60 protein-coding genes and 1 other RNA gene (2 of these 61 running past the window's edge) are annotated in these 56,094 nt (G+C 63.1%); 11 read left to right on the top strand and 50 right to left on the bottom strand.

From position 1 onward, the window contains the following. The 3 genes in view from cysW to ACD584_RS09275 are tightly spaced (at most 3 nt apart) and all read right to left on the bottom strand, a layout consistent with a single transcriptional unit that may run on beyond the window. On the bottom strand, positions 1-462 hold the beginning of the coding sequence (cysW, locus tag ACD584_RS09265; RefSeq protein WP_070692074.1) for a sulfate ABC transporter permease subunit CysW. The gene continues 492 nt to the left of window position 1, outside the view; the window shows 462 of its 954 coding nt (coding positions 1-462); it begins with the start codon at positions 460-462; its stop codon lies off the left edge, out of view. After that, positions 459-1,319: a sulfate ABC transporter permease subunit CysT gene (gene cysT, locus ACD584_RS09270; RefSeq protein WP_042596249.1), complete on the bottom strand. Its 861-nt coding sequence runs from the start codon at positions 1,317-1,319 to the stop codon at positions 459-461. The genes cysW and cysT overlap by 4 nt, the downstream gene beginning before the upstream one ends. Before the next feature lie 3 nt (positions 1,320-1,322). Then, on the bottom strand, positions 1,323-2,342 hold the full coding sequence (locus tag ACD584_RS09275) for a sulfate ABC transporter substrate-binding protein (RefSeq protein ID WP_076037777.1): 1,020 nt from the start codon (positions 2,340-2,342) through the stop codon (positions 1,323-1,325). A 172-nt stretch (positions 2,343-2,514) separates the two neighbouring features. Here ACD584_RS09275 and kbl point away from each other — a divergent pair, with 172 nt between their 5' ends. Together kbl and ACD584_RS09285 are read left to right on the top strand one after the other, a co-directional pair. Next, a complete protein-coding gene (kbl, locus tag ACD584_RS09280) occupies positions 2,515-3,723 on the top strand; it encodes a glycine C-acetyltransferase (RefSeq protein WP_076036304.1) in 1,209 nt (402 codons plus the stop codon). A gap of 2 nt (positions 3,724-3,725) precedes the next feature. Further along, positions 3,726-4,121 carry an HNH endonuclease gene (locus ACD584_RS09285; protein ID WP_076036305.1) on the top strand — a complete coding sequence of 132 codons (396 nt, stop codon included), beginning with the start codon at positions 3,726-3,728 and terminating at the stop codon, positions 4,119-4,121. On the opposite strand, the gene ACD584_RS09290 is transcribed toward ACD584_RS09285, so the two are convergent. From ACD584_RS09290 to ACD584_RS09300, 3 genes are all read right to left on the bottom strand, one after another. After that, positions 4,069-4,926, bottom strand: a complete 858-nt coding sequence (locus ACD584_RS09290; RefSeq protein ID WP_076036306.1) for a pseudouridine synthase — start codon at positions 4,924-4,926, stop codon at positions 4,069-4,071. The two genes, ACD584_RS09285 and ACD584_RS09290, sit on opposite strands and share 53 nt — an antisense overlap. A 17-nt stretch (positions 4,927-4,943) precedes the next feature. Continuing rightward, on the bottom strand, positions 4,944-5,456 hold the full coding sequence (locus tag ACD584_RS09295; protein WP_076037778.1) for a hypothetical protein: 513 nt from the start codon (positions 5,454-5,456) through the stop codon (positions 4,944-4,946). A gap of 190 nt (positions 5,457-5,646) precedes the next feature. Further along, positions 5,647-6,744, bottom strand: coding sequence for an OmpA family protein (locus ACD584_RS09300; RefSeq protein WP_011036149.1), 1,098 nt, complete (start codon positions 6,742-6,744; stop codon positions 5,647-5,649). Between the two features lie 414 nt (positions 6,745-7,158). Between ACD584_RS09300 and ACD584_RS09305 the strand changes: the two genes are divergently transcribed. The 6 genes from ACD584_RS09305 to ACD584_RS09330 all read left to right on the top strand — a co-directional run bounded on the left by ACD584_RS09305 (position 7,159) and on the right by ACD584_RS09330 (position 15,185). Beyond that, complete coding sequence (locus ACD584_RS09305) at positions 7,159-8,181, top strand: zinc-binding alcohol dehydrogenase family protein (protein ID WP_076036307.1); 1,023 nt, start codon at positions 7,159-7,161, stop codon at positions 8,179-8,181. 632 nt (positions 8,182-8,813) lie between these two features. Then, positions 8,814-10,853, top strand: coding sequence for an NADPH-dependent 2,4-dienoyl-CoA reductase (locus ACD584_RS09310; protein WP_076036308.1), 2,040 nt, complete (start codon positions 8,814-8,816; stop codon positions 10,851-10,853). Between the two features lie 143 nt (positions 10,854-10,996). Continuing rightward, positions 10,997-12,304, top strand: a complete 1,308-nt coding sequence (locus tag ACD584_RS09315) for a hypothetical protein (RefSeq protein ID WP_076036309.1) — start codon at positions 10,997-10,999, stop codon at positions 12,302-12,304. 1,349 nt (positions 12,305-13,653) lie between these two features. Continuing rightward, positions 13,654-13,863: a hypothetical protein gene (locus ACD584_RS09320; protein ID WP_014506829.1), complete on the top strand. Its 210-nt coding sequence runs from the start codon at positions 13,654-13,656 to the stop codon at positions 13,861-13,863. Positions 13,864-14,047: 184 nt separating this feature from the next. After that, a complete protein-coding gene (locus tag ACD584_RS09325; protein WP_014506828.1) occupies positions 14,048-14,509 on the top strand; it encodes a cell wall hydrolase in 462 nt (153 codons plus the stop codon). A 61-nt stretch (positions 14,510-14,570) separates the two neighbouring features. Then, the gene (locus tag ACD584_RS09330; protein WP_076036311.1) at positions 14,571-15,185 is read left to right on the top strand and encodes a glutathione binding-like protein; all 615 of its coding nucleotides are present in this window, start codon (positions 14,571-14,573) and stop codon (positions 15,183-15,185) included. Positions 15,186-15,313: 128 nt separating this feature from the next. Here the strand turns inward: ACD584_RS09330 and ACD584_RS09335 are convergent, their stop codons facing one another. Both ACD584_RS09335 and ACD584_RS09340 read right to left on the bottom strand, forming a co-directional pair. After that, positions 15,314-16,300, bottom strand: coding sequence for a malate dehydrogenase (locus ACD584_RS09335; protein ID WP_011036142.1), 987 nt, complete (start codon positions 16,298-16,300; stop codon positions 15,314-15,316). Between the two features lie 116 nt (positions 16,301-16,416). Next, positions 16,417-16,911: a peptidylprolyl isomerase gene (locus tag ACD584_RS09340; RefSeq protein WP_010368631.1), complete on the bottom strand. Its 495-nt coding sequence runs from the start codon at positions 16,909-16,911 to the stop codon at positions 16,417-16,419. Positions 16,912-17,155: 244 nt separating this feature from the next. On the opposite strand from ACD584_RS09340, the gene typA reads away from it, so the two are divergent. From typA to ACD584_RS09355, 3 genes are all read left to right on the top strand, one after another. Continuing rightward, positions 17,156-18,985, top strand: coding sequence for a translational GTPase TypA (gene typA, locus ACD584_RS09345; RefSeq protein ID WP_011036140.1), 1,830 nt, complete (start codon positions 17,156-17,158; stop codon positions 18,983-18,985). Between the two features lie 69 nt (positions 18,986-19,054). After that, entirely contained in the window at positions 19,055-19,474 is a 420-nt protein-coding gene (locus ACD584_RS09350) for a DUF2127 domain-containing protein (RefSeq protein WP_029629030.1), read from the top strand. A 105-nt stretch (positions 19,475-19,579) separates the two neighbouring features. Beyond that, a complete protein-coding gene (locus ACD584_RS09355; RefSeq protein WP_372357285.1) occupies positions 19,580-21,193 on the top strand; it encodes an amidase in 1,614 nt (537 codons plus the stop codon). Positions 21,194-21,373: 180 nt separating this feature from the next. Here ACD584_RS09355 and ACD584_RS09360 read toward each other — a convergent pair whose 3' ends face one another. From ACD584_RS09360 to nusG, 42 genes are all read right to left on the bottom strand, one after another. Next, positions 21,374-22,501, bottom strand: coding sequence for a mechanosensitive ion channel family protein (locus ACD584_RS09360; RefSeq protein ID WP_042596265.1), 1,128 nt, complete (start codon positions 22,499-22,501; stop codon positions 21,374-21,376). A 91-nt stretch (positions 22,502-22,592) separates the two neighbouring features. Beyond that, a non-coding RNA gene (locus ACD584_RS09365) (sX9 sRNA) lies at positions 22,593-22,666 on the bottom strand. Between the two features lie 51 nt (positions 22,667-22,717). Beyond that, the gene (locus ACD584_RS09370; protein WP_040942381.1) at positions 22,718-24,109 is read right to left on the bottom strand and encodes a class II 3-deoxy-7-phosphoheptulonate synthase; all 1,392 of its coding nucleotides are present in this window, start codon (positions 24,107-24,109) and stop codon (positions 22,718-22,720) included. Between the two features lie 44 nt (positions 24,110-24,153). Further along, on the bottom strand, positions 24,154-24,672 hold the full coding sequence (locus ACD584_RS09375; RefSeq protein ID WP_042596267.1) for a disulfide bond formation protein B: 519 nt from the start codon (positions 24,670-24,672) through the stop codon (positions 24,154-24,156). Between the two features lie 604 nt (positions 24,673-25,276). Continuing rightward, complete coding sequence (gene rplQ / locus ACD584_RS09380; protein ID WP_011036134.1) at positions 25,277-25,660, bottom strand: 50S ribosomal protein L17; 384 nt, start codon at positions 25,658-25,660, stop codon at positions 25,277-25,279. 176 nt (positions 25,661-25,836) lie between these two features. After that, the gene (gene rpoA / locus ACD584_RS09385) at positions 25,837-26,835 is read right to left on the bottom strand and encodes a DNA-directed RNA polymerase subunit alpha (protein ID WP_002811635.1); all 999 of its coding nucleotides are present in this window, start codon (positions 26,833-26,835) and stop codon (positions 25,837-25,839) included. Between the two features lie 53 nt (positions 26,836-26,888). Continuing rightward, positions 26,889-27,515 (bottom strand): 30S ribosomal protein S4, encoded by a 627-nt coding sequence (rpsD, locus tag ACD584_RS09390; protein ID WP_002811641.1) that lies wholly within the window; start codon positions 27,513-27,515, stop codon positions 26,889-26,891. Positions 27,516-27,530: 15 nt separating this feature from the next. Next, on the bottom strand, positions 27,531-27,923 hold the full coding sequence (rpsK, locus tag ACD584_RS09395; RefSeq protein WP_003486671.1) for a 30S ribosomal protein S11: 393 nt from the start codon (positions 27,921-27,923) through the stop codon (positions 27,531-27,533). A 10-nt stretch (positions 27,924-27,933) separates the two neighbouring features. Beyond that, complete coding sequence (gene rpsM / locus ACD584_RS09400) at positions 27,934-28,290, bottom strand: 30S ribosomal protein S13 (RefSeq protein WP_003486672.1); 357 nt, start codon at positions 28,288-28,290, stop codon at positions 27,934-27,936. A gap of 332 nt (positions 28,291-28,622) precedes the next feature. After that, entirely contained in the window at positions 28,623-29,990 is a 1,368-nt protein-coding gene (gene secY, locus ACD584_RS09405) for a preprotein translocase subunit SecY (protein WP_014506822.1), read from the bottom strand. Between the two features lie 7 nt (positions 29,991-29,997). After that, the gene (gene rplO, locus ACD584_RS09410) at positions 29,998-30,441 is read right to left on the bottom strand and encodes a 50S ribosomal protein L15 (RefSeq protein WP_012439114.1); all 444 of its coding nucleotides are present in this window, start codon (positions 30,439-30,441) and stop codon (positions 29,998-30,000) included. Between the two features lie 4 nt (positions 30,442-30,445). Next, positions 30,446-30,637 (bottom strand): 50S ribosomal protein L30, encoded by a 192-nt coding sequence (gene rpmD, locus ACD584_RS09415; RefSeq protein ID WP_006450646.1) that lies wholly within the window; start codon positions 30,635-30,637, stop codon positions 30,446-30,448. Next, a complete protein-coding gene (rpsE, locus tag ACD584_RS09420) occupies positions 30,630-31,172 on the bottom strand; it encodes a 30S ribosomal protein S5 (protein ID WP_003486682.1) in 543 nt (180 codons plus the stop codon). The genes rpmD and rpsE overlap by 8 nt, the downstream gene beginning before the upstream one ends. Positions 31,173-31,331: 159 nt before the next feature. Further along, positions 31,332-31,691 carry a 50S ribosomal protein L18 gene (gene rplR, locus ACD584_RS09425; protein ID WP_005993383.1) on the bottom strand — a complete coding sequence of 120 codons (360 nt, stop codon included), beginning with the start codon at positions 31,689-31,691 and terminating at the stop codon, positions 31,332-31,334. A gap of 82 nt (positions 31,692-31,773) precedes the next feature. Beyond that, a complete protein-coding gene (gene rplF / locus ACD584_RS09430) occupies positions 31,774-32,301 on the bottom strand; it encodes a 50S ribosomal protein L6 (RefSeq protein WP_011036130.1) in 528 nt (175 codons plus the stop codon). 15 nt (positions 32,302-32,316) lie between these two features. After that, complete coding sequence (rpsH, locus tag ACD584_RS09435; RefSeq protein ID WP_010371096.1) at positions 32,317-32,715, bottom strand: 30S ribosomal protein S8; 399 nt, start codon at positions 32,713-32,715, stop codon at positions 32,317-32,319. Positions 32,716-32,920: 205 nt separating this feature from the next. Then, a complete protein-coding gene (gene rpsN, locus ACD584_RS09440; RefSeq protein ID WP_005917137.1) occupies positions 32,921-33,226 on the bottom strand; it encodes a 30S ribosomal protein S14 in 306 nt (101 codons plus the stop codon). Between the two features lie 18 nt (positions 33,227-33,244). Continuing rightward, positions 33,245-33,787, bottom strand: coding sequence for a 50S ribosomal protein L5 (gene rplE / locus ACD584_RS09445; protein WP_010371090.1), 543 nt, complete (start codon positions 33,785-33,787; stop codon positions 33,245-33,247). Between the two features lie 11 nt (positions 33,788-33,798). Continuing rightward, complete coding sequence (gene rplX, locus ACD584_RS09450) at positions 33,799-34,116, bottom strand: 50S ribosomal protein L24 (protein ID WP_008571669.1); 318 nt, start codon at positions 34,114-34,116, stop codon at positions 33,799-33,801. 15 nt (positions 34,117-34,131) lie between these two features. Then, positions 34,132-34,500 (bottom strand): 50S ribosomal protein L14, encoded by a 369-nt coding sequence (gene rplN, locus ACD584_RS09455; RefSeq protein WP_003486699.1) that lies wholly within the window; start codon positions 34,498-34,500, stop codon positions 34,132-34,134. Positions 34,501-34,514: 14 nt separating this feature from the next. Then, positions 34,515-34,784, bottom strand: coding sequence for a 30S ribosomal protein S17 (gene rpsQ / locus ACD584_RS09460; protein WP_011036129.1), 270 nt, complete (start codon positions 34,782-34,784; stop codon positions 34,515-34,517). Between the two features lie 11 nt (positions 34,785-34,795). Next, positions 34,796-34,981 (bottom strand): 50S ribosomal protein L29, encoded by a 186-nt coding sequence (gene rpmC / locus ACD584_RS09465; RefSeq protein ID WP_011036128.1) that lies wholly within the window; start codon positions 34,979-34,981, stop codon positions 34,796-34,798. Next, positions 34,981-35,394 (bottom strand): 50S ribosomal protein L16, encoded by a 414-nt coding sequence (rplP, locus tag ACD584_RS09470; RefSeq protein ID WP_011036127.1) that lies wholly within the window; start codon positions 35,392-35,394, stop codon positions 34,981-34,983. The genes rpmC and rplP overlap by 1 nt, the downstream gene beginning before the upstream one ends. A 5-nt stretch (positions 35,395-35,399) precedes the next feature. Then, positions 35,400-36,134: a 30S ribosomal protein S3 gene (gene rpsC / locus ACD584_RS09475; RefSeq protein WP_011036126.1), complete on the bottom strand. Its 735-nt coding sequence runs from the start codon at positions 36,132-36,134 to the stop codon at positions 35,400-35,402. A gap of 17 nt (positions 36,135-36,151) precedes the next feature. Continuing rightward, on the bottom strand, positions 36,152-36,487 hold the full coding sequence (gene rplV / locus ACD584_RS09480) for a 50S ribosomal protein L22 (RefSeq protein WP_003486710.1): 336 nt from the start codon (positions 36,485-36,487) through the stop codon (positions 36,152-36,154). A gap of 12 nt (positions 36,488-36,499) precedes the next feature. After that, positions 36,500-36,769, bottom strand: a complete 270-nt coding sequence (gene rpsS / locus ACD584_RS09485) for a 30S ribosomal protein S19 (protein ID WP_005993369.1) — start codon at positions 36,767-36,769, stop codon at positions 36,500-36,502. Positions 36,770-36,775: 6 nt separating this feature from the next. After that, entirely contained in the window at positions 36,776-37,603 is an 828-nt protein-coding gene (rplB, locus tag ACD584_RS09490; protein WP_076036313.1) for a 50S ribosomal protein L2, read from the bottom strand. Positions 37,604-37,613: 10 nt separating this feature from the next. Next, positions 37,614-37,913 (bottom strand): 50S ribosomal protein L23, encoded by a 300-nt coding sequence (gene rplW / locus ACD584_RS09495; RefSeq protein ID WP_002811694.1) that lies wholly within the window; start codon positions 37,911-37,913, stop codon positions 37,614-37,616. Then, entirely contained in the window at positions 37,910-38,515 is a 606-nt protein-coding gene (rplD, locus tag ACD584_RS09500) for a 50S ribosomal protein L4 (RefSeq protein ID WP_011036124.1), read from the bottom strand. The genes rplW and rplD overlap by 4 nt, the downstream gene beginning before the upstream one ends. A 12-nt stretch (positions 38,516-38,527) precedes the next feature. Next, positions 38,528-39,178: a 50S ribosomal protein L3 gene (gene rplC, locus ACD584_RS09505; RefSeq protein ID WP_076036314.1), complete on the bottom strand. Its 651-nt coding sequence runs from the start codon at positions 39,176-39,178 to the stop codon at positions 38,528-38,530. A gap of 11 nt (positions 39,179-39,189) precedes the next feature. After that, positions 39,190-39,501: a 30S ribosomal protein S10 gene (gene rpsJ / locus ACD584_RS09510; protein WP_011036122.1), complete on the bottom strand. Its 312-nt coding sequence runs from the start codon at positions 39,499-39,501 to the stop codon at positions 39,190-39,192. Positions 39,502-39,956: 455 nt separating this feature from the next. Next, positions 39,957-41,147 carry an elongation factor Tu gene (gene tuf / locus ACD584_RS09515; RefSeq protein ID WP_040942179.1) on the bottom strand — a complete coding sequence of 397 codons (1,191 nt, stop codon included), beginning with the start codon at positions 41,145-41,147 and terminating at the stop codon, positions 39,957-39,959. Positions 41,148-41,195: 48 nt separating this feature from the next. Beyond that, complete coding sequence (gene fusA, locus ACD584_RS09520) at positions 41,196-43,313, bottom strand: elongation factor G (protein WP_011036120.1); 2,118 nt, start codon at positions 43,311-43,313, stop codon at positions 41,196-41,198. Between the two features lie 137 nt (positions 43,314-43,450). Further along, the gene (gene rpsG, locus ACD584_RS09525; protein WP_005993356.1) at positions 43,451-43,918 is read right to left on the bottom strand and encodes a 30S ribosomal protein S7; all 468 of its coding nucleotides are present in this window, start codon (positions 43,916-43,918) and stop codon (positions 43,451-43,453) included. Between the two features lie 12 nt (positions 43,919-43,930). Next, a complete protein-coding gene (gene rpsL / locus ACD584_RS09530; RefSeq protein ID WP_003469157.1) occupies positions 43,931-44,305 on the bottom strand; it encodes a 30S ribosomal protein S12 in 375 nt (124 codons plus the stop codon). 223 nt (positions 44,306-44,528) lie between these two features. Continuing rightward, positions 44,529-48,746 (bottom strand): DNA-directed RNA polymerase subunit beta', encoded by a 4,218-nt coding sequence (rpoC, locus tag ACD584_RS09535; RefSeq protein WP_014506817.1) that lies wholly within the window; start codon positions 48,744-48,746, stop codon positions 44,529-44,531. Between the two features lie 100 nt (positions 48,747-48,846). Next, positions 48,847-52,998 carry a DNA-directed RNA polymerase subunit beta gene (rpoB, locus tag ACD584_RS09540; protein ID WP_014506816.1) on the bottom strand — a complete coding sequence of 1,384 codons (4,152 nt, stop codon included), beginning with the start codon at positions 52,996-52,998 and terminating at the stop codon, positions 48,847-48,849. Positions 52,999-53,252: 254 nt separating this feature from the next. Next, entirely contained in the window at positions 53,253-53,618 is a 366-nt protein-coding gene (rplL, locus tag ACD584_RS09545) for a 50S ribosomal protein L7/L12 (RefSeq protein ID WP_011036117.1), read from the bottom strand. 54 nt (positions 53,619-53,672) lie between these two features. Continuing rightward, positions 53,673-54,206: a 50S ribosomal protein L10 gene (rplJ, locus tag ACD584_RS09550; protein WP_011036116.1), complete on the bottom strand. Its 534-nt coding sequence runs from the start codon at positions 54,204-54,206 to the stop codon at positions 53,673-53,675. Positions 54,207-54,754: 548 nt separating this feature from the next. After that, positions 54,755-55,453, bottom strand: coding sequence for a 50S ribosomal protein L1 (gene rplA, locus ACD584_RS09555; protein ID WP_011036115.1), 699 nt, complete (start codon positions 55,451-55,453; stop codon positions 54,755-54,757). Between the two features lie 3 nt (positions 55,454-55,456). Then, positions 55,457-55,885, bottom strand: coding sequence for a 50S ribosomal protein L11 (gene rplK / locus ACD584_RS09560; protein ID WP_040941709.1), 429 nt, complete (start codon positions 55,883-55,885; stop codon positions 55,457-55,459). A gap of 197 nt (positions 55,886-56,082) precedes the next feature. Further along, positions 56,083-56,094: the final stretch of a transcription termination/antitermination protein NusG gene (gene nusG / locus ACD584_RS09565; RefSeq protein WP_011036113.1), read on the bottom strand. The gene runs 546 nt beyond the window's last position; 12 of the gene's 558 nt are visible here — the last part of the coding sequence; its start codon lies beyond the right edge, outside the window; its stop codon occupies positions 56,083-56,085.

Consider the following 56,094-nt stretch of genomic DNA (forward strand, 5'->3'; position numbering starts at 1 on the left):
TTCATCGATCAATGGCCAGGCCCAACCGTTGCGGCCGAAGATCAACACGAAGATCAAGCCCGCCACCACCGGCGATACCGAGAACGGCAGGTCGATCAGGCTGATCAGCAGGCGTTTGCCCGGGAACTGGTGCTTGCTCACCGCCCATGCGGCGGCCACGCCGAACACCAGGTTCAGCGGCAATACCACCGCGGTGACCAGCAAGGTGAGCTTGATCGCCGACAGCGCATCCGGATCGACCAGCGCGTGCAGAAACGTCGCCCAGCCACCACGCAGCGCCTCGGCGAACACCAGCACCAGTGGCAGCAACAGGAAGGCCAGCAAGAATGCCAATGCGCCAAGAATCATCAGCCACTGCACCCAGCGCGGCTCGCTGGTGGCCGACTCGGTGATGCGGCGTGCCTGTCGGGCAGTGGCAGTGCTTTGCAGCATGGTGGGCAGCGGCGAAACGGCGTCGGTCATGCGCTGCTGCGTTGATAGCGCAGCAGGCGTGCCTGCAGTGTATTGACCACCAGCAGGATCACGAACGACAGCAGCAGCATCGCCGCGGCAATCGCAGTGGCGCCGGCGTAGTCGAACTCCTCCAGGCGAATGGTGATCAGCAGCGGCGCGATCTCGGTCGCGTTGGGCAGGTTGCCGGCGATGAAGATCACCGAGCCGTATTCGCCCACGCCGCGCGCAAACGCCAGCGCAAAGCCGGTCAGCACCGCCGGCCACAGTGCCGGCAACACCACCCGCCAGACCGACTGCCAGCGCGAGGCGCCCAGCGTGGCCGCGGCCTCCTCGATCTCACGCTCGCTCTCGGCCAGCACCGGCTGCACCACCCGCACCACGAACGGCAGCCCCACGAACACCAGCGCAATCACGATGCCGAGCTGCGTATAGGCCACCTTGATGCCGATCGCCTCCAGCCAGCGGCCCACCCAGCCATTGCCCCCATACAGCGCCGTCAGCGCGATACCGGCCACCGCCGTTGGCAAGGCGAACGGTAGGTCGATCACCGCATCGAACAGGCGCTTGCCGGGAAAGCGATAACGCACGAACACCCAGGCCACCCAGGTGCCCATCACCGCGTTGAACGCACCGGCAGCGAATGCCGTGCCAAAGCTCACCCGCAGCGCCGACAGCACGCGCGGCTCGCTCCAGACCCGCCACAGGCCATCCCAGCCCAGCCCGCTGGTCTTGATGAAGACACCCAGCAGCGGAATCAACACGATCAGCCCCAGCCAGGTCAGGGTGATGCCCAGGCTCAGTCCAAGACCCGGCATCACGCGTCTGCGCGATGCCCGCGCCGGAGGGGGTGCAACCGACATCTGCATCGCCTACTTGCTGGCCTGGATCTGGTCGAACAACCCACCATCGGCGAAATGTTCCTGCTGCGCCTTGTCCCAGGAGCCGAATGCCTCCTGGATGGTCACCAGCTTGATGTCAGGGAGCCGCGCCAGGTCATTGCGGTCGGCAAATTCCGGATGGCGCGGGCGGTAGAAGTGCTTGGCGGCCAGCTTCTGGCCTTCCGGTGCATAGAGAAACCGCAGATAGGCTTCGGCCACATCGCGTGTACCGTGCTTGTCGACGTTCTTGTCCACCAGCGCCACCGAAGGCTCGGCCAGGATCGACAGCTTCGGCACCACGATCTCGAACTTGTCCTTGCCCAGCTCCTGGCTGGCCAGCAGGGCCTCGTTCTCCCAGGCCAGCAGCACATCGCCAATGCCGCGCTGGGCAAAGGTGGTGGTGGCGCCGCGTGCGCCGGTATCCAGCACCGGCACGTTGCGGAACAGCGCGCGCATGTAGCGCAGGGTGCGCTCGCGGTCGCCCTTGAAGATGTGGTCCGCGTAGGCCCAGGCCGCCAGATAGTTCCAGCGTGCACCGCCGGAGGTCTTGGGGTTGGGCGTCACCACCGACACGCCGGAGCGCAGCAGGTCCGGCCAGTCCTTGATGTTCTTCGGGTTGCCCTTGCGTACCAGAAACACAATGGTCGAGGTGTACGGCGCACTGTTGTCGGGCAGGCGCTTTTCCCACGCGGTGTCGATCAGCTTGGCCTTCTGCGCGATCGCATCCACGTCGTAGGCCAGCGCCAGCGTGACCACGTCGGCCTCGATGCCATCGATCACCGCGCGCGCCTGCTTGCCGCTGCCGCCGTGCGAGGTCTCCACACTGACGGTGTCCTGTGGATGCTGCTGCTTCCATTGCGCAGCAAAGGCCGTGTTGTACTCGCGATAGAACTCGCGGGTGGGGTCGTAGCTGACGTTGAGCAGATTGATCTCACGGGCGGCAGCCGGGCCGGCCAGGGCCAGCAGCGTGCCGAACACCGCGGCAATCAGGCGGAAGCGGGAATGGGTCACAACGATCTCCTGGCCGATGGGGCGCAGCCTGAACAGCAAGCATGCCATGCTGCGCAGCGGCACGCGGCCGGTGAAATGACATCCACGCAGGCGCTTATGCCAATTTTGCATGACGTAGTGGTATGCCACCGTGATCGTTAAAATTGCGCCTCTTCCTGCCACTGCGATCGCCATGACCAACGCTCCCGCCGCGCTGACCGCCCATTACGCCGCCGAACTGGAATCGATCCAGTCCCAGGGGCTGTTCAAGTCCGAGCGCATCATCACCGGCCCGCAGTCGGCACAGATCACGCTGGCCGACGGCCGCAGCGTGCTGAACTTCTGCGCCAACAATTATCTTGGCCTGGCCGACCATCCGGACATCATCCAGGCCGCCAAGGATGCACTGGACACGCACGGCTTCGGCATGGCCTCGGTGCGTTTCATCTCCGGCACCCAGGACCTGCACAAGCAGCTCGAACGCACCATCGCCGACTTCTTCGGCACCGAAGACACCATCCTCTACGCCGCCTGCTTCGATGCCAACGGCGGCCTGTTCGAGCCATTGCTCGGCGAGCACGACGCCATCATTTCCGATGCGCTCAACCACGCCTCCATCATCGATGGCGTGCGCCTGTGCAAGGCCAAGCGCTTCCGCTACGCCAACTGCGACATGGCCGATCTGGAAGCGCAGCTGCAGGCCGCCGATGCCGCCGGCTGCAAGACCAAGCTGATCACCAGTGACGGCGTGTTCTCGATGGACGGCTTCATCGCCCCGCTGGATGAAATCACCGCGCTGGCACGCAAGTACAACGCGCTGGTGCACATCGACGAATGCCACGCCACCGGCTTTTTGGGCGCGACCGGGCGCGGCTCGGCCGAGGTCAAGGGCGTGATGGACCAGATCGATATCTTCACCGGCACGCTGGGCAAGGCAATGGGCGGCGCGTTGGGCGGCTTCACCACCGCCAAGCGCGAAGTCATCGAACTGCTGCGCCAGCGCTCGCGGCCGTACCTGTTCTCCAACTCGCTGCCGCCGCACGTGGTGGCTGCCGGCATCAAGGCCTTCGAGATGCTGGACGCGGCCGGCGAGCTGCGCACGCAGCTGGTGGAAAACACCCGCTACTTCCGCGAGCGCATGACCGCTGCCGGCTTCGACGTGAAGCCCGGCGTGCATCCGATCAGCCCGGTCATGCTGTACGACGCACCGCTGGCGCAGCGCTTTGCCGAGCGCCTGCTCGAAGAAGGCATCTACGCCATCGGCTTCTTCTTCCCGGTGGTGCCCAAGGGGCAGGCGCGCATCCGCACCCAGATCAGCGCCGCGCACACCCGCGAGCAACTGGATCAGGCGATCGACGCCTTCACCCGAATCGGTCACGAGCTCAAGGTCATCGGCGGCTGAGCATGCGCACGGTGCTGCGCCAGCGCCTGCTGCTGGCTGCGCAGACCGATGCGCAGGCTCAGTTGCACGCAGGCAGTTGGGAAACCCGCTGCCTGCACTGCCGGCGCCGCCTGTCGGTGCGCACCGATGGCGAACCGCTCGGGCACACCACACTGGAACACGTGGTGCCGCAGGCCTGGTTTGGCCGCCGCGCGGCAGCGCCGCTGTGCGCCCAGGTGGGAGACGACCCCAACGACGCACGCAACCTGGCGCTGGCCTGCGCCAGCTGCAATCACGCCAAGGGCCGCCGGCACGATGCCAACGGCGCAGGCGACGCACGGGCCGTTGAGGTGGTGACGGCCTTGCTCAAGGCGCGGCTGGCGCGCTGGCGGCCTGTGCCGCTGGCACCAACGCCCTGACTTCGGCGGCACTGAGCAGACGCCAGCTGCCCTTGCTCAGTTCGCCCATCGCCAACGGGCCGATCGCCACGCGCACCAGGCGCAGCACACCAATCTCCAGTGCCGCGAGCAAGCGACGGATCTGCCGGTTGCGGCCTTCATCCAGCACGATTTCCAGCCAGGCGTTGCGCTCACCCTCGCGCAGCACACGCACCTGCTTGGCGCGCAGCAGGCTGCCATCGCTCCCGGGGTCGGTATCGGCCACGCCGTCGTGCATGCGCGCCAGCTGCAGCGCATCCGGGCGGCAATCCACCTGGACGTGATAGGTCTTGTCCGGGCCGGTCGCCGGGTCGGTCACGGCGGCGGCCCATTGCGGGTCGTTGCTGAAAAGCAGCAACCCCTCGCTGGCCTTGTCCAGCCGCCCCACCGGTGCCAGCCATGGCAGGCCGGCGCCGTCGAAGCAGCGGTAGACGGTGTCCCTGCCCTGCTCGTCGCGCACCGTGGTGACCACGCCACGCGGCTTGTTGAGCATCAGGTACAGCCGCGCGGGTCCGGCCAGGGGCTGACCATCGATGGCAATGCCGTCGTGTTGATCGGCGCGCAGCGGGAACTCCGGATCGCGCACCACCCGGCCCGCTACGCTGACCCGCCCATCGGCAACCCAGCGCGCAGCCTCGGTCCGCGAACACACGCCCAGCTTGGACAGCACCCGCGCCAGACCATGCCGCGGCGTGGGTGTGGCGCTGCCTGCACCAGCGCGCGCGCCAGCGGGCGCCTTGCCAGCACGGCGTTGCCGGGATGCTGCCGGCGCATGTCGCCGGGGCATCGCGTCCGCTCCGGGGCTTACTTGTTCTCGACCGGCTTGGCGTCGGCCGCCGGGGCCGGCGTCGCTGCCGCAGGCGCTGCGCCGGCAACCGGACGCGCCTTGACCACGCGCACGCCGCGCGCCTTCATCCAGGCGTCGAACTCTTCGGCCGTCATGCGCTTGCCGTTCTGGCTCATGTCAAAGCGCCACGGGGTGTTATCGAACGCGGTGGTGGCCTTGTAGGCCGCCGGATCGTTCGGATTGACGGTGCCGCCCGCCGGCATCGCCTTGGCCAGGTCCTGGCAGCCTTCCACGCGCAGACGCAGCAACACGCGGTCCACCGACTGCTCGCTGGTGTAGGGCTGCGCCAGCACGCCGGTGGGCATGCCCAGCTGCACGCTGCGGGTGTAGAACTCGGCGGCCGCCTGAGCGATCACGGTGGCAGGCAGCGGCAGTGGCTGGGACACCGTGCTGCCAGTGCAGTTCGGAGCGGCGTAGGCGGCGGGAATCAAAGCGAGACAGAACAGTCCTGCCGTAGCGGTACGCAGCATCGTGAATTCTTCCAATGGATGGTATGTCGACGCGGCGAGTGTAGGCAGCGATGAACGCCGTTTCAACCGGAACCGTGCATGGATCGCAACACAGACAGGATTTGTGCCGCAGGGCGGCGCGATTGCCGCCCCCCACAAAGACAAAACCCGGCACGAGGCCGGGTTTTGTATGAAGCAGCTAGCAGTCCAATTAGTTCTGGACGTTCAGCTCGGTACGACGGTTCTTCGCACGGCCTTCCGGATTGTCAGAACCATCCGGGTTGGCGTTCGGAGCAATCGGACGGCTCTCGCCGTAGCCGATCGGGCCAACCAGACGCGACGCATCAACGCCGTTCTTGGTCAGGTAGTCATACACGGTCGTCGCGCGACGCTCGGACAGCTTCTGGTTGTACGCGTCGGTGCCCTTCGAGTCGGTGTGACCGGCAACCTCGACCTTCAGGTCGGGATAACGCTTCAGGATCTCGGTCGCTTCGCTCAGGATCGACACAGCGTCCGGACGCAGGGTCGACTTGTTGAAGTCGAAGTTCACGCCCTTCAGGTCGATCGACACAGGCACCGGGCAGCCGTCCGGACCGATGGTCTGGCCAGGCTGGGAGGTCGGGCACTTGTCGTCGCAGTTGTTGACGCCGTCACCGTCGTCATCCAGATCGGCGCAGCTCGGAGCAACCGGGGCCGGAGCCGGCGGCGGAGCCGTCGACGGAGCAGGTCCCAGCGGGATCACGACGCCGACCGAAGCCAGCACGTCGCCGAACCAGTCTTCCTGCGGAGCAGCAACGCTCTGGTCATTGAAGTCGGCGCGGTAGGCCAGTTCGGCACGCACGGCAACGCGCTTGTCGAAGGTGGTCTGCAGACCCACACCAGCCTTGGCGGCAAAGTTGCCGTCCTTCTGCTGGCCCGGCGAAACCGGGTTCGGGGTGGCGTCGAACTCTTCTTCCGAACGCTGATAGCCCAGACCGAACAGCAGGTAGGGGTTCCAGCCGCGGCCTTCGGCGATGAAGTGGCGACGCAGGTCGAACGAGATGCCGTACTGGCTCCAGTTCTGGTCCTGGTTGGCATCGAAGTTCGGGTTCTGATAGTTCAGCTCGCCGTCGATCGACCAGTTCGGGCTAACGAACTTGCCCAGACCCAGGGTGACGAACGGAGCATCATTGGTCAGACGATCGCTGTCCTGGAAGTTGAAGCCAGCGCTACCGGTCAGGTACCAACGGTCATCGAACTCCTGCGCGGAAGCAGCCTGGGCAACCGCCAGACCGCCGAGCAACGCGGCAGTGAGAATTTTCTTGTTCATGTATACAGCTCCTTCTTTGGGAGATAAACCGATAGAGGCGTTGTTCTTGGTAAAAGATGCTCGTCACATCCAGAGCCATCGGGGCGCAGATTAAGCCGGGCTTAGTGAAGATCGCGTTAACGGTCATATAACATGTGAAAGCAAATGCCGCCCGCCGCAAACGCTGCTAATCCTACGTATACAGCTTTATGAGGAGTGCGACCGGGCGCCCAGTTCGGACATGCAGTGCAGATGAACGCCACCCCAATTTATCCAGTTGAATACGTCGGTTGAACGCCTTGGGCAGGTGCGTGAAGACCGTGTCCAAGTGCACGTTGGTGAACGGAAAGGCCCGCCCGACCTGAATTTTGGGGTTGGTGGTTGCGGGGAACTTCCCACACAACGCACCCTGAACTCCCCACCAGGAGCGCTCCGATGAAAGCCGTCGCCCTCACCCATTACCTCCCGATCGACGACCCCGCGTCCCTGCTTGACATGGACCTGCCAGCGCCATCCGCACCGGCCGGGTATGACTTATTGGTACGTGTCGAAGCGGTGTCGGTGAATCCGGTCGATACCAAGCTGCGCGCGCCCAAGGCGCAAACCCTTGCCGCACCGAAGGTGCTGGGCTTCGACGCCGCTGGCGTGGTTGAAGCCGTGGGCCCGGACGTCACCGCGTTTGCGGTCGGCGACGAGGTCTATTACGCAGGAGATAGCGGGCGCCAGGGCAGCAACGCCGAATATCAGTTGGTGGATGCGCGCATCGCCGGCTGCAAGCCGACGTCGCTGAGCTTTGCGCAGGCCGCCGCGATGCCACTGACCACGCTTACTGCGTGGGAGTTGCTGTTCCAGCGCATGCCGTTCGCGTTCGACGGCGTGCGCAACCGTGGCAAACACCTGTTGATCATCGGTGGCGCGGGCGGCGTGGGATCCATCGCCATCCAGTTGGCGCGGCATGCGGGCTTCACCGTCATCGCCACCGCGTCGCGGCCGGAAACCGTTGAGTGGGTCCGGCAGATGGGCGCGCAGCATGTGATCGACCACCACCAGCCACTGCACCCGCAGTTGCAGGCGATCGGCCTGGAACAAGTGGATGCGGCGCTCAACCTGGCCGATACGGACCGCTACTGGGCGCAACTCGGCGAGATCCTGGCGCCGCAGGGGCATGTGGGGCTGATCGTGGAGCCACGCGGCCCGTTGCCGATTGGCGACCCGTACAAATCCAAGTGCATCGGCATCCACTGGGAGCTGATGTTCACCCGTGCGCGCTATGCCACGGACGATATGGTCGAGCAGCACCGCATTCTCAATCGCGCGGCCAGCCTGATCGATGCCGGCGAGCTGCGCACCACCCACACCGAGACACTTTCGCCAATCTGTGCGCAGACCCTGCGCGAGGCGCACCGCCGCCTGGAAAGTGGCAGCACCATCGGCAAGCTGGTGGTGGCTGGTTGGTGATGGCAGTTGCGCTCGCGGCCAGGTAAGCCTCAGTTACGTGCTTAGGGTTGCGGGTTGCGGGTTGCGGGTTGCGGGTTGCGGCATGAACGTGCCCTCCCGCCCGCCAAAAAAAGCTATCGCGACAATTTTTGCCGGTCATGGGCTGGCTTGTTTCAATCTAGGGCAGCCCCGAGTAAAGGCGTTCGCGCCCAGGTGCACTCCTACGTGGTCCAGATTGCCTTTCGACAGCGAGCGGTGGCCAGTCCTCGACGGAGGACGCGGCGAATACTCGACACCGTAGCGATCTACGTGTTGCGTGCCTGCCTGGAACAACCAGACGCGCTCCACGTCGTAGGAGCGCACCCGGGCGCGACCGGCAGGAATGGCCAAGTTTGGCCGGATGGATGCACAGCACCCTTCCGCCACCCAACATCTTCACGAGCAACACCAGCAGCGCCGCTCAGACGCAACTTCCGACAACCCGCGCAAGGCATGCAGCCGCACGCTGCCGCGGAAGATCGAGACAAGCCCGCCTAAACCCTGCCCACGCGCCTCTCCGGCACCGCCGACAGCCCCACACCCGCACCCAGGGCTTGCCGACGCGGCCGTTTGCCTGCATCGTGCGCACTCCGTACGCCAGCGTATCCTTAGTTATGTCGCCCGCCACCGGCCTGTCCGACTCCCCTTTCCCGCACCTGTTCGCCCCGCTCGATCTGGGCTTCACGCAACTGCGCAACCGCGTCCTGATGGGCTCGATGCACACCGGGCTGGAAGACCGTGCGCGCGACTTCCCGAAGCTGGCCGCGTATTTCGCCGAACGTGCGGCCGGCGGCGTCGGGCTGATCGTCACCGGTGGGTTCTCGCCAAATGTCGTGGGGTGGCTCAAGCCGTTCGGCGGCAAGCTGTCCTGGCCGTGGGAAGTACGCCCGCATCGGCAGGTGACCGCGGCGGTGCATGCGCACGGCGCCAAGATCTGCCTGCAGCTGCTGCACGCCGGGCGCTACGCATACCACCCCTTGTCGGTGGCACCTTCAGAGCTCAAGGCACCGATCAACCCCTTCACGCCGCGGGCGTTGTCGGCTGGTGCGGTGGATCGGCAGATCGGCGCCTATGCACGCGCCGCACGGCTGGCGCGCGAGGCCGGCTACGACGGCGTGGAAGTGATGGGATCGGAAGGTTATCTGATCAATGAATTCACCGCCGCGCGCACCAATCAGCGCAGCGACGCCTGGGGTGGCGATGCCGCCAAGCGCATGCGGTTTGCGGTGGAAATCGTGCGCCGTATCCGCGAGGCCTGCGGGCCGGACTTCATCATCATCTACCGGTTGTCGCTGGTGGATCTGGTGGACGGCGGCAACCAGTGGCAGGAAATCGTGGCGCAGGCGCAGGCGATCGAGGCCGCCGGTGCAACCATCATCAACTCGGGCATCGGCTGGCACGAGGCACGCGTGCCCACCATTGCCACATCGGTACCGCGCGCGGCCTTTGCCGGCGTCACCGCCAAGCTCAAGCCGCACGTCGGCATCCCGGTGGTGGCGACCAACCGCATCAACATGCCCGAAGTGGCAGAGCGCATCCTGGCCGATGGCGCGGCCGATATGGTGTCACTGGCACGCCCGCTGCTGGCCGACCCGCAATGGGCTAACAAGGCCCGCGCCGGGCAGCCGCACACCATCAATACGTGCATCGCCTGCAACCAGGCTTGCCTGGACCACGTGTTCGAAAACAAATTGGCAAGCTGCCTGGTCAACCCGCGTGCCGTGCACGAAACCGAACTGGTCTACACACCGACCACCGCGCCCAAGCGCGTGGCCGTGGTCGGTGCGGGCCCTGCGGGCCTTGCCTGCGCGACCGTGGCTGCCGAGCGCGGCCACCAGGTGACCCTGTTCGATGCGGCCGATGAAATCGGCGGGCAGTTCAATGTGGCCAAGCGCATCCCGGGCAAGGAAGAGTTCCAGGAAACCCTGCGCTATTTCGACCATCGCCTGCAGGCCACCGGCGTACAGCTGCGGCTGCGCACGCAGGTGCAGGCAGGCGACCTGCAGGCATTCGACGAGATCGTGCTGGCGACCGGCATCGAGCCGCGCCGCGTGGATTTTCCTGGTGCGGATCATCCGATGGTGGTCAGTTATCTGGACGTGGTGCTGGGCCGGCATGTGGCGGCCGACAAGGTCGCCATCATCGGCGCGGGCGGCATTGGCTTCGATGTCGGCGAATTTCTGGTGCACAGCGGTGTGTCGCCGTCGCTGGACGTGGCGCGCTGGATGGCCGAATGGGGTGTGGACCCCAGCTTCGAAACGCGTGGCGCACTGGCCAAGCCGCAGCCGGAACCGCCGGCACGCCAGGTCTGGCTGTTGCAACGTAGCCCGGGGCGCCCCGGCGCGCGTCTGGGCAAGACCACCGGCTGGATTCACCGCGCCGCCCTCAAGGGCAAGGGCGTCAAGATGCTCGGCGGGGTCGAGTATCTGGGTGTGGACGACACCGGCTTGCGCATCCGCGTGGATGGCAGCGAGCAAGTGCTCGACGTAGGCACGGTGGTGGTGTGTGCGGGACAGGAGCCACGCCGCGAGCTGCTCGCAGCCCTGCAGGCGCTCGGCAAGCAACCGCATCTGATCGGCGGTGCCGACGTGGCCGCGGAGCTGGATGCCAAGCGCGCGATCAACCAGGCCAGCCGGCTCGCGGCGCAGCTGTAGCGCTGCACGCCCAGTACTTCGCCCCGCCCTGTCGTGCCTCGACGCGGCGGGCGAACGGGGCATTCATCGGCTGCCGCCAGGACACTGGCGCGGCAAGTCGAGCATTTCTTCTCCCTGACGCGGCGCTGCGCTATAACGCCGGCATGCACGCGCCCCGCCCCCTGCCTCTCCTGCCGGCTCTGCCGGCGGCAACGCTACTGGCCTATGCCGGTGCGCACTTCGGCAAGAGCCTGCTCTGGTACACCGGCGAGCTCCTGCTGATCTTCGCGCTCACTGAGCATGCCGGCCTGGATGCAATCGCAGCAGGCTGCGCGGTGGCAGCTGGCCTGCTCCTCAGCGCGGCAATGGGCCTGCTCGCCGCGCGACGTTGGGGCGCGGGCACCAGCCTGGCCTGGGCGGGGCGATCACAATGGCGCGGCATCGCGCTGGCGGCACTGAGCTTGTTGTTGCTGTTCCTGGTGCCGCTGCTGCCGGCCGGCACGCGCCTGGGCTGCGTGCTGCTGCTCAGCCTGCCCTTCCGTGCTGCCTACGCGGTGGGCGACGTCGCACAGAATGCCTTGCTGGGGCTTGGGCGTTGGCCCTGGCGCGGCGCGCGCGGCGTCAGCGCGCTACGGCTGATCGGCAGCGGCCTGGCAGCAGTGTCGATCAGTGCGGCGATCGGGCTGGTGCTGCAGAGCCACCAGCCGTCAGCACCCTGGACCGCGTTGATGGTGGTTGCGGTGGTCAGCAGCATCGCGCTGTTGTCGGCTGCGTGGCTGCGTCAGGCATTGCGCCCTTACACCCAGGCGCTTGCCCCAGCGCCACGCACAGTGCCGGTGACAGGTCGGCAGGCCGATCAGCTGTCGACGTTTGCAGTGATGGCGCTGCTGTGCTGTGCCCTGCCCACCTTCACCAAGTTGGCGCCCTATCTCGCGCAATCGCGCATCGGTGCGCCGGGCTGGAGCAGCGCCATCCTGATGGGCTACGCACTGGGAACAGTTGCTGTGCAGCCACTGGCCGCACGCTGGCGTACTAACGCCCTGACGCGTCTTGCAGGCAGCGGCGCGGTGCTGGCGGCTTTGGGGATGAGCTTTGCGGCCGGTGCAGGTCATGCGCTGTGGCTGGACACCGCCATGGCCTTCGGCATGGGGATGGCAGGCGGCAGCGCCGGGCAATGGGTCTGGGCGCGCCATGCCGAACTGTCGTGCCAGCAGCCGGCACAGCATGCCGCCGGCGTCGCGCGACTCACCGCCTGCGCGCAGGTGGCATTGGCAATGGGCAGCATCTTGATCGGGCTGATGCTCAATCTCGGGGACGGCCACGGGCGTGGTCACGTCGACCTGGCCTGGGCCATGGCAGCGGGCCCGATGGTGTGCGGAACCGGCTGTCTGCTGCTGGCGTATGCCAACGGGCTACGCAATCGACTCAACCGAAGACCGCTTGCAAAATCGGGGCTCGAGCCGCGCGCTTGATCGCATTGCCCTGTGGCATGCAGTGCATACGAATTCGTAGCGAGCCACTGAGTTGACTGCCATGCCCCTGATTGGTCAGACAGCTCGCTTGGCCTTAGCAAGCGGCATCCATTGCAGCAGCGATCAACGGAACATGCATGCTGGATCTTCGGAGTGATTGCATGGCATGCAACACATGCTCTCTCATCGCTGCGCTGTGCAGCGTAGGCGACATGCCGAGTTCTCCATCGCCGCAACTGCCCAAAGACGAAGAAAACTCTTTACTTCGATTTCGTTCTCGCCAACCGCAACGATCGCAGCGACCGCACCTTTCACCAATTGCAGCGTACTTATATCTACTTGAAGCTGGCTTCTTTGCGTCGAGCGACACGGTGTTGGTGCGAACCACTGCCTCTGTGGCTGCTGCATTTTTGAGCACACTACAAAGCAGGCAATTCGCCTGAGCAATGCGAGCAACCTGCCGAACCAGATCGCGATGTACACGCTGACAGTTTGGACAGACGACTCACCTCGAGCAATGATCCGCGTGCGGCTTCTTCTCACCTGTGTCATGGCATCTCATTGCTTGGTTGCCAATGAGCAAGAACCGTTGTCGACATTCAACGCAGTGCCCATCGCGTGAATTCAGAGCCAGCAATCTGGTTCACCTGGGACCAGATAAAACGATGTCGACTTGCAAGCACCAGCATGCAGAAAGGACGTCGTTTGTCGCCGCACTTCGATCAAGCTTCGATTGAACACGCCGCAAGCGCTGCACGCGCCAGACATTCCAGAGCATAAATCATCATCTGGACACAGCAACCCCGCTCACCGTGGGAAGTTGCTAGGCGACTTCGTACGACAACCCAACAACACTGACGAAATCTGCGATCGCGTGATCGGCAACATTCGGTCTGCGCGTGAAGCACGCACCTACGACGTTCATCACTTCGAACGGAAGAACAAGGCCGAAGCGACAACATGCAGCTTCAACATCGCCACGCCAGACCGTCGATATGAGTCAATCAATTGCTCGCTACCAAACAACCCGCACCGCGCCGCATAACGAGAACATGATCGGAGCACACGCAACACACATGCCCGACTAGCCAAGAGATGACGTCCTGCTGCAGTCGTCGCCGCATAACGTACTGGCCACTGAAAGGTGGCAAATCGTTGCGCGCGTTTGCAGACATCTCAATGCACAACGTCCTACACAGAACAGGCAGGCTACAGACGACATCAACAGAGACATTGGCTGCACCTGCTGGCAGCAGCGCAACAGTGCACACGCCGCACCACAGTTGCCTTACCGCATAACCTCAGCAAATCACGTCACTACATAGCTCGTAAGCTTCACAGCAAACCACATGTGCAGCCAACGTGAATTCCCGCACGTCATCGGTGTGATTTCACGAAGACATCTGTGCAACGCGCGCAAATTATTTGCATCAGCACCGCGTCGCTACAGCAATGCGACGCGCACTGCGCGCTGCGGTGCAGAGACGGTCATCGCCACATCGCTGATCCAGCAAGCAATGACCGCCGTCAACCCCGCCCATTCAGCCAAGATTGTGTGATCGGCGCCTACCTTGCGCCAACTTTTTGACCCGCCTGATTCGGCGGGCACCTTCGGCAGATTCTTCCTTTCGCCGGAGACCGGGCGGCCCGTGACAGGTCGCCTCCCCATGACGCCAAGCCTCCCGCACTGGTGTGTTCGCATTGGACACCCTGTGGATGGGCCCATACGGAGCAAGGAGTTCTATGAAACTGGCCTGGATACTTTGGCTGTCGCAATTATTGCCGCAGCCTGCAGCAGATTCGTTGTGTTTGAGTACCACCGTGTACCTGGAAGCGCGTGATCAGACCTTGCGTGGTCAGCAGGCGGTTGCGGAAGTTGCACTGCGTCGCCTGGACAGTGGTCTGTGGGGCGATTCGATGTGTCAGGTGGTGACCGCGCGCAAGCAATTCGCGCCGACCATCGTGTCACCCGGCACCCAGCTGAAGAACGACGATGCCTGGAACAAGGCGTTGGACGTGGCGCTGGCTGCGGAACGCAATTGGGCGCTACCGGTAGGCCAGCGCAAAGAAATCGTGCCAGGCGCAAGTCACTTCGCTGCCAGCGCCATTGCCAGCCCGAGTTGGCGCAATGCGTATCAGGTGGCCACCATCGGTGACCATACGTTCTACCGCGTGCAGAAACTGCGGCCACGCACCGCGTCCTGACGCGCGCCACGCAGCACGCGATGCCGCTAAGCTTGCGTCTTCGCTCCTGTGTGGACTCTCCATGAAGCTGTATACAAAACCGGGCGCCTGCTCGCTCGCAGATCACATCGTATTGCGCTGGTCCGGCCTGCCGTTCGAACTCACTGTGGTCGACGCGGCCACGATGAAGTCGCCTGATTATTTACGCCTGAATCCGGCCGGCGCGGTGCCGCTGCTGGTAGTCGACCAATGGGCACTGACCCAGAACGCGGCGATCCTCAACTATATCGCCGACACCGCACCGCTGACCGGCCTGGGTGGCGACGGCACCGCGCGTAGCCGCGCCGAGATCAATCGCTGGATCGCCTTCGTCAACGCCGATCTGCATCCGACCTTCAAGCCGCTCTTCGGCAGCACGGCGTATCTGCAGGACGACGCGCTGATCCAGCGCAGCCACGAGGATGCGCACACCAAACTGCGCACGCTCTACACGCGTGTGGATGCGCATCTGCAGGGCCGCAATTGGTTAGCCGGCGACACGCATACCGGCGCCGATGCCTACCTGTTCGTCACCTTGCGCTGGGCGCACAAGGCCGGCGTGGACCTGTCTGGCCTGAGCGCGCTCGATGCGTTCTTCCAGCGCATGTTGGCAGATGCAGACGTACAAGCCGCACTGCAAGCCGAAGGCTTGAACTGATCGCGCGTGCAGCAACTGCACGTGATCGTGCACCCAAGGCAGCACTCAGAACGCCGTGCACTAGATGAGTGACCACAAAAAAACGCCGGGCAATGCCCGGCGTTTTTCTATCTCATCGCAGCAATCACTCAGCCCAGCAGATGCGACACGCCGCTGCGCTCTTCTTCCAGCTCGGCCAGGGTCTTGTCGATGTACTTCTGGCTGAAGTCGTCGATCGGCAGATCCTTGACCAGGGTGTACTGGCCGTTCTCGGTGGTGACCGGGAAGCCGAAGATCACGCCTTCCGGAATGCCGTAGGAACCGTCGGACGGCACGCCCATGGTGACCCACTTGCCGTTGCTGCCCAACACCCAGTCACGCACGTGATCGATGGCGGCATTGGCAGCCGATGCGGCCGACGACAGCCCGCGCGCTTCGATGATCGCCGCGCCGCGCTTGCCCACGGTCGGGATGAAGGTGCCGGCGTTCCATTCCTGGTCGTTGATCGCATCGCCGATGGACGCGCCATCGGAGGTGGCGAAACGGTAATCCGGATACATGGTCGGGCTGTGGTTGCCCCATACCACCAGCTTCTCGATGCCGCCGACCGGCTTGCCGAGCTTGAGCGAGAGCTGGCTCAGCGCACGGTTGTGGTCCAGGCGCAGCATGGCGGTGAAGTTCTTCGGGTTCAGATCCGGCGCCGACTTCATCGCGATGTAGGCATTGGTGTTGGCCGGGTTACCGACCACCAGCACCTTGACGTCACGCTTGGCGACCTTGTTCAGGGCAGCGCCCTGCGCGGTGAAGATCTTGGCGTTCTCCAGCAGCAGGTCCTTGCGCTCCATGCCCGGGCCGCGCGGACGCGCACCGACCAGCAGGGCAACGTCGATGTCCTTGAACGCCACTTCGGCGTCGTCGGTGCCGACCATGCCGGCCAGCAGCGGGAACGCGCAGTCTTCCAGCTCCATCATCACGCCCTTGAGCGCGGCCTGGGCCTTTTCGTTGGATAGTTCCAGCAACTGCAGGATCACCGGCTGGTCCTTGCCCAGCATTTCGCCGGAGGCAATGCGGAACAGCAGGGCATAGCCGATCTGGCCGGCAGCGCCGGTCACAGCAACACGAACGGGTGCTTTCATGGGGTGTTTCCTCTGCTAAAAAGCGTTGGTGGGGGTTGCGCGCTGGCGTGGCACGGGGCCTGGCGGCGCTTTGACAAGCGAACGGCCGCACGTGGCGGCCGTTCGGCGGGGTGAGATCAGGCGGCGAGGATCTTGTTCCACTCCGCAACGCGGTCGGCCTTGGCGGCCAGCACGGCGTCGGTGTCGCCTTCGATGGTGAGCGTGTTGATGGTATCGCCCTGGGCAACGCTATCCACCACGTCCAGGCCCTGGGTGACCTTGCCGAACACGGTGTGCTTGCCGTCCAGCCACGGGGTGGCGGTGTGGGTGATGAAGAACTGGCTGCCATTGGTGTTCGGGCCGGCATTGGCCATGGACAGCACGCCGCGCTCGTGGCCGACGCCATTGTTGGCCTCGTCTTCGAAACGATAGCCCGGGCCGCCGCGGCCGGAACCTTCCGGGCAACCGCCCTGGATCATGAAGTCGGCGATGACGCGGTGGAAGCTCAGGCCATTGTAGAAGCCGCGCTTGGCCAGATTGACGAAGTTGGCCACGGTCAGCGGTGCCTTCTCCGGATACAGCTCAACAACGATCGGGCCGCGGGACGTGTCGAAAGTGGCGATCAGGGACATGGAAATCCTTGCAGGTTCTGAGGTGATCAACAGCCCATTAGGATACACCCGGGCGCGTGGACGACCGCGCGGTTACGACCATGGTCCAAGGCCGTCGCCGGGTCGGCAATCGAGCCGCCATCACGCTGCCTGAATGGGCGATCTGAATCGACTTGCGCCAAACCGCAACGGCACGGCAACGAAACAGCTATAATGTTGGGCTTACCTCATCTCAAGACTGGCGCCAGACAGGGGCCCTTTCCGCATGTCTATCGAAAAACTCCGCAACATCGCCATCGTCGCGCACGTCGACCATGGCAAGACCACTCTCGTCGACTGCCTGCTGAAGCAGTCCGGCACCCTGTCCGAACGCACTGTGTTGGCTGAGCGCGTGATGGACAGCAACGATCAGGAAAAGGAACGTGGCATCACGATCCTGGCCAAGAACACGGCCATCACCTGGAACGGCAACCGCATCAACATCGTCGACACCCCGGGACACGCCGACTTCGGTGGCGAAGTCGAGCGCGTGCTGTCGATGGTGGACTCGGTGCTGATCCTGGTCGACGCGATGGACGGCCCGATGCCGCAGACGCGCTTCGTGACCCAGAAGGCCTTTGCGATGGGCTTCAAGCCGATCGTGGTGGTCAACAAGATCGACCGTCCCGGCGCACGCCCGGACTGGGTGATCGACCAGGTGTTCGACCTGTTCGACAAGCTCGGCGCAACCGACGAGCAGCTGGACTTCCCGATCGTCTACACCTCGGCACTGAACGGCTACGCCAGCCTGGATTCCAACGTGCGCGACGGCGACATGACCCCGCTGTACGAAGCGATCATGCAGCACGTCTCGGCACCGGACGTCGATCCGGACGGCCCGTTCCAGATGCGCATCAGCCAGCTGGACTACAACAACTTCGTCGGCGTGATCGGCATCGGCCGCATCCAGCGCGGCGTGCTGAAGAAGAACATGCCGGTCAGCGTGATCGACCGGGAAGGCAAGAAGCGTCAGGGCAAGGTGCTGCAGGTGCTGGGCTTCCTGGGCCTGGAGCGCATTGAGCAGGACACCGCCGAGGCCGGCGATATCGTCGCCATCTCCGGTGTGGCCGAGCTGACCATTTCCGACACCGTCTGTGCGCTCGACGCGCCGGAAGGCCTGCCGCCGCTGACCGTGGACGAGCCGACCATCTCGATGACCTTCCAGGTCAACAACTCGCCGTTCGCCGGCAACAAGGACCTGTCCGGTGGCAAGTTCCTGACCAGCCGCCAGCTGCGCGACCGTCTGGACCGCGAGAAGGTGCACAACGTTGCGCTGAAGGTCGAAGAAGGCTCCGACGCCGACAAGTTCCTGGTCTCCGGCCGTGGCGAACTGCATCTGTCGGTGCTGATCGAAAACATGCGTCGTGAAGGCTACGAGCTGGCCGTGTCGCGTCCGGAAGTGATCATCAAGGAAATCGACGGCAAGCAGATGGAGCCGATCGAACAGCTGGTGGTGGACATCGAAGAACAGCACCAGGGCGGCGTGATGGAAAAGCTGGGCACCCGCAAGGGCCAGCTGAAGAACATGGAGCCGGACGGCAAGGGTCGCGTGCGTCTGGATTACATGATCCCGGCGCGTGGCCTGATCGGCTTCCAGAACGAGTTCCGCACCCTGACCCAGGGCTCGGGCTTGCTGTTCCACGTGTTCGACCATTACGGCCCGAAGGAACAGGGCGCCATCGCCAAGCGCCAGAACGGCGTGATGATTGCCAACGCACCGGGCGCAACGCCGGCCTATGCGCTGGGGCCGTTGGAAGAGCGTGGCCGTCTGTTCGCCGCTGAAGGCGACAACGTGTACGAGGGCCAGCTGATCGGTATCCACTCCAAGGACAACGATCTGACCGTCAACGCGATCAAGACCAAGCCGCTGACCAACATGCGCGCTTCGGGCAAGGACGACGCGATCAAGCTGACCCCGGCGATCAAGTACACGCTGGAACAGGCCCTGGACTTCATCGAGGACGACGAGCTGGTGGAAGTCACCCCGAAGGAAATCCGCCTGCGCAAGAAGTTCCTGACCGAAAGCGACCGTAAGCGCGCCGGCCGTTCGGGCTGATCGTTTAGGCCTACGGTCGTGAGCGACACGCCTTACAGCCCGGATCCGCGTGCGCATCCGGGGCTGCACCTGATCGCCTTGCTCGAGGCGGTCAAGGGCATGCTTGCGATCCTGGCGGCGACGGGCCTGGAAATCCTGGGCCCGCTCCCGCTGCAACATGCGGTCAGTACGCTGATCCGCCGTTTCAGTCTGGACCCCGACCACGGCGCACTGCCGTCGTTGCTCAAGACCATCAACCCCGATGCGGTGCATCTGGCCGCCGCCGCCATGCTGGCCTACGGCCTGCTGCATGTGGTGGAAGCGTGGGGTCTGTGGCGTGCCAAGGCCTGGGCCTCCGTGCTCGGCTGCCTGTCTGCCGCCATCTATTTACCATTCGATATCTACGCCATCGTCCGCCATCCCGGCTGGACCGCCTGGGGCGTGCTGGCGATCAACCTGATCGTGGTCGGCGTGCTGGCGCGCGACCTGGTGCGGCGCCGACGTCGCTGACGCCACCGCTCACTGCCCTACCCGTTCGACGCATTGTCACCCCGCTGCAGCGTCGCTAGCCTGCGAAGCTGATCCCTGGGGAAACCGACGATGCGCACACCCATCCTGTCCCTGCTTTCCCTGGCCGCGTTGAGCGGCTGCGCCGTTGCTGCCGACAAGCCCGTTGTCGCCGACGCGGCCGTGCCGCCTGCGCCTGTCGAGGTGGTCGAAGCCGATATTGCGACCCTGCAGGCGCGCATGCAGGCCGGCCAGTCCAGCAGCGCCCAACTCACGCACGCCTACCTGCAGCGCATCGCCAGCATCGACCGCAGCGGACCAAGCCTAAATGCAGTGATCGAACTAAACCCGCAGGCCGAAGCCGACGCCGACGCGCTGGATGCCGAACGTCGTGCCGGCCAGGTGCGCGGCCCGCTGCACGGCATCCCGCTCCTGCTCAAGGACAACATCGACGCGCTGCCGATGGTCAACAGCGCCGGCTCGCTGGCGTTGGCCAGCTTCCGTCCCACACAGGATGCGTTCCTGGTGCAGCGCCTGCGCGCGGCGGGCGCGGTGATCCTGGGCAAGACCAATCTCAGCGAATGGGCCAATTTTCGCTCTACCCAATCCAGTTCGGGCTGGAGCGGCCGCGGTGGGCTGACTCGCAATCCGTACGCGCTGGACCGCAACCCGTGCGGCTCCAGCGCCGGCACCGGCGCGGCGATTGCCGCCAGCCTGGCCACGGCAGGCATCGGCACCGAGACCGATGGCAGCATCACCTGCCCGGCTGCGGTCAATGGTCTGGTCGGGCTCAAGCCCACGGTGGGCCTGGTCAGCCGTGACGGCATCATTCCCATCTCGGCCAGCCAGGACACCGCCGGGCCGATGACGCGCAGCGTTGCCGATGCGGCCGCGGTACTGCAGGCGATTGCCGCGCCCGATCCGCAGGACCCGGCCACGCGCACTGCGCCGTCGTCCACACCGAACTATCTCGCCCACCTCAAACCCGATGGCCTGCGCGGCGCGCGCCTGGGCCTGTTGCGCAATCCACTGCGCGAGGATCCCGCAATCGCCGCCGCGTTGGATCGCGCCGTACAGACGCTGCGCGCGGCAGGTGCCACGGTGATCGAAACCCGCCTGGCCACCGATGGACAGTGGGATGCCGCTGAGCAGACGGTCCTGTTGGTTGAATTCAAGGCCGGGTTGAATGCCTATCTGCGCAGCCACGCCGCGCCGGTCAAAGACCTGGATGCGCTGGTTGCCTTCAATCGCGCCAATGCGCAGCGCGAAATGCCCTACTTCGGCCAGGAATTGTTCGAGCAGGCCCAGGCTGCGCCTGGCCTGGAGGACCCGGCTTATCTGAGCGCGCGTGCCAGCGCCAGACGGCTCGCCGGCGAACAAGGCATCGACGCCGCACTGAAGGCCGACCGCCTGGACGCGCTGATCGTCCCGACCACCGGCCCTGCCTGGGTCACCACGCTCGGCAAGGGCGACACGTTTCCCGGTGCCGGTTACGGCGCCGCGGCCGTGGCCGGGTATCCCAGCCTGAGCGTGCCGATGGGGCAAACCCAGGGCTTGCCGCTCGGACTGCTGTTCATGGGGACCGCCTGGAGCGAGCCGCGCCTGATCGAACTGGGCTATGCCTACGAACAACGCAGCCATGCGCGGTTTGCGCCCGGCTACGCGCCAAGCGCACCGCCGGCGGCGACACCGGGCCCATCGCAACCGAAGACGGCCGACTGACCGCACCGCAAGGCAGCGTGGGAGCGATGCAGGCATCGACGTCATGCGACAGCATCGCCAGGATGTCGCGCTACTTCCCGCCCGGACAGCTGCGCACTGGCACCCGTGTCGGTGCGCAGCATCGCGAACCGATTGGCCGCCAGCGCATACCGCCGCGGCCAAGCGCCTTCGCAGCCAGCGCTAAATCGATGCTGCGGGCTCGCCGTCTTCCGCTCCCGGCGAGCGCACGCTTTCCGGCGCGATCGGCTGCGGCGCACGGGACGCGGGCTTTTCTTCGCCGGTAATTTCGGCACGGATCCTGGGCAACGCGTAGGCGTGCTCGCGGGTCAGGAAATCGATCATGCGCTCGCGCACCAGGCAGCGCAGGTCGAACGCGTCGCCGGAATTACGCGCACTCACCAGCAGACGCACCTGGATGGTGTTGTCGCTGGTATCGGTGATCTGGGTGACGCAGACACGCCCGTCCCACAGCGGCTCGCTGTGGCAGATACGCTCCAGCTCTGCGCGCACCGCGGCAATCGGCGTGCGGTAATCCAGCCACAGGAACGCGGTACCCAGCAGATCGGCGCTGGCACGCGTCCAGTTCTGGAACGGGTTCTCGATGAACCAGGTCAGCGGCACCACCATGCGCCGCTCATCCCAGATGCGCACCACCACATAAGAGCTGCCGATCTCCTCGATCCGCCCCCATTCGCCTTCCACAATCACCACATCGTCCAGGCGGATCGGCTGCGTCAGCGCGATCTGCAAACCGGCGATCAGGTTGCCGAACACCGGCTTGGCCGCGATACCGGCCACCAGGCCAATGATGCCCGCCGAGGCCAATAACGTCTTGCCGATCTGGCGCACCTGCTCAAAGCCCAGCAGCACCACCGAGATACCGAGCAGGATCACCGCCCCCATCACCACCCGGCTCAGCACGCGCGTCTGCGTCTGGATGCGTCGGGCGGTGAGGTTGTCGGCCACCTCGATCGGGTTGCTGCGCAGGATCGCCGCCTCGCCGGCAGCCACCGCGCGCACCAGCAGCCAGGTCACGCAGCCGACGATGCCCACGTGCAGCAGGTGCTGCACAGCGGCCAGCGCCTTTTCCGACAACGGGGTGGCTTCGGTGGCAACGCTGAGAAACAGCAGCGGCAGGATGAAGGCCGCCGGCAAGGTGATCACGCGGATGATGCGTGCGCGGCGATAGTCACGGCCCTGCATGCGGCGGAACAGCCACAGCAGCAATGACCAGGCCACCAGCCCCGCCAGCAGTGCAGCACCTAGCGGGATGGCGTATTCGCGAATGACGTTCCAATCGGCAGTCAAACCGTTCCTCCTGTGGGGGGAAAGAGGGATGGCTGCAGGAGCATGCCGCAAGCGGCATGAGCATCACGTCATGCGCACGTGCATTTAGAGCGGCTAACAAAATGTAGCGAGCAGCCGTCAGGTGGTTGCGGACGGCGCGGAGGAACCGGCGTGTACGGAGTACATGCCGATTCCGAGCACCGGCCGCGCCCGCTGGCGGCTGCGCAGTCGCTGCTCTTAGCCGCCCAGCGGCTGCGCGGCCACCTGTTGCTGCTTGCGTACGATCGCCATGGCGATCTCCAGCGACTGCTCGTAATTCAGGCGCGGATCCACGCTGGACCGGTACGCACGTTCGAGGTCGCGTTCGGTCAGCTCACGCGCGCCACCGGTGCACTCGGTGACATCTTCGCCGGTCAATTCCAGATGCACCCCGCCCAAGCGCGTGCCTGCGGCGGCGTGCAGGTCGAACGACAGTTCCACCTCGCTACGGATGTTGTCGAACCGGCGCGTCTTGTAGCCGTTGCCGGTGCTCTCGGTATTGCCATGCATCGCATCGCACACCCACAGCACGCGCCGGCCGTCGCGCTTGACCGCATCCAGCAGCGGCGGCAATTTCTCGGCAATCTGTGCGGCGCCCATGCGGTGAATGAAGCTCAGGCGGCCTGGCTCATCTTCGGGATTGAGCACATCCATCAAACGCAGTAACTGATCCGGCTGCACCGACGGCCCCACCTTGATCGCAATCGGATTGCGCACGCCGCGCAGATATTCCACATGCGCGCCGTCCAGCGCCGCGGTGCGCATACCGATCCACGGGTAATGCGTACTCAGGTTGAACCAGCCCCATTGGCGCGGCACCTGCCGGGTCAAACCTTCTTCGTAGGGCAGCAGCAAAGCCTCATGCGAGGTGTAGAAGTCGATGCGATTGAGGTTGTAGACCTCCGCTCCCGACAACGTCTCCATGAAGCGCACCGCATCGCCGATCGAGGACACCATCTTCTGGTAGTCGGCTGCCAGCGGCGAATAACCCACCCACTGCAGATTCCAGTATTCGGGATGATGCAGGTCAGCGAAGCCGCCATCGATCAGCGCCCGCACGAAATTCATCGTCATCGCCGAGCGCGAATGCGCGGTGATCATGCGCCGCGGATCGGGCACGCGCGCGGCCTCGGTGAAGGCTGGCGCATTGATTACATCGCCGCGGTAGCTCGGCAGCGTTACGCCATCGCGCGTCTCGGTATCGGCCGAACGCGGCTTGGCGTACTGGCCTGCAAACCGGCCCACCCGCACGACCGGCAGGCGCAAGCCATGCACCAGCACCAGGCTCATTTGCAGCAGCACCTTCAGGCGATTGGAGATGGTGCCCGATTCGCAATCGCTGAAGTTCTCCGCGCAGTCGCCGCCCTGCAGCAGGAAGCGCTTGCCCTCCTGCGCTTCGGCCAGCTGGCGCTTGAGCGCGAAGATTTCCCACGACGTCACCAACGGCGGCAATTGGCGCAGCTCATCGAGCGTGTGCTCAAGCGCCGCCGCGTCCGGATAAGTCGGCATCTGCAGCGCCGTGCGCTGGCGCCAGCTTTGCGGCGACCAGGCGTCCGGCTGGTGGTCGGTCGAGGGGGAAGAAGCGGACATCGTGTACTCCAGAAGATCGCAGACGCCGGCCGCAGCCGGACCCATCAGAACAACTTGCGCGGGCCGCGGTGCTTGAAGCCCGCATACAGCGCCCACAGGGCCAGGCCGACAAACCAGACCATGCTCCACATCGGCATGCTCAGCCCCAGGAAACGCCAATCGATATTGCCGCAGTCACCGGTGCCGGTCAGCACCGTGCGGAACACTTCGAACGGGCCCATCGTTTCGCTCAGAAAACTCAGCGGCGGCCCACACGAAGACATCATGTCCTTGGGACGGATCTGCACCCACACATGCCGCGCCGCAATGCCCATGCCCACGCCGGCAGCAATGAAGGCCAGCACGCCATACGCCTTGCGCCCACCCGCCCCGCGTGGGCCATGCAAGGCGCCCAGCAGGAACAGCAGGGCCAGTGCGGCGAACGCGATGCGCTGGAAAATGCACAGCGGGCAAGGCTCCAGGCCCAGATGCAGCTGCACGTAGATCGCATAGGCCAGCAAGCCGGCACAGGCCAGAAAGCCCAGCACGAATTGCGCCCGAAAACCCCAACGGAATGGATTCATCGTTACCGCTTGCCAAGGACCAAGATGCGGATTATCTGCCATCCCCGGCCCGCTGACCACGCATGCTCGGGGCCGCTGCGGCAATCCGTGCCGATGCTACGCGTAACTGACACCTGCTTCGCTTGATTGCCTGCGACCGCGCGCCGCTTTCGACCAGAGCAGCCTGGCGCAGGAACCGCTGGTGGCGACGCGCGGCAGTATCGCTACTGACGGGGGGCGTCAGCCCGTTGATACAGGTGCTGGGGCACTACCAGAACACAGCTCTACAGCGAACGTGAATGAGGTTATCGGCCCTCGCCGCTTACGTCCTTTCGCATCCGCACCCGGGGCAAGCAGATGGCGTGCGCCGGTGGTGTGGGCAGCAGCGCTGGGTGCGCGTGAACAGGCTAGGACCGCATCGCTACTGCGATGGCATCAGCGCGCTCTTCAATGGCCGCAGTCCACGGTGGACGTTACGGATATCCAGATGCCGCCCCTTCCGCGCACCGGCCGACACTGTCATCCCAGCGCCTGCAAGCCAGCACACACCTCACCGCTGGTCCACAACGAAAAAGCCCGGCATCAGCCGGGCTCCTTCAAAAATCTTTGCGACGAGACGATCCGATTACTCGGACACTTCCTCGGCGACGACCGGACGGTCGACCAGCTCCACATACGCCATCGGCGCATTGTCACCGGCACGGAAGCCAGCCTTCAGGATGCGCAGGTAGCCGCCGGGACGGGTCGCGTAACGCGGGCCCAGCTCGACGAACAGCTTGCCCACGGCTTCCTTGTCGCGCAGGCGGGCGAACGCCAGACGACGGTTTGCAACGCCATCGACCTTGCCGATGGTGATCAGCGGCTCGGCAACACGACGCAGTTCCTTGGCCTTCGGCAAGGTGGTCTTGATCAGCTCGTGCTTGAACAGCGAGGCTGCCATGTTGCGGAACATGGCTTCGCGGTGCGCGCTGGTGCGGTTGAACTTACGACCGGATTTCTGGTGACGCATGAGTGTGATTTCCTATGGAATATTGAGACTACTGAGAAACGTTGTCGCCATCCTGGCGCTGTTGAATGGACTGCGGTTGGTCCGAGCCGGTTGTCCTTGACCGGGTGTCACCGCGGGCTTTGGCCCGTCGATGTAAAAAAAGCATGGGCGCCCGAAGACGCCCATGCGGTGTTGCATTAACCAAGCATGCCGTGCTGAGCGACACCGGCCGGCGGCCAGTTCTCCAGCTTCATACCCAGTGCAAGGCCGCGCTGTGCCAGCACTTCCTTGATTTCGGTCAGCGACTTCTTGCCCAGATTCGGGGTCTTGAGCAGCTCGACTTCGGTCTTCTGAATCAGATCGCCGATGTAATAGATGCTCTCAGCCTTCAGGCAGTTGGCCGAACGCACGGTCAGCTCGAGGTCGTCGATCGGGCGCAGCAGCACCGGATCCACGCCGCTGGCAGCCGGCTTGGCCGCACCGCGATCGCGGTGGGTGAAATCGCCGAACACCGACAGCTGATCGCTGAGGATGTCGGCGGCGGTGCGCACTGCTTCCTCGGCATCGATCGTGCCGTTGGTTTCGATATCGATGACCAGCTTGTCGAGGTCGGTGCGCTGTTCGACGCGTGCAGCTTCCACGGCATAGGCAACGCGACGCACGGGCGAGAACGACGCATCCAGCATCAGACGACCGATGGTGCGGGTCTCTTCGTCCGGACGACGACGCGCGGCAGCCGGCTGATAGCCGAAACCACGCTCGATCTTCAGGCGCATGTTCAGCGCCGTGTCCTTGGTCAGGTGGCAGATCACGTGGTCGCCGTTGATGATCTCAACGTTGTGATCGGTCCTGATGTCGGCCGCAGTGACCGTACCCGGACCCTGCTTGGACAACGACAGCGTGGCGCTGTCACCACTGTGCATCCGGATTGCCACATCCTTCAGGTTGAGCAGGACGTCAAGCACGTCTTCCTGCAGCCCTTCGACCGTGGTGTACTCATGCAGCACGCCGTCGATTTCGACCTCGGTGATCGCAAAACCGGGGATCGACGACAACAGCACACGACGCAGGGCATTGCCCAGCGTGTGCCCGTAACCGCGCTCCAACGGTTCGATTACGACCTTTGCGCGGTTGTCGGTAAGACGTTCGATCTGCGGACCGCGTGGGCGCAGAACCTGGTTGGCGGTAACCGTCATGTTGCGGGGTCTCCTGCGAACCTCCGGCAGTGCCGGAGGCTCTCCAATGTGAATTACTTCGAATACAACTCGACAATCAGCGCTTCGTTGATATCCGAAGGCAGGTCGGCGCGATCCGGAACGGCCTTGAACACGCCGCTGAACTTCTTCGAATCGACTTCGACCCACGACGGTGTCATGTCGTGCTGCTCAGCCACGGTCAGGGCTTCCTGCACGCGGAGCTGCTTCTGTGCCTTTTCCGACAGCGTGATCGCATCGCCAGCCTTGATCTGGTACGAAGCCAGGTTCACCGACTTGCCATTGACCAGCACGCCACGGTGCGACACCAGCTGGCGCGCGGCCGGACGGGTGACGGCAAAGCCCATGCGGTAGCAGACGTTGTCCAGACGGGTTTCCAGCAACTGCAGCAGGTTCTCGCCGGTGTTGCCCTTCTTGGTCGAGGCCTTCTTGTAGTAGTTGCGGAACTGACGCTCCAGCAAACCGTAGATGCGCTTGACCTTCTGCTTTTCACGCAGCTGGGTAGCGTAGTCGGAGAGCTTGCCCTTGCGAGCCGCGCCGTGCTGGCCGGGCTTCTGCTCAAGCTTGCACTTGGAGTCCAGCGCACGCGCCGGGCTCTTGAGGGAAAGGTCGGCGCCTTCACGGCGCGCGAGCTTACAGGTAGGACCGATATAACGAGCCATTTCTTATCGCTCCCTTTAGACGCGACGCTTCTTCGGCGGACGGCACCCGTTGTGCGGGATTGGCGTCACGTCGATGATGTTGGTGATCTTGTAGCCCACGTTGTTCAACGAACGCACGGCCGACTCACGGCCCGGACCCGGACCCTTGATACGCACTTCCAGCGACTTCACGCCGTAGTCGAGCGCAGCGCGGCCAGCCTTTTCGGCGGCAACCTGAGCAGCGAACGGGGTCGACTTGCGCGAACCACGAAAACCGGCGCCGCCGGACGTAGCCCACGACAGCGCATTACCCTGGCGATCGGTGATGGTGACGATGGTGTTGTTGAACGAAGCGTGGACGTGAGCGACGCCGTCAGTGATGACGCGCTTGATCTTCTTCTTCGTTTTCTTTTCTGCTGGCTTTGCCATGATCTATCCCTTACTTCCTGATCGCCTTGCGCGGACCCTTACGGGTGCGGGCGTTGGTACGGGTACGCTGACCACGCAGCGGGAGACCACGGCGATGACGCAGACCGCGATAGCAGCCCAGATCCATCAGTCGCTTGATCGCGATACCGATTTCGCGGCGCAGGTCGCCTTCGACGACATACTTGCCGACTTCGGCGCGCAGGCGCTCGATTTCGGGTTCGGACAGATCACGAATCTTCGTGGTCGAGGTGACGCCTGCGGATTCGCAGAGCTTCTTAGAACGGGTACGGCCGATGCCGTAGATGCTTTGCAACCCGACCCAGACGTGCTTCTGGGCTGGCAGGTTGACGCCTGCAATACGCGCCATGACGCGATTCTCCAACTGAGTGATGGCCCGACAGCGCCCAGGCGCCATCCGGCAGGATGGATCAAAAGTGAACTCGGAATTGTAGCAAGGCCTCGGATTGCTTTGAAGCCCGTGGAACCAAAAGTTCCATGGACCCGGCGTGGGGAGTGTGCCCTCGCTCCGGCGCCGGACGGTGTTGATCCAGAAAACTGCTCCGAATCGCCTGTGCTACTCCCGCACAGGACCACCCCGTCACACCCGCGCGCGAGACGTCGCGCGAGCCGCCCTTCTGATCGGAAGATCGTGGCCCGGGAACCAGGCCGTCTTCACGTAATGAAGAACTAGTGTACCACTTAACCGCGCGCCAGACCGCCGCGCGAGCCGCCCTTGAGGTTGGCCTTCTTCAGCAGGCTCTCATACTGGTGCGACATCAGATGCGCCTGGATCTGCGCAATGAAGTCCATCACCACCACCACCGCAATCAACAGCGAGGTGCCACCGAAGTGGAACGAGGTGCCGAGCTGCGTGCGCATGATTTCCGGCAGCAGGCAGACGATCACCAGGTACAGCGAACCGGCGGCAGTCAGGCGGGTCAGCACGCCGTCGACATAGTCGGCGGTGGCCTTGCCCGGCCGGATACCCGGAATCAACGCACCCGACTTCTTGAGGTTGTCGGCGGTTTCCTGCGAGTTGAAGACCAGCGCGGTATAGAAGAATGCGAAACCAATAATCAGCGCTGCAAACACCAGCATGTGCACCGGCTCACCAGGGCCCAGGGCGTTGGCGATGCGCTGCAGCCACGAACCCACGCCACTGCCGGAGGCAGCCTGGCCAGACCACATCGACAGCGTGGCGGGGAACGCCAGGATGCTGGATGCGAAGATCGGCGGAATCACGCCGGCCATGTTGAGCTTGAGCGGCAGGAACGAGGTCTGATTCATGTACGCGTTACGACCACCCTGGCGACGCGCATAGTTCACCGTAATGCGCCGCTGCCCGCGCTCGACGAACACCACGAACAGCGTAAATGCCAAGATCGTAATGACGATCAGCAGCAGCGAAATGAAGCTCAGGTTGCCTTCGCGGAACGCTTCGACGGTCTGGATCGCCGCCGACGGCAGACCGGCTACGATGCCGGCAAAGATGATCAGCGACACACCGTTACCGATGCCGCGCTCGGTGACCTGCTCGCCAACCCACATCAGGAAGATGGTGCCAGCGGTCAGCGCAATCACTGCGGTGAGCACAAAGCCCATGCCCGGGGCGTACACCACCGGAGCGCCACCCGGAGCGGTCTGGTTCTGCAGCGCGAGCGCGATACTGCCGCCCTGCACCACTGCCAGAAGCACCGCACCGATGCGCGAATATTGGGTGATCTTGCGTCGGCCGGATTCGCCTTCCTTCTGCATCGCCTTCAGGGCGGGAAAGATGTGCGTGGCCAACTGGATCACGATCGATGCCGAAATGTACGGCATCACGTTCAGCGCAAAAATGCTGAAACGGTGCAGGGCGCCGCCCGAGAACATGTTGAACATGTCCACGATGCCGCCACCCTGCGCCTGCATCAACGAAAGCATGGCATCGGGATTGACGCCAGGCACCGGCACATAGCAGCCGATGCGATAGACGATCAATGCCCCGAGGACGAACAACAGCCGCTGGCGAAGTTCCGTGAACTTGCCAAGCCCGCCACCGAGGTTACCAATGCCAGCCTGCGCCATCTGCCGATTACTCCTCTACGCTGCCGCCAGCAGCTTCGATTGCTGCCTTGGCACCTGCGGTTGCCGCAACGCCCTTCAGCACGAACTTCTTGCTCAGCTCGCCCTTCAGCACGATCTTCGCCTTCTTGGCGCGGCTCGGTACCAGATTGGCCGCACGCAACGCTGCAAAGTCGATCTCACCGGCTTCCAGCTTATCCAGCTGATAGGACAACACTTCAGCGCTGTCACGCGCCATCTTGGAGCGGAAACCGATCTTCGGCAGACGACGCTGCATCGGGGTCTGGCCGCCTTCGAAGCCAGCCTTGATCTTGCCGCCTCCCTTACGTGCGAACGAACCCTTGTGGCCGCGGCCGCAGGTCTTGCCCAGGCCGGAGCCGATGCCGCGGCCGACGCGCGTGCGCTCGGTACGGGCGCCGTCAGCGGGCTTGAGGTCATTGAGATGCATAGTCATGGGATTAGTCCTCAACCTTGACGAGGTAGTGAACCGTATTGATCAGGCCACGCACCTGCGGGCTGTCCTTGAGTTCACGCACATCGTTGATCTTATTCAGGCCCAACGCATGCACCGACAGGCGGTGACGCGACTGGGTACCACGCAGGCCACGCACCAGGCGCACCTTCACAGTCTTGCCAGTGTCCTTAGCCATGGTTGAGCTCCTCCACCTTCTTGCCGCGCTTGGCCGCAACACGCGCCGGCGACTGCACTTCCGACAGACCCTTCAGGGTTGCACGGACCAGGTTGATCGGATTACGCGAACCAACCGCCTTGGCCAGCACGTTCTTGACGCCGACCGCCTCCAGCACAGCGCGCATGGCGCCGCCTGCGATGACGCCCGTACCTTCCGACGCCGGCTGCATGTAGACGCGGGCTGCGCCGTGACCGGACTTGACGGCATGCCACAAGGTGCCGTTGTTCAGATCAACCGTAGCCAGGTTCTTGCGCGCCTGCTCCATCGACTTCTGGATAGCGACCGGCACTTCGCGCGCCTTGCCGTAACCAAAACCGACCTTGCCCAGACCATCGCCGACCACGGTCAGCGCGGTGAAGGTGAACTGGCGACCGCCCTTGACGGTCTTGCTGACGCGGTTGACCGCGACCAGCTTCTCGATCATGCCGTCGTCGACTTTCTCTTCGCGGTTACGGTCGCGATCACGACCCCGCGGTGCACGTTCTTCTGCCATCTTGATTCCTTGAGTGATTAAGTATGTACGGCTCGAGGCCGCTTATGGTTGTGGAATACAGCGGTGTTCCCGGCGCCATTGCAGAAGAATGGGACGGCCCGGCAGACCCTGCCGGCGGTGGACGTGGAGACGACGCGAGGCCGCCTCCACAGCAGTGCTTTAGAACTGCAGGCCGCCTTCGCGGGCTGCATCGGCAAGCGCCTTGATGCGGCCGTGGTAGCGGTAGCCCGAGCGGTCGAATGCGACCTTCTCGATGCCCGCAGCCTTGGCGCGCTCGGCGATCAGCTTGCCAACCTTGACGGCGGCGTCGCTGTTCTTGCCATTCTTCAGGCCGTCCTTGACGTCGGCCTGCAGAGTGTTCGCGGCTGCGATCACCTTGGAACCGTCGGCAGTGAAGACCTGCGCATACAGGTGCTGACCGGTGCGCAGCACCGACAGACGGGCGACGCCCAGTTCGCGGATGTGCGCACGGGTGGACTTGGCGCGACGCAGACGGGCAATGTTCTTGTTGATGCTCATGGTTTAATCCTATGAAAGCTGAAGGAAACAGGCTTCGGTACGAACCCGACCACGCATGGCCGGACCCGCAGAACGACCTGCATTAAGCCTTCTTGGCTTCCTTGCGAATGATGACTTCACCGGCGTACTTCACACCCTTGCCCTTATAGGGCTCCGGCGGACGGAAACCGCGGATCTTGGCGGCGACTTCGCCGACGCGCTGCTTGTCTGCGCCCTGGACCAGGATTTCGGTCTGGGTCGGGGTCGACAGCGTGATGCCTTCCGGCGCCACGAACACCAGCGGGTGCGAGAAGCCGAGCGCCAGGCTCAGATCCTTGCCCTGCATGGCGGCACGATAACCGACGCCCACCAGCTCGAGCTTGCGCTCGAAACCTTCGGAAACGCCCTTGATCATGTTGGCGAGGATCGCGCGCACGGTGCCGGTGATGGCGATCTGCGACGGATCATTGGCCGACAGGGTTGCAACGTCGCCGTCGATGGCGATTTCAACGCCGACCGGCTTCTGCAGGGTCAGGGTGCCCTTCGGGCCCTTGACGCTGATCAGCTCGGGCTGGACGTTGAGCTCAACACCCTTCGGAAGGGACACAGGCTTCTTGGCTACACGGGACATGTTCGATTCCTTCCCTTAGGCCACGAAGCACAGGACTTCACCACCAACGCCGGCTTCGCGAGCCTGCGCATCGGTCATGATGCCCTTCGACGTGGAGATGATGGCGATACCCAGGCCACCCAGGACCTTGGGCAGTTCGGTCTTGCCACGGTACTGGCGCAGACCCGAGCGCGAGAAACGCTTCAGGGTCTCGATGACCGGACGGCCTTCGAAATACTTCAGCACGATTTCCAGCTCCGACTTGTTGTTCTCGGTCGCTGTGACGCGCAGGTCGGTGATGTAACCCTCGTCCTTCAGGACTTGGGCGATCGCAACCTTGATCTTGGATGACGGCAATTTCACCGTCTGCTTACCAACCGCGGCCGCATTCTTGATGCGAACCAGCAGGTCGGCGATGGGATCAGTCATGCTCATATGAGTACCTTTGAGTGCACCGATATCCGCTTTCGCGAAAATCTTGTGTTTTCCTGGGGATGGGCCAGGACCCTTGAACGCTTCACCTCACCCTCACGGGCAAGACAGAAGCGGAAGTATACGACAAAAGAGCCCGACTTGCGTCGGACTCCCTTGTTGAACAGAACAAACCTGTTCCAACCGGCCGCGAGCGGCCGAATTGTGATTACCAGCTGGCCTTGCGCAGACCCGGAACGTCACCGTTCATGGTTGCCTTGCGCAGCATGTTGCGACCCAGACCGAACTTGCGGTAGACACCGCGCGGACGACCGGACAGCTCGCAACGGTTGCGGTGGCGGCTCGGCGACGAATCGCGCGGCAGCTTCTGCAACTTGGTCGACGCATCGATCTTCTCTTCGTAGGACGCATCCTGACTGGAGAGGATCTTCTTCAGCGCATCACGCTTGCCGGCGAACTTCTTTGCCAGCTTTGCCCGCTTGATGTCGCGGTGGATCATGGAGGTCTTTGCCATTTCGGATGTCCTCGACGGTCAGTTACGGAACGGGAACTTGAACGCTGCCAGCAGCGCCTTCGCTTCCGCATCCGTCTTGGCGGTGGTGGTGATGGCGATATCCATACCGCGAATCGCGTCGACGGCGTCGAAGTCGATTTCCGGGAAGATGATCTGTTCCTTCACACCCATGTTGAAATTGCCACGGCCGTCAAAGGAGCGGCCCGACACACCACGGAAGTCGCGCACGCGCGGCAACGAGATGTTGATCAGACGGTCCAGAAACTCGTACATCTTGGCGCGACGCAACGTGGTCTTGCAGCCGATCGGCCAACCGTCGCGGATCTTGAACGATGCGACCGAAACGCGCGACTTGGTGACCACCGGCTTTTGACCGGAAATCTTGGACATGTCGGCGACCGCATTTTCCAGGATCTTCTTGTTGGTTGCTGCTTCGCCCACGCCCATGTTGAGCGTGACCTTGACCAGCTTCGGCACTTCCATCGGATTGGTGTAGCCGAATTCCTTCATGAGGGCCGGCACCACGTTTTCCTTGTAAAACTTTTCGAGACGAGTGTTCATGATCTCATTCCTCAGGCGTCGAGCGCCTCACCGCTGGAGCGGAACACACGCAATTTGCGTCCATCCTCCAGCACCTTGAAGCCAACGCGCTCGCCCTTGCCCGTTGCCGGGTTGACGATATTGACGTTGGAGATATGGATCGACGCTTCACGCTCGACCACGCCGCCGGCGACACCCGCCTGCGGGTTCGGCTTGGTATGGCGCTTGATGACGTTGGCGTTGGAGACGATCACGCGATCGCCCTCCACACGCACCACTTCACCCTGCTTACCCTTGTCCTTGCCGGTGTTGATGACGACCTGGTCGCCCTTCTTGATACGGTTAGCCATGTGTATGTCCTCCGCTCACAGCACTTCGGGAGCGAGCGAGACGATCTTCATGAACTTCTCGGAACGCAGCTCGCGCGTCACCGGCCCGAAGATGCGGGTCCCGATCGGCTCCTGCTTGTTGTTCAACAGCACAGCGGCATTGCCGTCGAAGCGGATCAGCGAACCGTCGGGACGGCGCACACCCTTGCGGGTACGCACCACGACGGCGTCGTAGACTTCGCCCTTCTTGACCTTGCCACGCGGGATGGCGTCCTTGACGGTCACCTTGATGATGTCACCGATGTGTGCGTAGCGGCGCTTAGAGCCGCCCAGCACCTTGATGCACATCACTTCCTTGGCACCCGAATTGTCGGCCACATCGAGGTAGCTCTGCATCTGGATCATGATTCAGATCTCCCTTAGACGGCCGCACGGGTGACGATTTCGACCACCCGCCAGTTTTTGGTCTTGGACATTGGCGCAATTTCAGTCACGCGCACGACATCGCCTTCGTTGCAGGCATTGTCGGCGTCGTGTGCGTGCAGCTTGGACGAGCGCTTGATGTACTTACCGTACAACGGGTGCTTGACCTGGCGCTCCACCAACACGGTGACCGTCTTGTCCATCTTGTTGCTGACGACACGGCCTTCGACCGTGCGCAGCGTTTGCTTTTCGTTGTTGTCGCTCATCGCGGCCATCCTTACTGGGTGCTGCCGAGCAGGTGCTTGACGCGAGCAATCTCGCGGCGCACCCGGCGGGTTTCGTGGGTCTTCGGCAGCTGGCCGGTGACCTGCTGCATGCGGAGCGAGAATTGCTCCTTACGCAGATCGGTCAGGTGGGCCTTCAGTTCGTCAGCCGACTTCTCGCGGAGTTGTTTGATATCCATCAGCGCACCGTCCGGGTCACGAAAGTGGTGGTCACCGAAAGCTTCGCGGCGGCAAGGCGGAACGCCTCACGTGCGATGTCCTCGGGAATACCCTCGATTTCATAGATCATGCGGCCCGGCTGAATCTGCGCGACCCAGTACTCCACGTTGCCCTTACCGGAGCCCATGCGGACTTCGATCGGCTTCTTGGTGATCGGCTTGTCGGGGAACACACGGATCCACATCTTGCCGCCCTTTTTGACGTGGCGGCTGATCGTACGGCGGGCGGCCTCGATCTGACGCGCGGTCAGCTGACCGTGCGCAGTGGCCTTGAGGCCGTATTCGCCGAAGCTGACGGCGTTTCCGCTCCATGCCAGGCCGTCATTGCGGCCCTTGTGCATTTTGCGATATTTGGTTCGCTTGGGTTGCAACATTGCCGTTACCTCGCTTCACGAGCCGGGCGCGAAGGACGGTCACCACGGTCGCCGCGATCGTTACGATCGTTGCGCGGGCTGTCGTCCTGCTTCTCCTGGCCAACCTGGGAGAAGTCAAAGACCTCGCCCTTATAGATCCAGACCTTGATCCCGATGATGCCGTACGTCGTGGACGCCTCGGCAAAACCGTAATCGATGTCGGCACGTAGCGTGTGCAGCGGCACGCGGCCTTCGCGGTACCACTCCGAACGGGCGATTTCTGCACCGTTGAGGCGGCCAGCCACATTGACCTTGATGCCCAGGGCACCCAGGCGCATCGCGTTACCGACCGAGCGCTTCATTGCACGGCGGAACATGATGCGACGCTCCAGCTGCTGCGCGATCGACTCGGCGACCAGCTGCGCGTCCAGCTCCGGCTTGCGCACTTCGGTGACGTTGATGTGGGCAGGAACACCCATCATCTCGCTCACTTCCTTGCGCAGCTTTTCGATGTCCTCACCACGCTTGCCGATCACCACGCCCGGACGGGCAGTGTGGATCGTCACGCGGGCGGTTTTGGCAGGGCGCTCGATCAAGATCTTGCTGATGCCTGCCTGCGCGAGCTTCTTGCGCAGCATTTCACGCACTTTCAGGTCGGCTGCCAGATAAGCGGCGAAGTCGGCCTTGCTTGCGTACCACTTGGAATTCCAGTCCTTGGCGATGCCGAGGCGGATTCCAGTCGGATGAACTTTATGACCCATGGTCTTTTCCTTTCCGCTTACTTGGCGGCGCCCACAACCACAGTGATGTGGCTGGTGCGCTTGAGGATGCGGGTACCGCGGCCTTTCGCCCGCGCCATGAAACGCTTCAGGGAGGGACCTTCATCAACCATGATGGTCTTGACCTTCAGCTCGTCGACATCCGCGCCCTGATTGTTTTCGGCATTGGCAATTGCCGACTCCACGACCTTTTTGATCAGGTGTGCAGCCTTTTTGTCCGAAAACTTCAGCAGATTGACCGCACGCTCGGCGGACAGTCCACGCACCTGGTCAGCGACCAGGCGGGCCTTCTGCGGGGAGATGCGCGCGGTGCGCAGGATTGCTTTCGCTTCCATCGTCATCTCTCCTTACCTGCTCGACTTCTTGTCGCCACCGTGACCCTTGAAGGTCCGGGTGACGGCAAATTCGCCGAGCTTGTGGCCGACCATATTCTCGTTGACGAGCACCGGAATGTGGTTCTTACCGTTATGCACGGCGATGGTGATGCCTACCATTTCCGGCAGGATCATCGAACGGCGCGACCAGGTCTTGATCGGCTTCTTGCTACCCGCAGCGGACTCCACCTTCTTTGCAAGGTGGTGATCGACGAACGGGCCCTTCTTAAGTGAACGTGCCATGGTCGATTAGCCCCTACGATCGCGGACGATGAATTGCTGGGTGCGCTTGTTCTTGCGCGTCTTGTAACCCTTGGTCGGAACACCCCACGGGGTGACCGGATGCGGATTACCCTGGCCAGCCTTGGCCTCACCACCACCGTGCGGGTGATCGACCGGGTTCATGGCCGCACCGCGAACGGTCGGGCGAACACCGCGCCAACGCTTGGCGCCGGCCTTGCCCAGCTTCTCGAGGTTGTGCTCGTCGTTGCCGACTTCGCCGATGGTGGCGCGGCACTCGACCGGCACCTTGCGCATTTCGCCCGAGCGCAGACGCAGCGTGGCATAGATGCCTTCGCGAGCGACCAGCTGGATGGCTGCACCGGCTGCACGTGCGATCTGAGCGCCCTTACCCGGCTTCAGCTCGATACCGTGGACCGTCGTACCGACCGGGATGTTGCGCAGCGGCAGCGTGTTACCGGTCTTGATCGGTGCGTTGGCACCGGCGATGACCTGGTCACCCGCCTTCAGGCCCTTGGGGGCGATGATGTAGCGGCGCTCGCCGTCGACGTAGCACAGCAGGGCGATATGAGCGGTACGGTTCGGATCGTATTCAATCCGTTCCACACGCGCCGGAATGCCTTCCTTGTTGCGCTTGAAGTCGATGATGCGGTAATGCTGCTTGTGGCCACCACCGACGTGACGCACGGTGATGCGGCCATGGTGGTTACGACCACCGGACTTGCTCTGCGAGTCGAGCAGTGCCGCATGCGGCGCGCCCTTGTGCAGATCGGGAGTAACCACGCGCACGGCGGAACGACGGCCGGGAGAGGTGGGTTTGAACTTCATCAATGGCATGGGTTGGACCTCAGGCCTTGGCCGTTACGTCGATGGACTGACCATCAACCAGGCGGACGTATGCCTTGCGCCAATTGCCACGGCTGCCAGCACGGTTACGGAAGGACTTGCTTTTACCCTTCACATTGACCACGTTGACCGCTTTGACCTTGACGTCGAACAACTGCTCAACTGCGGCCTTTACATCGGCTTTGGTGGCTTCGTTCGAAACTTCGAAGACATACTGGTTGGAGATTTCCTGCAGGCGCGCGGTCTTTTCGGAGACTCGCGGAGCACGCAGCACGCTGAAGATTTTTTCGTTGCTGCTCATGCCAGCCACTCCTCGACCTTCTTGACCGCGTCAGCGGTGATCACGACCGTGTCGGCCCCGACCAGAGCGACCGGATCCAGACCCTGCACATCACGCACCTGCACATAGGGCAGATTGCGGGCGGACAGATACAGGTGCTCGGAGGCTTCTTCGGTGACGATCAGCGGGCGCTTGCCCACATCCATCCCCTTCAGCTTCTCGATCAGACCCTTGGTCTTGGTTGCTTCGATGTCGAACGAGTCGACGATCATCAGACGACCCTGACGGTTCAGCTCGGAGAAGATCGCGCAGATGGCCGCACGGTACATCTTGCGGTTGACCTTCTGCTCGAAGCTGCGCGGCTTGGCCGCAAAGGTCACGCCGCCGCCGACGAAGATCGGAGCCGTCAGCGCGCCATGACGCGCACCGCCGCCCTTCTGCTTCTTCGACTTCTTGGTCGTGCCCGCAACTTCCGAACGCGTCTTCTGTGCCTTGGTGCCGGCGCGGCCGGCATTGCGATAAGCGACGACAACCTGGTGAACCAGATCTTCGCTGAATTCGCGACCGAACACGGCATCGGAGACCGAGACCTTGTTGTTGCTACCCGTGATAACGAGTTCCATCGTCATCTCTCCTTATGCCTTGCTCGCCGGACGGACGATCACGTCACCACCAGCTGCGCCAGGCACGGCGCCGCGGATAGCAATCAGACCACGTTCGACGTCGACCTTGACCACTTCCAGGTTCTGCGTGCTTTGCTGCACGGCGCCCATGTGGCCCGACATCTTCTTACCCGGGAAAACGCGACCCGGGGTCTGGCGCTGACCCAACGAACCCGGCGCGCGATGCGACAGCGAGTTACCGTGAGTTGCATCGCCCATACGGAAGTTGTAGCGCTTGATGGTGCCCTGGAAACCCTTACCCTTGGTGACGCCCTGGACGTCGACCTTCTGGCCGACCTCAAAGATGTCCGCCTTGATTTCGCCGCCGACGGCGAAATCGCCGAGCTGCGCATCTTCAACGCGGAATTCCCACAGGCCGCGACCCGCTTCCACCTTCGCCTTGACGAAGTGACCAGCAGCCGGCTTGTTAACCAGCGCGGCGCGACGGGCACCAACGGTAATCTGCACGGCGCTGTAGCCGTCAACTTCGACGGTCTTGATCTGCGCGATGCGGTTCGGAGTTGCTTCGATCAGCGTGACCGGTACCGAGCGGCCGTCTTCAGTAAAGACGCGGCTCATACCAGCCTTGCGGCCCACGAAGCCCAACGAATATTTCTTCGTCATGGTCGTAGTCCTCAGGTCAGCTTGATCTGGACGTCGACGCCAGCCGCGAGTTCGAGCTTCATCAGCGCGTCCACGGTCTTGTCGTTCGGGTCGACGATATCGAGCACACGCTTGTGCGTGCGGGTTTCGTATTGGTCACGCGCATCCTTGTCGGCATGCGGGGATACGAGGATGGTGTAACGTTCGATCTTGGTCGGCAACGGGATCGGGCCACGCACTTGCGCGCCGGTCCGCTTGGCCGTTTCGACGATCTCGCTGGCCGAACGGTCGATCAAACGATGATCGAACGCCTTCAGCCGAATCCGGATCTTTTGGTCCGCCATGACGGTGGGTTCCTTCGTTAAAAGAGCGACGGGCAAGGCCTCTGGGATACCTGCCCCGATATTCCTGCGTAGATGAAATCGCCGTGCATCCTGCCGACGAGGGCACTTCCTCCGCCCAAAAACTGGGGCAGGCCGGTAAACCGGTCTGCCCAGACGGAAAAGTATAATGCGCAACAAGAGCACGGTCAACAACGTGAGTTGCTGAGTGCTCCATGCGACGCGACCTTCCCGGTCTGGCGAACACGAGCGGCGTCCTGCCGTTCTTTTCGCTGTAACTCAGCGCCCTACCCAGGAACGCCGAGCCGCGCATTATAGCCACGTGATTTGGCCCGCGCAAGCCTTGCAGGATCAATCCCCGCAACGCGCCCCCGCTTCACTGCACAATAAAAAAGGGCCGGCTTGCGCCGACCCTTCTCTCTACTTTCCGGCGACCGAAGTCACCGGATTGCAGGCACTTACTTGACGATCTTGGCGACCACGCCGGCGCCGACGGTGCGGCCACCTTCACGGATTGCGAAGCGCAGACCTTCGTCCATCGCGACCGGGTTGATCAGGGTCACGACCATCTTCACGTTATCGCCCGGCATCACCATTTCCACGCCTTCCGGCAGCTGGCATGCGCCAGTGATGTCGGTGGTGCGGAAGTAGAACTGCGGACGGTAGCCCTTGAAGAACGGGGTGTGACGGCCGCCCTCGTCCTTCGACAGCACGTAGACTTCGGCTTCGAACTCGGTGTGCGGCTTGATCGAACCCGGCTTGCACAGCACCTGGCCGCGCTCCACGTCGTCACGCTTGGTGCCGCGCAGCAGCAGACCGGCGTTGTCGCCTGCCTGGCCCTGGTCCAGCAACTTGCGGAACATTTCAACGCCGGTGACCGTGGTCTTCTGCGTGTCGCGGATACCGACGATTTCGATTTCATCGCCGACCTTGATGATGCCGCGCTCGATACGACCGGTCACCACGGTGCCACGACCCGAGATCGAGAACACGTCTTCGACCGGCATCAGGAACGGACGGTCGACGTCGCGGGTCGGATCCGGAATAAAGGTATCCAGGGCTTCGACCAGCTTCAGGATCGCCGGCACACCGATGTCGCTCTGATCGCCTTCCAGCGCCAGACGGGCCGAACCGTGGATGATCGGGGTGTCGTCGCCCGGGAAGTCGTACTTGCTCAGGAGCTCACGCACTTCCATCTCGACCAGCTCAAGCAGCTCGGCGTCGTCGACCATGTCGGCCTTGTTCAGGAACACGACGATGTGCGGCACACCGACCTGACGCGAGAGCAGGATGTGCTCACGGGTCTGCGGCATCGGGCCGTCAGCGGCCGAACACACCAGGATCGCGCCATCCATCTGCGCAGCACCTGTGATCATGTTCTTGACGTAGTCGGCGTGGCCGGGGCAATCGACGTGCGCGTAATGGCGCACTGCGGACTCATATTCAACGTGCGCGGTCGAGATCGTGATACCACGCGCCTTCTCTTCCGGCGCTGCGTCGATCGCGTCGTACGCCTTGAACTCGCCACCGAAACGCTCGGCACCGATCTTGGTCAGCGCAGCGGTCAACGTGGTCTTGCCATGGTCGACGTGACCGATGGTGCCGACGTTAACGTGCAGCTTTTCGCGAAGAAATTTAGCTTTTGCCATGACTAACTACCTCTAAATTGGAAAATTTTGTGAAGCGGCTGAGCGAACTCAGCCCTTCTTGGTGACGGCGTCGGCGATGTTGGCCGGTGCCTCTTCGTAGTGGTCGAATTCCATTGAGAACGTCGCGCGACCCTGGCTCATCGAGCGCAGCGAGGTCGCGTAGCCGAACATTTCACCCAGCGGAATCATCGCGTTGATGATCTTGCCCGACGGGCTGTCGTCCTGACCCTGCAACACGCCACGACGGCGGCTCACGTCGCCCATCACGTCACCCAGGTAATCCTCCGGGCTGACGATTTCGACCTTCATGATCGGCTCCAGCAACACCGGGCTGGCTTTCGCGAAGCCCTGCTTGAACGCCATCGACGCGGCCAGCTTGAACGCCATTTCCGAGGAGTCGACGTCGTGGTACGAGCCGAACACCAGCTTGACCTTCACGCCCACCACCGGGAAGCCGGCGATCGGACCACTGGTGATCGTTTCGCGCAGACCCTTTTCAACCGAGGGGATGAATTCCTTCGGGATGATGCCGCCGGTGATGTCGTTGATGAAGAGGAAATCGTCCTTGACGCTATCGTTCTTGCGATCTTCTTCGGTCATCGGCGACAGCTCGATCACCACGTGACCGTACTGACCCTTACCACCGGACTGCTTGGCGTGCTTGTAGTCGGACTTGACGTCGGACTTGCGGATCGTTTCGCGGTAGGCCACCTGCGGCTTGCCGACGTTGGCCTCGACATTGAATTCGCGACGCATGCGGTCGACGATGATGTCCAGGTGCAACTCGCCCATGCCCGAGATGATGGTCTGGCCGGATTCTTCGTCGGTCTTGACGCGGAACGAGGGATCTTCCTGCGCCAGACGGCCCAGGGCCATGCCCATCTTTTCCTGGTCCGACTTGGTCTTCGGCTCCACCGCCATCGAGATCACCGGCTCCGGGAACACCATGCGCTCCAGGGTGATGATCTTGTCCTGCGCGCACAGGGTGTCACCGGTGGTGACGTCCTTCAGGCCCACAGCCGCGGCGATGTCGCCCGCACGCACTTCCTTGATCTCTTCGCGATTGTTGGAGTGCATCTGCAGGATGCGGCCCACGCGCTCTTTCTTCGACTTGACCGGGTTGTAGACCTGGTCGCCGGAGTTCAAGGTGCCCGAGTAGACACGGAAGAACGTCAGCGAACCGACGAACGGGTCGGTCATGATCTTGAACGCCAGTGCCGAGAACGGCGCGGTGTCCGTCGCATCACGGGTGTCTTCCTTCTCGTTTTCGTCGATGCCCTGCACCGGCGGACGATCGGCAGGCGACGGCAGCAGGTGCACGACGCCGTCGAGCATGGCCTGCACGCCCTTGTTCTTGAACGCCGAGCCACAGAACACCGGCACGATCTCGACCTTCAGGGTGCGCTCGCGCAGACCCGACAGGATCTCGTCTTCGCTCAGGTCGCCGTCGTTGAGGTACTTGTCCATCAGGGCTTCGCTGGCTTCAGCAGCCGCTTCGACCATGAACGAACGTGCCTCGGTCGCCACATCGACCAGATCGGCCGGAATGTCGCGATATTCGAAGGTGGTGCCCTGCGAAGCGGTATCCCAATGGATCGCCTTCATCTTGAGCAGATCAACCACGCCCTCAAAGCCGTCTTCGGCGCCGATCGGCACCTGCATCGGCACAGCATAAGCACCCAGACGGGCCTTCAGCTGCTCGACGACCTTGTCGAAGTTGGCACCGGTACGGTCCATCTTGTTGACGAAGGCCATGCGCGGCACCGAGTACTTGTTGGCCTGACGCCACACGGTCTCGGACTGCGGCTGCACGCCACCCACGGCGCACAGCACGAACACCGCACCGTCGAGCACGCGCAAGGAGCGCTCCACTTCGATGGTGAAGTCGACGTGCCCGGGGGTATCGATGATGTTGAAGCGGTGCTGCGGCATGGACTTGTCCATACCCGTCCAGAATGCGGTTGTCGCAGCGGAGGTGATGGTGATGCCACGCTCCTGCTCCTGCTCCATCCAGTCCATCACTGCAGCGCCGTCATGGACTTCGCCGATCTTGTGACTGACGCCGGTGTAGAACAGGATGCGCTCGGACGTGGTGGTCTTGCCGGCGTCGATGTGCGCCATGATGCCGAAGTTGCGGTAACGCTCGATGGGAGTGGTACGGGCCACGGGGAGCCTCTCAATTTCTTGGATTTCGGATGGCCGAACGCCGCCTTTCGGCGGCCTTCGGATTGGATGCGACGCTTTGCGCGTCGCAAACAGCACTCATATGGTGCTGAAGGGCCCCGTTACCAAGGCCCCCGAGGTCACCAGCGGTAATGTGCGAACGCCTTGTTCGCCTCCGCCATACGGTGAGTCTCTTCGCGCTTCTTGATCGCGCCGCCACGGCTTTCCGAGGCGTCCAACAGTTCTGCAGCCAGCTTGCGCGGCATGGTGTTCTCGCCACGCTTGCGCGCGGAATCGATCAACCAGCGCATTGCCAGCGCCATGCGACGGGAGGAGCGCACTTCGACGGGCACCTGATAGGTAGCACCACCGACGCGACGCGATTTGACTTCGACAGCCGGGGCCACGTTGTCCAGTGCTTTCTGCACCAGCTCGACGGCATTCGGATTCTTTTCGCCAATGACGTCCATTGCGCCATAGACAATTTTCTCAGCAACCGACTTCTTGCCACTTTGCATCACCATATTGATGAAGCGGGCAATGGTTTCGCTGCCATGCTTTGGATCAGGCAGGACGGTGCGCTGCGGAGTAGAACCTTTACGGGACATTGGTGTATTTCCTTAGCTCTTCGGGCGCTTGGCGCCGTACTTGGAACGACCTTGACGGCGCTTTGCGACGCCGGCGGCGTCCAGCGAACCACGGACGGTGTGATAACGCACACCGGGAAGATCCTTGACGCGACCACCACGAATCAGGACCACGGAGTGCTCCTGCAGGTTGTGGCCTTCACCACCGATGTAGCTGATGACCTCTTCCTGGTTCGTCAGGCGCACCTTGGCGACCTTACGAAGGGCCGAGTTCGGCTTCTTCGGGGTTGTGGTATAGACGCGTGTGCAAACGCCACGGCGCTGCGGACACTTGTCCAGTGCCGGGGAGGCACTCTTGTAGGTGGTCGCCTGCCGAGGCTTGCGGACCAGCTGATTAATCGTTGCCATCAGTCGATTCTTCTGATTGGAGGCCAAAAAACGGCCTTGCATGAAAACGAAGGCAGGCCGAATAACGGCCCGCCGAGACAGGGAAGTATAGCTGGCAGGACGAAACTCCGTCAACTTCACGGAAATCTAACCCTGCTGGCCCATCCAAAGGCCGGAAAATGGAGGGCCTCCTGCCCTCCTTTTCGCTTGGCTACCGGCGGCCTTGCGGCCGCCGTCGGAGCGCTTACTCCTCGTCCGCACCAGCGTCGGCCACGGTCGCGACCGGTTCAGCCACTGCCGGCTTGCCGGACAGCGTTTCCATTTCCGAGTCGGTCAGACCCGATGCCTTGCGGCGACCGGCGTGATACGCCAGACCGGTACCGGCCGGAATCAAACGACCCACGATGACGTTTTCCTTCAGACCGCGCAGGTTGTCGCGGGTGCCGCGGACGGCAGCCTCTGTCAACACGCGTGTGGTCTCCTGGAACGACGCCGCCGAGATGAACGACTCGGTGGCCAGCGAGGCCTTGGTGATACCCAGCAGCACCGGGTCGTACTTGGCCGGCAGCTCGTTGCGCGTGACCAGGCGTGCATTTTCCTCGATGACGCGCTGGCGCTCGACCTGCTCGCCGTTGAGGAACTTGCTGTTGCCCTGATCGGTGATCTCGACCTTACGCAGCATCTGGCGAGTGATCACCTCGATGTGCTTGTCGTTGATCTTCACGCCCTGCAGGCGGTACACGTCCTGGATTTCCTTGACCAGATACGCGGCCAGCGGCTCGACACCCAGCAGACGCAGGATGTCCTGCGGGCTCGGCTCGCCGTCCACCACGGTCTCGCCCTTGGTCACGTGCTCGCCTTCGAACACGATGATCTGGCGGTACTTGGGGATCAGCTCTTCGTGTTCGCTGCCATCGGTGTCCTTGATGATCAGACGCTGCTTGCCCTTGGTGTCCTTACCGAAGCTGATGATGCCCGAGCGCTCGGCCAGGATCGCAGGATCCTTCGGCTTGCGTGCTTCGAACAGATCGGCCACGCGCGGCAGACCACCGGTGATGTCGCGGGTCTTCGACGCTTCCTGCGGGATCTTCGCCACCACGTCGCCCACGCCGACGGCGGCGCCGTCCTGCAGGTTGACGATCGAGCGCGGCGGCAGCAGGTACTGCGCCGGCAGATCCGTGTTCGGAATGGTCAGATCATTGCCCTTGGCATCAACGATGCGCACGATCGGGCGCAGCTCCTTGGCCTGGGCACCACGACGCTTCGGGTCGGTGATTTCGCGCGACGCCAGACCAGTCAGTTCGTCGGTCTTCTCGATGACGGTGACGCCGTCGACGAAGTCGATGAAGCGAATGAAACCGGCCACTTCCGACACGATCGGGTGGTTATGCGGATCCCAATTGGCCACGGCCTGACCGGCCTTGACTGCATCACCATCCTTGGCGGTGATGGTGGCACCGTAGGGCAGCTTGTAACGCTCACGCTCACGGCCATGGCCATCGAGCACGGACAGTTCGCCCGAACGCGAGACCGCAACCAGTGCGCCGCTGGCATGCGCCACCGACTTGAGGTTGTTGAACTTCACCGAACCGGTGGTCTTGACGGTGATGTTGTCCACCGCAGCCGCACGCGATGCCGCACCACCGATGTGGAACGTACGCATGGTGAGCTGGGTACCCGGCTCACCGATCGACTGCGCGGCGATGACGCCGACCGCTTCGCCGATGTTGACCTGGTGACCACGTGCGAGATCGCGGCCGTAGCAGCGTGCGCACACGCCGAACGAGGATTCGCAGCTGATGGTCGAACGCACCTTCACCGATTGCACGCTGGCGTCTTCCAGCTTGGCAACCCAGGCTTCGTCGAGCAGCGTGTTGCGGGTGACGATCGGTTCTTCGTCGTTGCCCGGCAGGTACACGTCCTCGGCCACGACACGGCCCAGCACGCGCTCCTTCAACGGCTCCACCACGTCGCCGCCTTCCACGATCGGGGTCATGATCAACCCCTCGGTGGTGCCGCAATCGACTTCGGTGATCACCACGTCCTGCGCCACGTCGACCAGACGACGGGTCAGGTAACCCGAGTTCGCCGTCTTCAACGCGGTATCGGCCAGACCCTTACGGGCACCGTGGGTGGAGTTGAAGTACTCCTGCACGTTCAGGCCTTCGCGGAAGTTCGCCTTGATGGGCGTCTCGATGATCGAGCCGTCCGGACGCGCCATCAGGCCGCGCATACCGGCCAGCTGACGGATCTGCGCCTGGCTACCACGCGCACCGGAGTCGGCCATGATGTAGAGCGAGTTCATCGACTTCTGGTCGATGGTTTCGCCCTTGGCATTTTCGACCTTCTCGGTACCGATGGTGTCCATCATCGCCTTGGCGATGCGCTCGCTGGTACGCGACCAGATGTCCACGACCTTGTTGTAGCGCTCGCCGGCGGTGACCAGACCGGACTGGTACTGCTCCTGGATTTCCAGCACTTCGGCTTCTGCCTCGGTGAGGATGCCCTTCTTCTCGTCCGGTATCAGCATGTCGTCGATGCCGATCGACACGCCTGCGCGGGTTGCGTAGGCATAGCCGGTGTACATCAGCTTGTCGGCGAACACGACCGTGTCCTTCAAGCCCAGCAGACGGTAGCTGGAGTTGATCAGACGCGAGATGTTCTTCTTGGTCATCTCGGTGTTGGCCAGCTGGAACGGCAGGCCTTCGGGCAGGATTTCGCTCAGCAGCGCACGGCCGACCGTGGTATCCACGATCGAGGTGCCGCTGGTGCGCTTGCCGTCGACGGTGTCGACGTCCACCTGGGTGATGCGGACCTTGACCTTGGCGTGCAGTTCCACCACGCGGTTGTCGTAGGCGCGCTTCACTTCGCTGGTGTTGGCAAACACCATGCCCTCGCCCTTCTTGTTCTCCAGGGCGCGGCTCATGTAGTACAGGCCCAACACCACGTCCTGCGACGGCACGATGATCGGCTCGCCGTTGGCCGGCGACAGGATGTTGTTGGTGGACATCATCAGCGCACGCGCTTCCAGCTGGGCTTCCAGCGAGAGCGGCACGTGGACGGCCATCTGGTCACCGTCGAAGTCGGCGTTGAACGCGGTGCAGACCAGCGGATGCAGCTGGATGGCCTTGCCTTCGATCAACACCGGCTCGAACGCCTGGATGCCCAGACGGTGCAGGGTCGGCGCACGGTTCAGCAGCACCGGATGCTCGCGGATCACCTCTTCCAGGATGTCCCAGACTTCGGCTTCTTCGCGCTCGACCAGCTTCTTGGCGGCCTTGATGGTGGTGGCCAGGCCGCGACGCTGCAGCTTGGCGAACACGAATGGCTTGAACAGCTCCAGCGCCATCTTCTTCGGCAGGCCGCACTGGTGCAGCTTGAGGTACGGACCGACGGTGATGACCGAACGACCGGAGTAGTCCACGCGCTTGCCGAGCAGGTTCTGACGGAACCGGCCCTGCTTGCCCTTGATCATGTCGGCCAGCGACTTCAGCGGACGCTTGTTGGTGCCGGTGATGGCACGACCGCGCCGGCCGTTGTCCAGCAGCGCATCCACCGATTCCTGCAGCATGCGCTTTTCGTTGCGCACGATGATGTCCGGAGCGTTGAGCTCCAGCAGGCGGCGCAGACGGTTGTTGCGGTTGATCACGCGGCGGTACAGATCGTTCAGATCCGAGGTCGCGAAGCGGCCACCATCCAGCGGCACCAGCGGACGCAGGTCCGGCGGCAGCACGGGCAACACGGTCATGACCATCCACTCCGGACGGTTACCCGACTCCAGGAAGGCTTCGATCAGTTTGATGCGCTTGGTGAGACGCTTGAGCTTGGTTTCCGAACCGGTGCTGGCGATTTCTTCGCGCAGACGGGTCATTTCCGACTGCAGGTCGATCGTGCGCAGCAGCTCGTACACGGCCTCGGCGCCCATGGCGGCGTCGAAGTCGTCGTTGTACTCCTGGCGTGCGGTCAGGTACTGCTCTTCGGTCAGCAGCTGGCGGCGCTCGAGCGGGGTCAGGCCCGGCTCGGTGACGACATAGGCTTCGAAGTACAGCACGCGCTCGATGTCACGCAGGGTCATGTCCAGCATCAGGCCGATGCGCGACGGCAGCGACTTGAGGAACCAGATGTGCGCGACCGGCGAGGCCAGGTCGATGTGACCCATGCGCTCGCGACGCACCTTGGCCAGGGTGACTTCGGTGCCGCACTTTTCGCAGACCACGCCACGGTGCTTCATGCGCTTGTACTTGCCGCACAGGCACTCGTAGTCCTTGATCGGTCCGAAGATGGCGGCGCAGAACAGGCCGTCACGCTCGGGCTTGAAGGTCCGGTAGTTGATGGTTTCGGGCTTCTTCACTTCGCCGTAGGACCACGAACGAATCAGGTCCGGCGACGCCAGCGCGATCTTGATCGCGTCGAAATCCAGCGTCTGGCGCTGCTGATTGAAGAGATTGAGCAGGTCTTTCATTTGATATCTCCGGGTCGGAGGAATTTCGTATCTGAGATGAAACAGGCGGTCATGCGGGAGGACACCGGGCGCCGCGTGGCGGCCCCCGGGTCCTGTCCGATCACTCTTCCAGTTCCATGTTGATCGCCAGCGAGCGGATTTCCTTCACCAACACGTTGAAGGATTCCGGCATGCCCGCGACCATCTCGTGCTCACCATCGACGATGTTCTTGTACATCTGGTTGCGGCCCTGCACGTCGTCGGACTTCACCGTCAGCATTTCCTGCAGGGTGTAGGCCGCGCCGTAGGCTTCCAGCGCCCAGACTTCCATCTCACCGAAGCGCTGACCACCGAACTGCGCCTTGCCGCCCAGCGGCTGCTGGGTAACGAGCGAGTAAGGGCCGGTCGAGCGGGCATGCATCTTGTCGTCGACCAAGTGGTTCAACTTCAGGTAATGCATGTAGCCAACCGTGGTCTTGCGATCGAACGCTTCGCCGGTACGACCGTCGTACAGCTGGGTCTGACCGCTCTGCGGCAGTTCGGCCAGTTCCAGCATGCGCTTGATCTCCGCTTCGCTGGCACCGTCGAACACCGGGGTGGCCATCGGCACGCCATCGATCAGGTTCTTGCCCAGGTTGAGCAATTCCTCATCGCTGAACTGCGACAGGTCCACGCGCTCGGCATTGATCGCGCTGTCGTGGTTGTAGATGTCGTCGAGGAACTTGCGCAGCTCGCTGACTGCGGTCTGGGCTTCCAGCATGCGCTGGATCTTGCGACCCAGGCCCTTGGCTGCCCAGCCCAGATGCACTTCCAGGATCTGGCCGATATTCATACGCGACGGCACGCCCAGCGGGTTCAGCACGATGTCGACCGGCTCGCCGGTGGCCATGTACGGCATGTCCTCGACAGGCACGACGTTGGAGACCACACCCTTGTTGCCGTGGCGGCCTGCCATCTTGTCGCCCGGCTGGATGCGGCGCTTCACCGCCAGGAACACCTTGACCATCTTCAGCACGCCCGGTGCGAGGTCATCGCCCTGGGTGATCTTGCCGCGCTTGTCGGCGAAGCGTGCTTCGAATTCCTTCTCGTGCGCCTGGATCTGCTTCTGCGCGCGTTCGATCGCATCGGCTGCGTCGTCGTCCTTCATGCGCAGCTGGAACCAGTCGGACTTCTTCAGGCCGTCCAGGTACGCGTCGGTGACGTTGTCGCCCTTCTTCAGGTTCGGACCGCCATTGGCGACCTTGCCCACGATCTGGGACCTCAACCGTGCGTAGATGGCCGCTTCAAGGATGCGGAACTGGTCGTCGAAGTCCTTCTTGACGCGCTTGATCTCGGATTCCTCGATCTGGCGCGCACGCTTGTCCTTCTCGATGCCGTCGCGGGTGAAGACCTGCACGTCGATGACGGTGCCGTCCATGCCCGGGGGCACGCGCAGCGAGCTGTCCTTCACGTCGGAGGCCTTCTCACCGAAGATCGCACGCAGCAGCTTTTCTTCCGGGGTCAGCTGGCTCTCGCCCTTCGGCGTGACCTTGCCGACCATGATGTCGCCGGCGCGCACTTCTGCACCGATGTACACCACGCCGCTTTCATCCAGACGGTTCAAGGCCTGCTCGGACACGTTCGGGATGTCGGCGGAAATTTCCTCCGGCCCCAGCTTGGTGTCACGCGCAACGCAGGTCAGTTCTTCGATGTGGATCGTGGTGTAACGATCCTCTTCCACCACGCGCTCGGAGAGCAGGATGGAGTCTTCGAAGTTGTAGCCGTTCCAGGGCATGAAGGCGATCAGCATGTTCTGACCCAGCGCCAGTTCACCGATGTCGGTGGACGGGCCGTCGGCCAGCACGTCGCCGCGCGCGATCACGTCACCCACGTTCACCAGCGGACGCTGGTTGATGCAGGTGTTCTGGTTGGAGCGGGTGTACTTGATCAGGTTGTAGATATCCACGCCGGCATCGGTGCCGCCGCCAATTTCTGCCTCGTTGACCTTGACCACGATGCGTGCGGCGTCGATCTGCTCGATCACACCACCACGGCGGGCATTCACGGTCACGCCCGAGTCGCGCGCAACCGCACGCTCGATACCGGTACCCACCAACGGCTTCTGCGAACGCAGGGTCGGCACGGCCTGGCGCTGCATGTTGGCGCCCATCAGTGCGCGGTTCGCGTCATCGTGTTCCAGGAACGGCACCAACGCCGCGGCGACCGACACGGTCTGCATCGGCGAGACGTCCATGAAGTGCACTTCAGCCGGCGGCTTGAGCAGCGACTCGCCCTGGAACCGGCACGGCACGAACTGCTCGGTGAGCATGTTCTTGGCGTCGGTCAGCGCATTCGCCTGCGCGATCACGTACTCGTTTTCTTCGATCGCCGACAGGTACTCGACGTCGTCGGAGACCTTGCCGTCCAGCACCTTACGGTACGGCGTCTCGAGGAAGCCGTACTGGTTGGTGCGGGCGAACACGGCCAGCGAGTTGATCAGGCCGATGTTCGGGCCTTCCGGTGTTTCGATGGTGCAGACGCGGCCGTAATGGGTCGGATGCACGTCGCGCACTTCGAAGCCAGCACGCTCGCGGGTCAGACCGCCCGGGCCCAGCGCGGAGACGCGACGCTTGTGCGTCACTTCCGACAGCGGGTTGTTCTGGTCCATGAACTGCGACAGCTGCGAGGAGCCGAAGAACTCCTTGATCGCAGCAGCCACTGGCTTGGCGTTGATCAGTTCCTGCGGGGTCAGACCTTCGGATTCGGCCATCGACAGACGCTCCTTGACCGCGCGCTCGACGCGGACCAGGCCCACGCGGAACACGTTCTCGGCCATTTCGCCGACCGAACGCACGCGACGGTTGCCCAGGTGATCGATGTCATCGACCACGCCGCGACCGTTGCGGATCTCGGTCAGCACCTTGATCACTTCCAGGATGTCGGAGGTGTCGGCGTGCTCGGCGACCAGACGCTTGGATTCTTCGTCGTTACGCTCGGCAAAGTACTTCTTGTCGTACAGCACCGACTCGCCCAGCACTTCCTTGCGGCCGACACGACGGTTGAACTTCATCCGGCCGACCGTGGACAGGTCATAGCGCTCGAAGGTGAAGAACAGGTTGTGGAACAGGTTCTGCGCGGCTTCCTTGGTCGGCGGCTCGCCCGGACGCATCATGCGGTAGATCTCGACCAGCGCTTCCAGCTGCGTCTTGGTCGGGTCGATACGCAAGGTGTTGGACAGGTACGGGCCACGATCCAGGTCGTTCACCCACAGGGTGCCCACGGCATCGACGCCGGCCTTGCGGAACGCAGCCAGCTGGTCTTCGCTGATTTCGTCGTTGGCATTGGCCAGCAGCTCGCCGGTCGAGCCATCGACCACGTCGTGCGACAGGATGCGGCCGACCAGGTAGTCGTCCGGCACGGCCAGCGCGGCAACGCCGGCGGCTTCCAGCTGCTTGACGTGACGCGCGGTGATGCGCTTGCCGGCTTCCACGATGACCTTGTCGCCATCGGCCAGGTCGAAGTTCAGCGTTTCGCCACGCAGACGCTCCGGCACCAGCTCCAGCTGCACGCCTTCATCGGGGTTGATGTGGAACGTGTTGATCTCGAAGAACTCGGCCAACATCTCTTCGTTGTTGTAGCCAAGCGCACGCAGCAGGATCGAGACCGGCAGCTTGCGGCGACGGTCGATACGGGTGAACAGCGCATCCTTCGGGTCGAACTCGAAGTCCAGCCAGGAACCGCGGTACGGAATGATGCGGGCGCTGTACAGCAGCTTGCCCGAGCTGTGGGTCTTGCCACGGTCGTGGTCGAAGAACACACCTGGCGAACGGTGCAGCTGCGAGACGATCACGCGCTCGGTACCGTTGACGATGAAGGTGCCGTTTTCGGTCATCAGCGGAATTTCGCCGAGATAGACCTCCTGCTCCTTCACGTACTTGATGGCCTTGGTCGACGACTCGCGGTCGTAGATCACCAGGCGCACGGTCACGCGCAGCGGCGCGCCATAGCTCATGCCGCGCTGACGGCATTCACGCTCGTCAAACACGGGCTCGCCCAACTTGTAACCAACGTATTCCAGCGCGGCGTTGCCGCTGTAGCTGGAAATCGGGAACACCGACTTCAGAGCCGCATGCAGACCGAGGTCCTTGCGCTTGTTGGGCTCCACGTCTTCCTGCAGGAATTCGCGGTAGGAATCCACCTGGATGGCAAGCAGGAACGGCACTTCGAGAATCGAGCGCTGCTTGCCGAAGTCCTTGCGGATACGTTTCTTTTCGGTGAACGAATAAGACGTCATGAGGTCTTCCACCCTGGGCTGCGGGGGCCGCGTTGCGGCGGCCCTGAGATAACAAAAGTTGTCAGTTGGAAGTCGCTGGTATTGCCGGCACCAGCACGCCTTCTCCTGCTACTTCCAACTACCAACTCCTTGAGACTGCGAGTTGGATTTGGCCATCCGAAAATGACACCTCTCCGGAACGGCCAAAGGCCGGGGGCTATACGCCCCCAGCCTTCAGTGCATCACCATGAAACGCGGGCGATGCAAGATGCCGCTTACTTGACTTCGACGGTCGCGCCGGCTTCGGTCATTTCCTTCTTGATCTTCTCAGCTTCATCCTTGCTGACGCCTTCCTTCAGGATGCCGCCGGCTTCGGTCAGATCCTTGGCTTCCTTCAGACCGAGACCGGTCACGCCGCGCACAGCCTTAATCGCGGCAACCTTGTTGGCGCCGGGGCTGGTCAGCACCACGGTGAACTCGGTCTGCTCTTCGACCACGGCAGCCGGGCCGGCAGCAGCTGCTGCGACCGGGGCAGCGGCGGAGACGCCGAACTTCTCTTCGATGGCCTTGACCAGCTCCATCACTTCCATCAGGGACTTCTCGGCGATGGCGTCGACGATCTGTTCGTTGGTAAGGGACATTGTGATTACCTTTAAATGATTTTCTGGATTGGGGTTCTAGCGAACGCTAGGACATCAAGCTTCGGCAGTCTCGGCGACCGGCGCGGCGGCTTCGTCGCCACCACCCTGCTTGTCGCCAACGGCCTTGACGGCACGGGCGAACATGGCAGCCGGTTCGGACAGCACGCGGGCCAACATGGCCAGAGCCTGGTCGAGGGTCGGCAGCGATGCCAACACGTCCACATGACTGGCCGGGAACAGTTCCCCGCCGATGGACACGACCTTGGCCTGCAACTTGTCGTTGCCCTTGGCAAATTCCTTGATCAGGCGACCGGCAGCGCCGGGCTCCTCCATCGAAAACGCATACAGCAAAGGACCGACCAGCTTGTCAGCAGCGACAGCGAAATCAGTACCTTCAACAGCGCGCACGGCCAGGGTGTTCTTGACAACTTTCAAGAACACGCCGGTTTCGCGAGCCTGCTTGCGCATCGCGGTCATCTGAGAGACCGTGATGCCAGCGTATTCGGCGGCGATCAAGGAGTGGGCCTTGGCGGCGATGTCTGCCAGCTCGGCGACTACTTCTTGCTTCTGAGACAGATTGAGAGCCATTGCACTCCTCCGTTAAAGCCGGGACTGGTGATTCGTGACCGGTGATTCGTCGAAAGCCATGAAGCAGCTCCTGCAAATCCCCAACGCTGAATCCCTCATCCCCGCTTCAAACTACTCCGCTCGCGGCTCCTGCCGGTTGCGGTCCAGGGCAGCCTCCTTCCTGGAAGCCGGGAACATCGACCGATGTTCCTTTGGTGGCCGTTCTAGACCTGGAGTGGGCTCGATCCGGGTTGCCCCAGAAGCGCGTTAACCAGAAAACTCCAGAAGGGCGACACCATCTACGCCGGCCGGCTCTGACGAACCAATCAAGCGATCCCGCTGTCTCGACGGCGACTCCATGCCAGTGCGAGCATCCCTGCCCGTCGTCGATCTGCGCTGACCGCGCCTGCGGTCTTTGACGGCTACCGCCGGCAGTACCGGCGATCGCCTTCAAAATGTCCGTTTCCCCAAAGGAGGGAACGGACTCCCAGCACACGGTGACCCGGGCCGGAAAAACAATGCATTACTGCAACACCACGTCAGGCGTGTGACACGCCCGACGTACTGCATTACTTCAGCGACAGGCTCGACTGATCCACGGTCACGCCGGGACCCATGGTCGAGCTGACCGACACCTTCTGCAGGTAGGTACCCTTGGAGGTGGCCGGCTTGGCCTTGACCAGATCCAGCAGCAGCGCCTGCAGATTCGACTTCAGCGCTTCGTCGTCGAAGCTGGCCTTGCCGATGGTGCAGTGGATGATGCCGGCCTTGTCGGTGCGGTAGCGCACCTGACCCGACTTGGCGTTCTTGACCGCTTCACCCGGGTTCGGGGAAACCGTACCGACCTTCGGGTTCGGCATCAGGCCGCGCGGACCTAACAGGGTGCCGAGCTTACCGACGACGCGCATGGCGTCCGGGGTCGCGATGACCACGTCGTAGTTCAGATCGCCGGCCTGCATCTTCTCGGCCAGGTCGTCCATACCCACGGCTTCAGCGCCTGCAGCCAGGGCTTCGTCAGCCTTGGCGCCAGCCGGTGCGAACACTGCAACCCGCACGCTCTTGCCGGTACCGGCCGGCAACACGGTGGAACCGCGCACCTGCTGGTCGGACTTCTTGGCATCCACGCCCAGGCGCACAGCGACGTCGATGGACTCGACGAACTTGGCCTTGGTGGAGGTCTTCAGGATCTTGATTGCGTCTTCGAAGGCATAGGTCTTGCCCGGAACGACAGCGGCCGCAATGGCCTTCACGCGCTTGCTCTGTGCCATGTCTTAGCCCTCCACCGTCAAACCCATGCTGCGGGCAGAACCCGCAATCGTGCGCACTGCCGCTTCCAGCTCGGCCGCCGTGAGATCGGCTTCCTTGACCTTGGCGATCTCTTCCAGCTGCTTGCGCGTCACCTTGCCCACCTTGTCGGTGTTCGGACGCTTGGACCCGGAGGTCACGCCGGCAGCCTTCTTGAGCAGTACGCTGGCCGGGGTGCTCTTGGTGATGAAGGTGAAGGTACGGTCCGAGTACGCGGTGATGATCACCGGCGTCGGCAGGCCCGGCTCCAGCTTGGAGGTCGCGGCATTGAACGCCTTGCAGAACTCCATGATGTTCAGACCGCGCTGACCCAGCGCAGGACCGACCGGCGGCGCAGGATTGGCCTGTCCGGCCTTGACCTGCAACTTGATGTAAGTAACTACTTTCTTAGCCATTTCAATACTCTCCGGGTGCTAGCGCCTGAACAACAGGCTCCCCATCGGACCGGGAGAATCACGCGTCCCGGCTTCGCGTTTTGACAATGCGCAGATGGCCGCCGTACGGCAGCCATTGGTTCCCGGCGGTCGCCAGGTGAGCGAGCCGCGCACTATAGCAGTAATTGGCAAGGGTGCCTAGCAGGCACCCGCCAGGGTCAGCCCTTCTC

It is taken from the genome of Xanthomonas sp. NCPPB 2922 (genome assembly GCF_041520885.1).
Taxonomy (GTDB): Bacteria; Pseudomonadota; Gammaproteobacteria; order Xanthomonadales; family Xanthomonadaceae; genus Xanthomonas; species Xanthomonas campestris.

Coding starts and splice junctions, on each gene's coding strand:
- cysT (WP_042596249.1), bottom strand. CDS start 1,319: ATGCAGATGTCGGTTGCACCCCCTCCGGCGCGGGCATCGCGCAGACGC.
- kbl (WP_076036304.1), top strand. CDS start 2,515: ATGACCAACGCTCCCGCCGCGCTGACCGCCCATTACGCCGCCGAACTG.
- ACD584_RS09285 (WP_076036305.1), top strand. CDS start 3,726: ATGCGCACGGTGCTGCGCCAGCGCCTGCTGCTGGCTGCGCAGACCGAT.
- ACD584_RS09290 (WP_076036306.1), bottom strand. CDS start 4,926: ATGCCCCGGCGACATGCGCCGGCAGCATCCCGGCAACGCCGTGCTGGC.
- ACD584_RS09295 (WP_076037778.1), bottom strand. CDS start 5,456: ATGCTGCGTACCGCTACGGCAGGACTGTTCTGTCTCGCTTTGATTCCC.
- ACD584_RS09300 (WP_011036149.1), bottom strand. CDS start 6,744: ATGAACAAGAAAATTCTCACTGCCGCGTTGCTCGGCGGTCTGGCGGTT.
- ACD584_RS09305 (WP_076036307.1), top strand. CDS start 7,159: ATGAAAGCCGTCGCCCTCACCCATTACCTCCCGATCGACGACCCCGCG.
- ACD584_RS09310 (WP_076036308.1), top strand. CDS start 8,814: ATGTCGCCCGCCACCGGCCTGTCCGACTCCCCTTTCCCGCACCTGTTC.
- ACD584_RS09315 (WP_076036309.1), top strand. CDS start 10,997: ATGCACGCGCCCCGCCCCCTGCCTCTCCTGCCGGCTCTGCCGGCGGCA.
- ACD584_RS09320 (WP_014506829.1), top strand. CDS start 13,654: ATGTGCAGCCAACGTGAATTCCCGCACGTCATCGGTGTGATTTCACGA.
- ACD584_RS09325 (WP_014506828.1), top strand. CDS start 14,048: ATGAAACTGGCCTGGATACTTTGGCTGTCGCAATTATTGCCGCAGCCT.
- ACD584_RS09330 (WP_076036311.1), top strand. CDS start 14,571: ATGAAGCTGTATACAAAACCGGGCGCCTGCTCGCTCGCAGATCACATC.
- ACD584_RS09335 (WP_011036142.1), bottom strand. CDS start 16,300: ATGAAAGCACCCGTTCGTGTTGCTGTGACCGGCGCTGCCGGCCAGATC.
- ACD584_RS09340 (WP_010368631.1), bottom strand. CDS start 16,911: ATGTCCCTGATCGCCACTTTCGACACGTCCCGCGGCCCGATCGTTGTT.
- typA (WP_011036140.1), top strand. CDS start 17,156: ATGTCTATCGAAAAACTCCGCAACATCGCCATCGTCGCGCACGTCGAC.
- ACD584_RS09370 (WP_040942381.1), bottom strand. CDS start 24,109: ATGTCCGCTTCTTCCCCCTCGACCGACCACCAGCCGGACGCCTGGTCG.
- ACD584_RS09375 (WP_042596267.1), bottom strand. CDS start 24,672: ATGAATCCATTCCGTTGGGGTTTTCGGGCGCAATTCGTGCTGGGCTTT.
- rplQ (WP_011036134.1), bottom strand. CDS start 25,660: ATGCGTCACCAGAAATCCGGTCGTAAGTTCAACCGCACCAGCGCGCAC.
- rpoA (WP_002811635.1), bottom strand. CDS start 26,835: ATGACGGTTACCGCCAACCAGGTTCTGCGCCCACGCGGTCCGCAGATC.
- rpsD (WP_002811641.1), bottom strand. CDS start 27,515: ATGGCTCGTTATATCGGTCCTACCTGTAAGCTCGCGCGCCGTGAAGGC.
- rpsK (WP_003486671.1), bottom strand. CDS start 27,923: ATGGCAAAGCCAGCAGAAAAGAAAACGAAGAAGAAGATCAAGCGCGTC.
- rpsM (WP_003486672.1), bottom strand. CDS start 28,290: ATGGCGCGTATTGCAGGCGTCAACCTGCCAGCCCAGAAGCACGTCTGG.
- secY (WP_014506822.1), bottom strand. CDS start 29,990: ATGGCGCAGGCTGGCATTGGTAACCTCGGTGGCGGGCTTGGCAAGTTC.
- rplO (WP_012439114.1), bottom strand. CDS start 30,441: ATGACTATGCATCTCAATGACCTCAAGCCCGCTGACGGCGCCCGTACC.
- rpmD (WP_006450646.1), bottom strand. CDS start 30,637: ATGGCTAAGGACACTGGCAAGACTGTGAAGGTGCGCCTGGTGCGTGGC.
- rpsE (WP_003486682.1), bottom strand. CDS start 31,172: ATGGCAGAAGAACGTGCACCGCGGGGTCGTGATCGCGACCGTAACCGC.
- rplR (WP_005993383.1), bottom strand. CDS start 31,691: ATGAGCATCAACAAGAACATTGCCCGTCTGCGTCGCGCCAAGTCCACC.
- rplF (WP_011036130.1), bottom strand. CDS start 32,301: ATGTCCCGTGTAGCCAAGAAGCCTGTGTCCCTTCCGAAGGGTGTTGAG.
- rpsH (WP_010371096.1), bottom strand. CDS start 32,715: ATGAGCATGACTGATCCCATCGCCGACCTGCTGGTTCGCATCAAGAAT.
- rpsN (WP_005917137.1), bottom strand. CDS start 33,226: ATGGCAAAGACCTCCATGATCCACCGCGACATCAAGCGGGCAAAGCTG.
- rplE (WP_010371090.1), bottom strand. CDS start 33,787: ATGAACACTCGTCTCGAAAAGTTTTACAAGGAAAACGTGGTGCCGGCC.
- rplX (WP_008571669.1), bottom strand. CDS start 34,116: ATGGCTAACCGTATCAAGAAGGGCGACCAGGTCGTCATCAACACCGGC.
- rplN (WP_003486699.1), bottom strand. CDS start 34,500: ATGATCCAGATGCAGAGCTACCTCGATGTGGCCGACAATTCGGGTGCC.
- rpsQ (WP_011036129.1), bottom strand. CDS start 34,784: ATGAGCGACAACAACGAAAAGCAAACGCTGCGCACGGTCGAAGGCCGT.
- rpmC (WP_011036128.1), bottom strand. CDS start 34,981: ATGGATATCAAACAACTCCGCGAGAAGTCGGCTGACGAACTGAAGGCC.
- rplP (WP_011036127.1), bottom strand. CDS start 35,394: ATGTTGCAACCCAAGCGAACCAAATATCGCAAAATGCACAAGGGCCGC.
- rpsC (WP_011036126.1), bottom strand. CDS start 36,134: ATGGGTCATAAAGTTCATCCGACTGGAATCCGCCTCGGCATCGCCAAG.
- rplV (WP_003486710.1), bottom strand. CDS start 36,487: ATGGAAGCGAAAGCAATCCTGCGCACCGCGCGCATCTCCCCGCAGAAG.
- rpsS (WP_005993369.1), bottom strand. CDS start 36,769: ATGGCACGTTCACTTAAGAAGGGCCCGTTCGTCGATCACCACCTTGCA.
- rplB (WP_076036313.1), bottom strand. CDS start 37,603: ATGCCATTGATGAAGTTCAAACCCACCTCTCCCGGCCGTCGTTCCGCC.
- rplW (WP_002811694.1), bottom strand. CDS start 37,913: ATGAGCAGCAACGAAAAAATCTTCAGCGTGCTGCGTGCTCCGCGAGTC.
- rplD (WP_011036124.1), bottom strand. CDS start 38,515: ATGGAACTCGTTATCACGGGTAGCAACAACAAGGTCTCGGTCTCCGAT.
- rplC (WP_076036314.1), bottom strand. CDS start 39,178: ATGACGAAGAAATATTCGTTGGGCTTCGTGGGCCGCAAGGCTGGTATG.
- rpsJ (WP_011036122.1), bottom strand. CDS start 39,501: ATGGCGGACCAAAAGATCCGGATTCGGCTGAAGGCGTTCGATCATCGT.
- tuf (WP_040942179.1), bottom strand. CDS start 41,147: ATGGCAAAAGCTAAATTTCTTCGCGAAAAGCTGCACGTTAACGTCGGC.
- rpsG (WP_005993356.1), bottom strand. CDS start 43,918: ATGTCCCGTAAAGGTTCTACTCCGCAGCGCACCGTCCTGCCTGATCCA.
- rpsL (WP_003469157.1), bottom strand. CDS start 44,305: ATGGCAACGATTAATCAGCTGGTCCGCAAGCCTCGGCAGGCGACCACC.
- rpoC (WP_014506817.1), bottom strand. CDS start 48,746: ATGAAAGACCTGCTCAATCTCTTCAATCAGCAGCGCCAGACGCTGGAT.
- rpoB (WP_014506816.1), bottom strand. CDS start 52,998: ATGACGTCTTATTCGTTCACCGAAAAGAAACGTATCCGCAAGGACTTC.
- rplL (WP_011036117.1), bottom strand. CDS start 53,618: ATGTCCCTTACCAACGAACAGATCGTCGACGCCATCGCCGAGAAGTCC.
- rplJ (WP_011036116.1), bottom strand. CDS start 54,206: ATGGCTCTCAATCTGTCTCAGAAGCAAGAAGTAGTCGCCGAGCTGGCA.
- rplA (WP_011036115.1), bottom strand. CDS start 55,453: ATGGCACAGAGCAAGCGCGTGAAGGCCATTGCGGCCGCTGTCGTTCCG.
- rplK (WP_040941709.1), bottom strand. CDS start 55,885: ATGGCTAAGAAAGTAGTTACTTACATCAAGTTGCAGGTCAAGGCCGGA.